Raw genomic sequence first — 50,831 nt, forward strand, 5'->3', positions numbered from 1 at the left:
CTCTTGGTGCAAAAGTCATCCCTATCCTGAAGAGATTTTGTAGTTAGTGGTCGTCTTTATGACCAAGCTTTTGATACATGGTTAGAAACTGGACATTACGCTAGCAGACCACCAGGCGAAATTCATGGCCCATTCCAAACTGATATCGGATGTGTAGTCCTAGAAATATCATTCCCTAATCGCATTTAGTGATTTTTGCTACTTCGCCTTTGTCAAAATCTAGATTGTCATTACATAATCTTAAAAGTTTTTAATATTACATTTTTTGTCATTGCTAGTTCTAAATTACGTGATAAATAGTTATAAGCCCAGAGTCTTTAGTGTAAATTAATATACTAAAAAATATTTTGCTTAGTTACAAAGTATTTAGTATTGCTGTATCAAAAAGTTTAAATATAATAGTTGTTTGGAATTTAATTTGACATTGGACAAGTTTTATCCAGGTGTATTTTACCTAGAGCCAACGACTATGAAAAAAAGATATACTTTTGTCCTCATCACCTGTCTATCCTTGATTTTGTGGCTGTTTATTTACATCAACCAGACAACTATTAACTCTAACGCCTTAGCTTCCGTCCCCGATAGTGGAAACATCGCAGTTCAACCTACATCTACATCTATTAACTTTGACCTGAATAGGCGCGAAAAAGTTGGTTTTGTGTACGAGGCTTTTTTAAGTCCTCAGCAAGAACCAGGCGAAGAGAAAGACACACCCTCCATCACTCCCAAAGAATTTCGGTCTACTGCACCATCTTTGCTGAGAAATGACCGCAAATCACGCGGTCATGGAGTAGTACGTTTCACTAGTGACTTAAGTAAAGCTTACGTAGATGTCAAGGTTGAAAATGTCAATCCTCAAGATGTTGTCATGTTTCACATCCACTGCGGTAGACCTGATCAACTTGGCCCCATCTTAGTTGATTTTGCTCTTGCTAGTAATATTCAAGAAAATATTGCTGATGGTGTGTTTTCAGTAGAAATCAACAATGCACATATTGAAAAAACCAGTAAATCTGGACAGGGAATAGTTGGTGCATTTACGGCGGGATGTCCCATTGTTCCAGGTACATCAGATAAGGTGAAAACAATTGCAGGTATGGAATACATTCTCCAAAAAGGCGAACTTTACTTTAACTTACATACAAAAGGACAAACTTTTTACGGAGATATTCGCGGACAACTCCATCGTGCATGAAATCATGTATCTGGAGTTGCATATCTTTTAGTTTTGATTGTGAACGGTTGTACAGGCGGGTTTAACCAAAATATTTGTTTTCGAGAGCGAATATCTCACAAAATCCGCCCCTATTGACCGATAAAAGATGTTTCTTTAACCAGCAACAAATTTCATTGCTACCCCATTCATGCAGTAACGTTTACCTGTAGGTGCGGGGCCATCATCGAATACGTGACCCAAATGTCCACCACAGCGACGACAATGCACTTCTATTCTGGTCATGAATAATGACTTATCTATAGATGTACCAATTGCGCCATCAATGGGTGCGTAAAAGCTAGGCCAGCCTGTACCACTGTTGAATTTAGTTGTAGATGTAAACAAAGGTAAGTTACAAGCAGCGCAGATATAATTACCTTTGGCATATTGTTTATCAAGGGGACTAGTACCAGCGCGTTCAGTTCCATGTTTTCGTAGTACATAAAACTGTTCTGGCGTGAGGATTTCTTGCCATTCTGCATCATTTTTTGTAATTTCAAATTGATTTTTCGGGAGTGCCATAACTTGTGACCTATCTGTTAAATAATGTGACAACCAAACTGTAGCTACTGTGAATGCACCAGCTTGTAAAAAATAGCGTTTTTTCATATTTTTGGAGTTAATTTAAGTAAATCTATCGACATTAACAGTTGTGAATGCTATTAAAGAATCACCAAATCAAAAGGTAGAGGAGTAATCATTTGTCACTACATCATGAACGCTATATTCCTGCACAAGAGGAGTACCTAGAAGCATTTCGAGCAATTTATTGTGATTTAACTCTAGGACACAAAGCTATTTTAGAGAAGTTATATCAGCATTGTTACTTTATGAAAAATAATCGCCGATTACGGACTTGGGAATTATCGGAAGCTGCGGGATATAAAGGTGATGCGTCTGGTCAAATTGGTCATTTAGGTGCAAAGTTTGGCGAGTTTTTTGGTATGGAAAAACATGACTTTGGACAACCCGCATTAACAATTGTGAGTTGGTTTGCTGATGAAATCAGCGGCTATTGGTATATTGAGCTAATTCCAGAAGCTGCTAGAGCCTTTAAACTGTTTCGTCAGGAAAATTTGCAGATGTTTTAATTGCAGAATTTCTATAGTTTGGGTTTACATGAAAGATTTGGTTTAATTAGGGTTTTGTCTCCCGTATTTCAAAACGGTTGACATCCAAACTAACTCGTCCATAAATCTTGTTATGCGGCGAATATAAGTTGGTTTATCAATCAAATTTCCAGATTCATCAAATAGTGTCTGTACGTTGCTAAAGTTGAGGTCATAAAAAATAGTAACTAACCCCAACTCACGCATTACAGGTAAGAGATTTTGAATAACTCTTGTCCCACCAAAAGCACCTGCGGAAACCCCACACAGTCCAACAGCTTTATGAATGTATTCTTTGAGGCAGCTATCAAGTACGTGTTTGAGTAAACCTGGATAGCCGTGGTTATACTCTGGTACAACGATAATTAACCCATCTGCACGTTCAATAGTGGCAGAAAAGGCTGGATCTTTAATTGATTCGCCTGCGTCATTGGTAGCTATGGCTAGATTTCTGATATCTATTAATTCAGTGGTGAGGCGATCGCGTGTGGCAATTTGCTCCACAATAAATTTAGCCACATATTCACTTTGACGACCCTGACGAGGAGTACCAAGGATCACGGGAATAAATAAATCTGCATCTAGCATAATTTTTTCTAGCTACTGTTCTTGATAATTCCAAAGTAGTCCCCCATCTACAAAAAATGTACTACCTGTAATGTAATCAGCATCAGCAGAAGCTAGAAAAGCCACTAAGGAAGCTACATCTTGGGGTTTTCCTAAACGACCCAGGGGGATATTTTGTAGTAAAGCTCCCAATTTTTCTGGATCATTTAACAATTTAGTATTAATCGGCGTTTCTATAGCTCCTGGGGCAACATTATTAATAGTAATGCCCAATGCTCCCAACTCCACAGCTAAATTACGAGTTAGCATTTTCATCCCACCCTTACTTACACAGTAGGCTGTGAAATTGGGAAATGGTAATTCTTCATGCACAGAACTAATATTAATAATTTTGCCTGTACGTTGAGTAGCAATTAAGTGTTGGACAAAGCTTTGAGTGGCAAAAAACACGCCTTTTAAATTCACATTCATGACTGCATCATAATCGGCTTCTGTCACTTCCCAAAAAGGTGCGTGTTTTTCAATACCCGCATTATTTACCAAAATATCCAACTTGCCAAAATGCTCAATACTTTCTGTAATTAATTGACGCACTTCTTCCACACTACCCAAGTCAGCTTTGAGAGTATAACCATGAGATTGATGACATTGTGCCATGTGACAATTACCACCAAACGCCTCTACCTTAGCTAAAGTTTCCTCTGCGCCTTCTGGATGAGAACGGTAGTTAATCACAACATTTGCACCAGCTTGAGCCAGACGTAAAACAATTGCTTGTCCAATTCCTTGGCTGCTACCTGTAACTAGGGCAACTTTACCTGCTAAATTCATATTTTTATTTTGGTTAATTGCTGGTTATATTTTGGTTAATTTTTAGCCTCTTAAAGTGGCAGATCCAAAAGTTGCATTAAATTTGCGACACCAAATAGCAACAGATTGATAATCGGCTAAATTAACATTTTGGGGAATGCGATAACGTTGAGTACCTCGAAATTTTTGTAAGGGAGCGATGACAAGATAATCTCCTCTTTTTAGGGAATAAGCTGGGGGACGAGTTGAGCCAATAACGTTAGGAGAACGGTGTAAAACTACTACTAAATCTGGGCCGGAGCTAGAAGTTTTAAATGATCGCTCAAGTTCAATAAATGTTTGACCATTTTGAGTCACAATGTTGACGTTTCCTTGAGTTGTGTGTTCTCCAGAAACAAATGAACCAGATTTAATGGTAGTTTTAGCGGCAGATTTACCAAAATTATCAACATTCTGCATTTTGCTCAAAAGTATGGGTGTATTTGCATTTGCACTCACAAAGTTTGTTAGCAACTGTTTACTTGATGCTTTTTGCACACAAGTAACCATCAATAAAGAAACCAGACCCAACCCCAGCAAATATTGCGATTTCATAACTTCAAATCCCTGATTGCAATAATTATTAGTTGCAAGACAACTTGCAACTTAAGATTGATTATGTCCGAAATAATTAGTTTAAAAATTATGAATATCTAAGGAAATGCCTTGATAAAATGTGATATTCTGTCTAAAAATTTCTTAGGATTTTCTCAGCAAAATTTAAACTTTAATATTTGGCTTATAAATAAATATTCGCAGAATCATTTATAAACACTTATGATCAAAGCCGTTGATGAGAAAATCTTACACAGTCAAAGGTGGCAGAGGGAGAGAAGAGCGATCGCACTTTTATCTTCCTTGAACTATCGCACCGGGAAATTACCGAGTTATCTACATGATATTGCCTGTGGAGTCAGTGAATTACTGGAGTTAGATTGGTCAGTAGTTACCCTATGTCAGCAAGGCTTTGAAAAGGTACTGGCGAGTAGCCTAGATATGGGAGCAGGTGAACACCTTTATTCATTACATGGTTCACTGACTAATACTGTTATAGAAAGTGGTCATTCCTTAGCGGTGGAAGATGCCAATAAACATCCAGAATATGGCAAAGCACCTGAAGGTTATTGTGCTTATTTAGGTATACCTTTAAGAATAGCCACAGGAGAAGTAATTGGCACTATCTGCTGTTTCCATCAACAACCAAGAGAATTTTCTCTAGAAGAAATTCAACTAGCAGAAATGTTTGCAGAACGTGCTGCTACAGCTATTGATAATTATCATTTGTATGAACAACAATGTCGATTTAATCAGATTCTCGAAACTGAAGTTGAAGCTCGTACCGCAGAATTAAAATCAGCACAAGAAAAACTGGTAGAACAAGAACGACTAGCAGCTATTGGTGAATTTGCTGCTATGATTGTCCATGAAATTCGCAATCCCTTAACAACGATGAATATGGGATTGAAATATGCCAAAAAACACCTTTTAAGTGAAGCAGCACAAGAGCGATTAGCATTAGCACTCAGTGAAGGACATCGGTTAGAAAATCTGCTGGGTGAAATTTTACTATATGCCAAGCCCAGGTTTTACAACTATGTGAAGTAGATGTCAATCAATTTATTAGTGCATTTTTGATGTCTATTTGTGAAATGCCAGAGGCAGATTCACGACAAATTCAATTTATCTCTGCATCATCTACAGTCAAAGTTTTAGCAGATCAAGATAAACTCAAACAAGTTTTAATTAATATTGTTCGCAACGCTTTTGAGGCAGTTACCCCAGAAAGTGAGATTAAATTGGAAGTAAATAACTCCTGTGAAAGTCAGGTTGATATTCATGTCTGGAATGGTGGTGAAGCAATTCCGCCAGACGTACTACCAAAGTTAACCAAGCCATTCTTCTCCACAAAACCCCAAGGCACAGGTTTAGGACTCGCCATCACTAAACGTATCATTAATGCTCATAGCGGGGAATTATTTATTCAGTCTGACCAAACTACAGGTACTAGGGTAACTATCAAATTACCAGTCGTGTGTTTTGAGAAATGCTGAGACTTCATTAACACCCTGTTTTCAAATCACCAAGGATAATCAAAATTAAGCTACAATGCAAGCAGAACAAGCATTTCTTGCCTACTAACATCCCATGCTGGAGAATCTGCAAACCCAACTTTACCAACTAGAACAATTTGCCAACACTCTTGTTTCTCAACAACTGACACACTTGAACTTGCTGAGTATTGGCATAATTTTCACAGCAGGGTTACTCACTAGCCTCACACCTTGTATGCTTTCCATGCTGCCAATTACCATTGGCTACATTGGCGGCTATGAAGCCAAAAGCCGATGGCAAGCAGCTCTACAATCAACATGGTTTGCTTTAGGATTAGCCACTACCCTCGCCGGGCTTGGTATCATAGCAGCTTTACTAGGCAAAGTATACGGTCAAATAGGCTGGGGATTGCCGATTATTGTGAGTATTATCGTTATTCTCATGGGGTTGAATTTACTAGAGGCTATACCCCTACAATTGCCATCTTTTGGTGATACCAACTGGATTTCTCCAGATTTACCCTCTGGGGTGCGTTCCTATGCAACGGGGTTAACTTTTGGCTTAGTTGCTTCCCCTTGTAGCACTCCTGTTTTAGCCAGTTTATTAGGTTGGGTAGCCAATACCCAGGACTTATTTTTGGGTGCTGTGTTGTTAATTTCCTACACAGCAGGCTATGTTGCACCATTGATTTTAGCGGGTACGTTCACTGCGTCTATTAAGAAGCTATTAGAATTACGTCGGTGGTCTGGTTGGATTAATCCAGTTAGCGGCGCGCTTTTAGTTGGTTTTGGCGTATTTTCCCTCATTTCTCGCATTCCCTTTGGTAGTTTGTAAGCCATTTGCAAACAACAACAAACACCTACTTCTCCTACACCCGATGTTTTTCGTAAGCAATGACTATAGATAATTCCGCGCCGACAAACTCTCCTTGGTGGTCTTTACCAGGAAAATACTTGCGAAAAGAGTTGTTACCAATACTGACAGATTTAAGATTAGCGATCGCACTCTTACTCATCATCGCTTTATTTAGCGTCACTGGTACAGTCATCGAGCAAGGTCAATCACCAGCATTCTACCAAGCCAATTACCCAGAACACCCGGCTTTATTTGGTTTTCTGACTTGGAAGGTAATTCAAGTAGTCGGTTTAGATCATGTTTATCGGACTTGGTGGTTTCTAGCTTTACTCGTTTTATTTGGGACTAGTTTAACTGCTTGTACCTTCACCCGTCAGCTACCAGCCTTAAAAGCGGCGCGTCGCTGGAAATATTACGAAGAACCACGACAATTTCAAAAACTCGCTTTAAGTGCAGAACTAGATAATGGTTCTGTGGAATCTTTAACACCTTTATTACAAAATCGTCGTTATAAAATTTTTCAAGAAAAAGATGGTATTCTCTACGCCCGTAAAGGCATAGTTGGACGCGTTGGCCCTATTATCGTACACATTGGAATTGTCACAATTCTTTTAGGCGGGATTTGGGGCGCAATGACGGGATTTATCGCCCAAGAAATGATTGCTAGTGGCGATACTTTTCAAATTCAAAATATTATCGATGCAGGGCCTTTAGCTGCGCCAGTTCCCAAAGATTGGTCTGTACGGGTAAATCGATTTTGGATTGATTACACACCCAAAGGTGGCATTGATCAATTTTATTCAGATATGTCAGTTTTAAATAATCAGGGACAGGAAGTTGACCACAAAAAGATATTTGTCAACCAACCCCTGCGTTATCATGGCATTACTTTTTACCAAACAGATTGGGGTATTTCCTCTGTGCGTGTACGGCTGAATAAAAGTCCTGTGTTTCAGCTACCAATGGCGTTATTAGATACTAAAGGTCAAGGACGCATTTGGGGTACTTGGATTCCTACCAAGCCAGATTTGAGTGAAGGCGTTTCCCTATTAGCTAAAGATTTGCAAGGGATGGTGTTAATTTATGATGCTCAAGGTAAATTAGTTGATACCGTCCGCACGGGGATGTCCACTCAAGTCAACGGTATCACCTTAAAAATTGCCGATGTAGTTGGTAGTACAGGGTTGCAAATTAAAGCCGATCCAGGTATTCCCATTGTTTATGTTGGGTTTGCGGTGCTGATGTTGGGTACAGTCATGAGTTATTTTTCCCACTCGCAAATTTGGGCATTAAAAACAGGCGATCGCTTGTATATTGGTGGTAAAACTAATCGCGCACAAGTAGCCTTTGAGCGCGAAGTTTTAGAAATTTTAGATAGTTTGAGTGCTAATTCTGAAGCAGTTCCAGTCACCAAATAAATATTAGCTGTATGTGAATGTTAACAGTTAACAGTCAACATTCAACAGCTTACTTTTGATGTCGTACTTCTACCACAGTATGAACATTACCGCGAGGAGTAAAATCTGCTTTTACCGTCGCTTCTAGAGGGTCACAAGCAGCGATAAAATCATCAAGAATTTGGTTAGCAGATTCTTCGTGAGAAATGTAGCGATCGCGATAACTGTTAATATAAAGTTTTAGTGCCTTTAACTCCGCCACTCGTTCATCAGGAACGTAGGTAATATAAATAGTGGCAAAATCAGGATAGCCGGAGAATGGACACTTACAAGTAAATTCCGGCAAAGTAATATTAATCTCGTAACGTCTACCCACACGCGGATTAGGAAACGTAATTAGCTGTCCTTCCGCAATGATGCGTTCACCATACTTCATTTCTTGGCTAGACTCAGATACAGTTTCAGGTGAGGAATTACTCATAAGTCAACAGGTAAAAATATCAGGTCAATTGCAAAACCGTACAAGTTCTAATTTTAACCTTTTTTCCTTTTACCTTTGTCCTTCACCTTTCACCTTCTCCCTTTTACCTTTTGCCTTTTACCTTTATCCTTGTTCCCAGTCTGGACAATTCCCATCATCCCAGCCGTGGGGGTGCATACCACAAACTAACAAGTTCCCTCCATACACATGACCATGATAATTCTGACAACCAACACAAGCGGGATTTTGTTCTGCTGTAGCTTCCACGGAGTAAGGAAAGCCAGGATCAGCATCAACAACCAAGTCTTCCAGTTCCCAATAAGCTTCTAAAAATGGTTCAGTAATCTCTTGTAAATACTGATCCACTTCAGTCACAATAGAAGTCTGGACTTGTTCAGAAATCTCTTCTGTTAACTCAAAAAAAGCATCTACCATATCAGTCATTCCCAGGAAGAAACGCTCCACTTCATCAGCCATCGTTTCTACAATTTCCATCAAATCTTTTTGCCATTGTTCCATAAATGTTACGCCCTTAATTCTTGCCAACAGGACGCTTAGGGCTGCTCGGCTTGAAGCACTCTAAGTTCACCCCAGGTAATGTATATTATAAATTCTTAAGGGCGTGACATTCTACTAAACTTTTGCGGGCGTACTCAGCACTCCCTAATCGTTCTGCAATTTCTTTAACTCTTCTTGCAGGTCTAGCACTTGTCGGCGTAATTGATCTACGTTATCAGTCGATTCCTGTTTCACCGTGGGTTCTTCGTCTTCCTCGATAATTTCGATGCGACGAGGTTCGGAAGGCGGTGTTTTTTCAGCAGTCTCAGCAGGCGGTTGCGGTTGTTGAGCTTGTTTCATCATATCTTCCACAAAGCGGCGGGCTTCATCTGTGGTCATTTCGCCCTTTGCCACCATTTCGTCTGCCAGTTTTTGGACTTGCGATCGCAGTTCAGATAATTTTCCTCCAGCTTTCTCACCAGCGTAAGAAGCCAACCCGACACCAAGGTAAAAAGCTTTCTGAACTAAATCTCCAAAGCCAGGCATTGCTGCTGATTGCTCCTAGTCAAATAGGGGAACCCGGAGACTACGCCTACTACAAGCATCCCATGTTGCTGCTACCTTCCGGTCCTGACAAGGTTTAGGCGTTGCAGCCGCATAGATCCAGGTCTAAAAAAAGTATAACACTAAATTCTGTGTAAGTGAGTATTATTCGACAACGATTTTCCATTCGTATAATTTGTAGTTGACACAACCGTTATATACCAAGGGATCACGCGCCACAATTTTCTCGGCTTCCTCCATTGAAGCCGCTTCAAACAGTAACATCCCGCCACCCATCTTTGCCCAGTAACCAGTTTTAGCTTTGTGTCCTTGAGCAATCAACTCTTGGACGTAGGCTCTATGGGCAGGTACGTATTGATCAAAGGTAGTTTTATCAACTTTGCCCTCTTCTATCTTGACAAACCACGGCATTGTATTTGAAGTCCCCTTGCGACAAAAAACTTATTTTAGTAGTTTATCGGTGTTAAGTTACGAATTGTAACGAACTGCTAATTCACCTCAGCTGCAATTAGATAGTCCTATAGATTCTCTGCAATAAATTAATCAAATGTGGAGGTACCCCATCATTATTTCATCAATGTAAATAAAGTTGAGAAGAGGAAATATGTTAGATCATCTCAGTGACAACAATTCTATTCAACTAAATAATCGTTACTTATTACTCAAACAACTCCAAAAAAATCGAGGAAGATATACACACCTTGCTAAAGATTTGCAGACAGAACAATTAGTAGTTATTAAAGTCCTGTTATTTAACCAGGAATTTCGGTGGGAAGACTTGAAGTTATTTGTCAGAGAAGCAGAAACTCTCAAAAGTCTGTCTCATCCTGGTATACCTAATTATATTGATTATTTTGAACTAGATATATCCAATCTCCAAGGATTTGCCTTAGTGCAGACTTATATCATAGCCGAATCTCTGCAAGCACATCTAGAAAACGGGCGAAACTTTAATGAGCGAGATATTAAACAGCTAGGAGAATCTTTATTAGCCATATTAGATTATTTACATTCACGTCAACCAAGTGTGATTCATCGTGATCTTAAACCTAGCAATATTCTCTTAGCTAATCGTACTGGTAACAGTGTCGGTAATGTATATTTAGTAGATTTTGGCTCTGTAAAGACAACTATACAATCCAACAGTACAAGGACAGTGGTTGGTACATACGGATATATGCCACCAGAGCAGTTTGGAGGGAGAGTATGCCCAGCTTCTGATATTTATAGTTTAGGTGCAACTTTAATTTATTTATTGACAAAAAAGCATCCTGCTGAATTACTAGATGATGATTTAAGCTTTCCAATCAGCAATATAAATAATATTAGCTCGGAACTCAATCTTTGGTTAAAGTTAATGACTCAGGCTAGTCTAAATCGTCGTTTTAATTCTGCTGCACTAGCACTAAAATATTTAGAAAATTTATCTGACCTTAATTTAAAGTATTCTCAAGACTTACAGGTAGCTATCAAACCTAAGTTTAGCAAAATTAAACTGATTATAACACCTGAAGAACTTTATATATTTTTTCCGCGTAAGAATATATTTAAATCTATATTTACTATATTTAAATTTATATTTGAGGTTTCTTTTCCTTTTATTATGGTATATGGATTTATATTTTTCTTCATCTTTGTAAATGTCTTTTTGCGAAATAAGTTAATTTTTATTTTAGATTTAATAAAATTCATCCCTCAATATTTATTTATTGCCTGTGGTATATCAATATCTAGTTTAATACTTTATCTTTTGAGCCATACAATTTTAGCAAAAGTATATTTAAAAATAGATAAGACAAATGTAGTTATTGATAGACAAATATTTAGTCATACATCTTTGAGTTTATCAAAACCAATACTAATTATTCCTAGAGCTTATATTTGGAAGCTAGTTTCCACAGCACAACAATATAAACTCACTAAGTTAAATCAAAGCTATAAAAACACAGATAAACCTCCAAATTTAGTAATTTGGGAGGGTACAATCAATCATTATGACTTGAATTCATATTTAGATTTGCCCCTGAGTTTAGATGAACGTAACTGGATAGCACAAGAGATCAGTAATTTCTTAGATATTCCCATAACTGAAGAATAAGAATCTCTCATTAATTCAATTTTTCATAATTGTCAGCCTTAAGTAGTGAAGATATGTTGAATTATACTGAAGTATTGCATAATCGATATCAGATTCAGAAACAGTTGGGATGTAATATCAACCGTTATACATACTTAGCTAAAGATTTGCAAACTCACCAATTAGTTATAGTTAAACTGCTAATATTTAACGATGCCTTCCATTGGGATGACTTAAAATTATTTGAGAGAGAAGTTAAAATTCTACAATCTTTATCACATCCATCTATTCCTCAATACATTGAATATTTTACAATAAATAGTCCTAATTTAAACGGGTTTGCTTTGGTACAAACTTATATTGACGCTCAATCTCTACAAACATATCTGATCAATGGGCGCACATTTAGTGAAATAGAAGTCAGGCAACTAGCCAAACAGTTACTTTCAATATTAGATTATCTTCATTCTCACCAACCTTGTGTAATTCACCGCGATATTAAACCCAGTAATGTTTTATTATCTAATCGCTCATCTCATAGTGTTGGTGATGTTTATTTAGTTGACTTTGGCTCATTGCATCTTGCCAATTATCAAGATGGCACTATTACAATAGTTGGTACTTATGGTTATATGCCACCAGAACAATTCGGTGGTAAAGTTCTTCCTGCTTCTGATATTTATAGTTTAGGAACAACACTCATCTATTTAATAACAGGTATAGAACCCGCAGATTTACCCCAGGAAAATTTACAAATTCAGTTTGAACAATTTACTCATGTTAGTTCTAGCTTTAGAGACTGGTTGAAATTAATGACACATCCCCGTCTCAAAAAACGTTTTAGCTCCGTTACAGAATCTTTAAATGCTTTGGAATCGGGTAAAATAGAATTTAATGAGCCACCACTCAGTAGAATTATTATTGAAAAAAAAGATGACTCTCTAAATATTACTATTCCTTACAAGCAGAGTAATTCTGCCAAAAATGATTATATGAAATCTATTAATAAGGTGAAACAAAAATATCATGAATCATGGCTCTCGAAAATTCTCTCGATACTAATCAATCCTGCTTTATATATATTTATTTTTCTGATAATCTTACCTCTTATTCCGATAATTATTCCGATGATATTAATATCAATGTTTATTGAATTAATTAATCGTATTAAGCTTGATACTTTTCCAGAAAATTATAAATTTATTAATACTTTATTCCCTGGTATAAATAACCAACTATCCATTAATGAAACTATTAAATCCATCGATTCTTTAAATTTAAATATTGCAGCACAAAAAATTTCTTTAACATTTAATTACACATCAAAATCCAAAATCAAGGAAGTTTATACAGTTTGCAAAAAGCCTGTACAAAGGCTTTCTAGTATAATATTTCAAAAGAGAAGTTATGAGGAATTTGAAGTAAACACTGAGGGAGGTAAAGAAATACAAGAAAAGGAAGTACCCCCCATGCTCTTTATAGTGATAGGTAATCAAGGATATGGATTAAGTTATCAACTTACTACATCAGAAACTTATTTTATAGCAGAAGAAATTAGTAAATTTATAGATATACCAATTACTTGGGTCTAGACTAGATTTCTTGCAGGAGAAACTATCGATAGTTTCTGCAAACGTTGTTATACCAGAAAGTTGTGCGATCGCTATTTTCAAAATACCTGTTTCAGTGAAATTTTGCTTTTTTGTCTGGTCATAGCTAATCACAATTTATTACAGAGTGATTGCAGATGACAAAAAATCACATTTTATTAGTAAATAAGTCAATTAATCTGAATCAATTAGCTAGTCAACAACCTCCGCCGCAATAAATCTAGGGCTGTACAAGCACTCAGATGACGAATAAAAGAGCGATCGCGCATTGTCCCAAACTGATATTTAAAACTTTTGACTTCATCATTCGGCCCTGCTAAACCAATATAAACCAATCCCACAGGCTTAGTTTCACTTCCCCCAGTGGGGCCAGCAATCCCCGTGATACTTAATCCCCAAGTAGTTGCTAGGCGGGTTTTAACACCAATTGCCATCTGCTCTGCAACGGTATCACTAACTGCTCCAAACTCTGCTAAATCTTCCGGCTTCACTCCCAATAACCCCACTTTCACGGAGTTATCGTAGGAAATTACACCACCCCAAAAATAATCAGAACTACCAGAGATTTCTGTTAACATTTGCCCCAAAGTTCCACCAGTGCAAGATTCAGCCACTGCTAGGGTTTCTCCTGATGTCCGTAATAATTGACCGACAACGGAAGCTAAGGTGTCATTATCCACACCATAGAAATCCAAACCTGCAATTTCTTTAATCTGTTGTTCTACAGGTGCAATCAACGCCTCGGCTGCGACTGATGAGTTGGCTTTAGCTGAAACACGTAGCCGTACTTCTCCTTTCCCTGCATAGGGTGCAACTGTGGGATTCGGTAAGTTAAAATAATCACTCACTTTTTCTGCTAAAGCAGATTCCCCAATTCCCCAAAACCTCAAACTGCGGCTATAAATAATTTCTTGACCCCAACCTTGACTTTTCAAAAATGGTACGGCTGTTTCTTCCCACATTCGGCGCATTTCACTGGGAACACCAGGGAAAGTCAAAATGGTAATATCTGGGCGGGGTTTCCAGATTATCCCAGGTGCTGTACCACTGGGATTAGGTAAAATATCTGCACCTTGGGGAATCAATGCTTGTTTGCGGTTACTAGGAGTCATCACCCGACCACGGTGAGCAAATTTCTGGGAGATATCTTCAATAATGGCTGCGTCTTCTACTAAAGGCGCGCCAAAAAAATCAGCGATAGTTTCACAGGTTAAGTCATCGGGAGTGGGGCCTAGTCCACCGGTAAAAATGAGAATATTAGCTCTGGAAATAGCAATTTCAATAACTTGCTTGATGCGTTCTGGATTATCTCCTACCACGGTTTGATGATAGTGGGGAATTCCTAATTGGGCTAGTTGTTGGGCTAGATATTGAGCATTTCCGTTTAGGATATCTCCCAGTAAAAGTTCAGTACCGACACAAATAATTTCTGCACTCATTGATTTCTTGTCAAAAGTAAAAATAAAATTTTGGCTTTAAAAGCAATTCTTAAACATTACCTTGTCAGATAAAGCCTTCTAAATTGCATTAGCGTGGCAGGACGTTAGTCCATTGCGTTAGCGTTCGCGTAGCGTCTCGTAGAGAAGCGGGACGAAGTCCATTGCGAATTGATATTACTGATAGTAATTTGTATCAGGTTAACACACTACTTAGTTAGCCAATCAATAAATAAGGCGTGTTTACGCCAAAGCGTCACACACCCTGAGAAGATTGGTCAATGTCGTTTTGAATTTAAGTAGAACGACTTGAAAAAACCAAACTATGTAAAGTAATGTAAAAAAATTGCATTTAGTTCGTAGTAAGGACTTTAGTCCTTACTACGAACCTTTAATTATTTACACCGTTCTACTTAGAGTGCCATATTAATTACTTTTGTAATTTACGATTTTGCTGAGAAAACTTGCGGACTCTCCAACAGACGTAACTTAAAAGTGAAGTGGTTGCACAAATGTAAGCAATACTGCTAGGTACACCAGCCACAAATAATGCTAAACTTCCTACCCACAAAGTTAGACAGTAGATAAATAATACTGACCAGCGATGGGATAAACCCGCTTGCAAAAGGCGATGATGGAGGTGACATTTATCTGCAACCCAAGGTCGTTTCCCTTGACGTAGACGAGCCAAAATCACGGCGGACATATCTACAATGGGGACAGCCAAAATTAAGTATGGTAAAAGAACGGCAGTGAAAGCGGGGATTTTGACTAAACCAATCACACCCACAGAGGCTAAAGTAAAACCCATAAAATATGAGCCACCGTCACCCATAAAAATTTGTGCTGGGTTGAAGTTGTAGCGGAGAAATCCTAAAGCTGCACCAGCTAAGGCGGCTGCAATTAAAGCGGCGGCTGGTTGCTGCATAAATAAGGATACAAATAGCATAACGACAGCCGCAATCCCAGAAACCCCAGCCGCCAGACCATCTAAGCCGTCAATCCAATTGATGGCGTTGACCATCCCGACTAACCAAACTACAGTAATAGGCAAACTGAGCCAGTGGAGGTTAACTATACCAACAGTAGGGATAGTAATAAAATCTATGCTGACACCAGCTTTCCAAGCACAGGCGGCAACAATTATTTGCATTAACAGTCTTGTTAGAGGAGATAAACTTAATAAGTCATCGGCTAAACCAATCAAAAAAAAGCCAAGACCACCTAAAGTTACGCCCCAAATTTGCCATTCCTTTTCGGGAGGCAGATTAGCAAAGCCACCCAACCACCACACAATCATTAGAGATAGTATTGTACCTGCGAAGATGGATACTCCTCCCAGGCGTACCATCGGACGGTCATGAATTTTGCGACCACCAGGTTGATCTACGCGTCCACTTTTAATGCCAATCTTTTTGACATCAGGCGTAGTCCAAAGGACGACTACTGCGGCAACGAGGAAGGCGATCAGATGATATATCTGAGCAGGCATCTGTAATTTTTTAGAAAGTTTATTAACAAAAATTGGCCAAGGACGTTTCCTTCATATTTTTACTACATTTCAGGCCTAAATCAGCATAAGAATTGGATATTGGGAATGGGGCATGGGGAATGGGGCATGGGGCAAGTAGGAAGTGTGGGAGGGGTGGGAGGTGTGGGAGGATAGGGAAGAAATCTTTCCCCCCACACTCCCCACACTCCCCACACTCCCTATACTTCCCAGTCCCCAATCCCCAGTCCCCAATCCCCAATCCCCAATCCCTAAGCCAAAGCTGGTACAGGAATTTCCTGGTGAGGATATAAGGGGAAGCGATCGCACAATGCAGCTACTCGACGTTGACAGTCTTGAGCTACGGTTGCTGATTCTGGATTAAGCAGGCGATCGGCGATAATGTTGCCAATTTCGATAAATTCATCGACTCCCATCCCTCTGGTTGTCATGGCGGGAGAACCTAAGCGCAAACCACTGGTAATAAATGGCGATTGGGGATCAAAAGGAACTGTATTCTTGTTGGTGGTAATATTCACTTCACTCATTAATTGATCTGCTTTCTTACCTGTCATCCCAATCGAACGCAAATCGACGAGCATTAAATGGTTATCTGTACCGTCAGATACCAGTTTTAAACCGCGATTTTGCAGTTGAGTGGCTAAGGCTTGAGCATTATCAATTACTTGCTGTGAGTAATTGGTAAATTCTGGTTTTAAGGCTTCACCAAAAGCTACGGCTTTACCTGCAATCACGTGTTCTAAGGGGCCGCCTTGAGTTCCAGGGAATACGGATTTATCTAATTTTTTACCCAATTCTGCATCACGGGTCAAAATTAACCCACCTCTGGGGCCACGCAGGGTTTTATGGGTGGTGGTGGTGACGACATCACAATAAGGAATCGGGTTAGGATGTAAGCCGGTGGCGACTAACCCCGCAATGTGGGCAATGTCTGCGAGTAAGTAAGCACCAACTTCGTCAGCAATACTACGGAATTTGGCGAAATCAATGATGCGAGGATAGGCAGAATAACCACAAATCAAAAGCTTAGGACGCTCCCTTAACGCCAGCTCTCGAATTTGGTCGTAGTCTAGTCGTTCTGTTTGTTGACTTACGCCGTAGTGACGGACTTGAAACCATTTACCGGAGACATTCACCGGAGAACCGTGGGTAAGGTGTCCACCGTGGGACAAGTCCATCCCCATGATTGTGTCACCAGGTTCTAACAAAGTCAGAAAAACTGCAAAATTCGCCTGTGCGCCGGAGTGGGGTTGGACGTTGGCGTGAGCCGCACCAAATAGCTGCTTGGCTCTGTCAATGGCTATTTGTTCAATTTTGTCAATAAATTCGCACCCACCATAGTAACGCTTACCAGGTAAACCTTCGGCGTATTTATTGGTGAGGACTGAACCTTGAGCTGCTAGTACAGCCGCCGAGGTAAAGTTTTCACTAGCGATCAGTTCTAAATGGCCGCGTTGGCGTTGGAGTTCTTGATTAATTAATTCTGCGATCGCGGGATCGGAGGTAGCAAGCAAGTCTGAATTTGTTCTAGTCACTTTAACTATACCTAATAGCAGTTTCTACGAAAGTTAAGGCGATCGGCACACAAGTTTCTCTGTTAACAGTTGACAATCAAGATTTCTACCTTCTTGAACTGCTATACAAACATGATGTATTCCATCTGGAATTATCAGTTGCCGAATAACTTCATAGATTTATGATCATAAACCTGTTTACGAAAATATCAACTTTGATACTTTTAAGAAAATCAGGGGTGTGAGGGTGTAGGGGTGTAGGGGTGTAAGGGTGTAAGGGAAGAAAATAGTTTTTCTTCTATATTTTGCTAGTGAGATACTCTGATAGTTGGAGGTTCAGAAAATCAGCTTTCACCAAGATACTTGCAGGATGTGCTAAAATATGAGCATCAATACCTAATAAATCCTCAAATATTCCCTAATTTTTTAGTTAAACTCATCAAAATTTAGTCCTCGGTGTGGTCAGTATATTAATTAGAATTATTTAATTAGCTGTGAGAGACGCGCTATCGGGCTGCTAAAAGTCAAGTGGAGCGAATTACCTGTAAATGTTGTAGCCCTACTACCTGTAAGCAAGAATCTCTCGGCAGTAGAGTAAGAAGGAGAGATTGAGATGTTAGTCATTCTCATGGACGAGCAAATCCTAGTTCCTGAGCAAGTTTGTCAGTCTTGCTTACTAGCTGATAGTAGTGGTCAACCACGTTGGCGCGGGGGAAAGTTAACTTGCGGTCAAGCTATTCGCCAGCTTACACAACAGCAACCAGAGCAGTATAAATGTCAAATGGGTTTTCGCATAGCCCAGATAGAATAGTCAAAGCCAAAAAGGTAGGTTAACTGCGTTATCCTATGCTCTAGGGGAATCTGAAATTTTCACCATAGGAGAACGCATAATGGTTTGGCGTGGGACTACATCAATTACTGATCGCATTTTCGCCTGTTTACCTTATCTTCTGCCCATAATTAACGGTTTAGTGTTTGGGAGTTATTTGTTAGGAAGGTTTCCTATATTACAGATACTCTTGATACCTTTACAGCCAATATTGGTCTTGTATATGAGCTTGGGACAATTAGGTCGATTACTCCTTTTCTTTGCTTTATTTATATTTGTAGTCAGAAACGAAAAAATTGTGCATTTCATTCGGTTCAACACCATGCAGGCAATATTGCTCAACATTGTGATATTTCTCTGTGAAGTTCTGAGAGAACTTCTGGCATTCATTCCTAATACTGGCTTTGCTATAGAAACAATATCCAACTTAGTTTTCGTAGTAATTGTTGGAACAGTAGTGTATTCTATAATTCAATCCATACTAGGACGCTACGCGGAACTGCCAACAATTTCTGATGCAGTTTATGCACAAGTACGTTAATAGTTTAGGGAGATGCCACGGTGTTTTCTAAGCGACCAATACCTTCAATTTCTATGCGGACGCGATCGCCTGGCTTTAATGGGCCAATACCTTCTGGTGTACCCGTGAGGATCACATCTCCAGGTAGTAAGGTCATCACTTGACTAATATAAGCAACTAGAAAATCAGGGGCAAACACCATCTGATCAATACCCGCAGATTGCACTGGATCAGGATCATCATTAATAAAAGTCTGCAATCTAGCTCCAGGGTTTAATTCTCGCACAATCCAAGGGCCTAGAGGACAAAATGTATCAAACCCTTTAGCGCGAGTCCATTGACCATCTTTTTGTTGTAAATCTCTAGCCGTCACATCATTGGCGACGGTATAACCCCAAATTTTAGTTTGGGCTTCTTCTGGTGTACATTTACAAGCGCGATCGCCAATGATTAAAGCTAACTCACCTTCATAATCCACTCGTTGCGACTGCTGAGGATACTGAATTATTGTCTCTGAAGGAATAATTGTTGTTGGTGGTTTTAAAAAAATTAATGGCTCAACTGGTACAAGGCTTCCCATTTCCGCAGCATGGTTAGCGTAATTCTTTCCCACCGCTACAATCTTGGAAGGAGCGCAAGGTGCAAGAATTTGATAATTATCCGGTTCTAAAACTAGATCAGTTAGCTGTCCCTGTAGCCAAGGTGGAGCATCAAGCACCTGCACATTAAGAGACAGCTGCAACAACCCATAGTAAATCTTTCCTTCTTGATTTTGAACACGCACATAACGCTGGGCCATAAATTTGATCAAAATCCTTATCAAGTTAGGGACTGGGAACTGGTAAAGGTAAAAGTCAAAAGGTAAAAGAAAAGATTCTTTTGCCTTTTTGCTTTTTATTTTTTCTCCTCGCTTCCCATCAACAAGGCCAATTTTGGCAGATGGGGCTGATGATTAAAATAGAAAACTGGTAAGATTATATTTCCTTGTTGCTTCAGATGTTGATTAATACTGAGATATTTTATATCTAAATGTATAAATTAGTGTCAGCAGCCAGTTGTCCAAAAGGAGAATTACAACCATGTCTACAGTTTACGAAACACTATATATTCTGCGCCCAGACCTCACAGATGAACAAGTAGAGCAAGCGATCGCCAAGTATCAGAACTTGCTCAAAGAACAAGGTGCTGATAACATTGAAATCCAAAATCGTGGCAAGCGTCGTCTGGCTTACGAAATTGATAGAAATCGTGATGGCATCTATGTTCAAGTAAACTACACTGGGCCCGGAAAAGTGATTGCTCCCTTAGAACGCGCTATGCGTTTGAGCGAAGAAGTAATTCGCTACCTCACCATTAAGCAAGAAGTATCTGAGAACCAAGCAGAAGAAGTTGCTGCGACAGTCTAAGACAATTGTTAAATGACCCGTGGGGAAAATTGAGTATTCATAACTCAGTTTTCTCCACGGACAAAACTAGAATAAGAACATATAATCAGAAAAAATTTTATTTTGATGCCTTATTTTGTAATTGAGTTGGGAATGCTAGATTAACATTGCCTGCCCCAAGCAAGCGATCGCAGTATATCCAAGGTTGGAAAATATTCTTCAATCGGAGCTTTAAGCCACTGTGAGCCAAACTGAACTACCCGACATCCAAGCTCTATCTACAGAAATGTCGCAGCTGCGCCAAGAATTGCAGCTACGGGATCAACTCGTCCAACAGCTATCACAAGAACTTTTCCGGCTAGTCAAGGGCAATACTAATTTTATACCCCCCAAGCTAGAGCCGGAACAAGATTTAACTCAACTAAAAGCTTTACAAGAACAACTACAGGCTGTTGAGCAGCAAGTCACATTCTATCAAGAGCAAATTACTGTCCGCGACACGGAAATTTATCAACTGCGTCAGTCCGTTCAAGAGTTAACTGACCGCAGTCGGATGTTAGAACAAGTAGTGCAAGAATTACCGCAAATTTACCGCCGGAAATTTGAAGAACGCATGACTCCAGTCAGGGAAAAAGTAGCTCAACTGCAAAGAGAGAACCGCCAACTACAAGCCGAATTGCAAAGCGTCAGTTATCGTTTAGCTCTTAAAACACGCACTTCTAGCCATAGTGGAATTGATCTACCCAACTTTCCCCGTCCCGCATCCACATAACACAATGTTTTTACGGTAAAAAATGCCTAACTTGAGGATAAATTAGGCAAAAAGCTGAATATTTCTTGATATTTTTTTGACATTTTTTTGATATTCTTAAATATTGTATAATTAGGGTCTGTTGAATAACTTTAAAACTCTTTACTAGTAAGCAATTCGCGGTTATTTTTAGGAAAAAAGTGCAAGAGAATTGGGATATGAGGCTGAAAAAGTTTGCATCTCCAATTTTTTGGATGCAAAAAAATTGGAAAAAATTAGGGTAAAACTGTTCCCTGTTCCCTACCTCCACTAAAGGACTTTTTCAGCAAGCCCTAATTATTGACTCAAAAATATATTTTTGCGAGTCTATCTAAATTTGATGACAACTTGCTTTGATAGACACATTGATTAAAGCTTTGGTGCAACTACAATTAATAGCCACCAAAACAGCACTCAGCACTCCTTGACAATAATTAGAGTAAACCACAGCAATGCTCAAAAATAATCGGCTCATTTAGACTTTTAACCAATTATTTTGACATTGCCGGATTTAGTTATTATAATGAAATGTTAGCTTGCTAATGATACTTGCTCGTTATCGACGACACTAAAAATATCTTCGTAAGTGTCAAAGATTTCAAATACTGAATCTAACTGTGTAAGTTCTAAGACCAAGCGCACAGGAGTCTGTACGTTGCACAAAACTAGACGGCAACCATTTTGTCTTGCTGATGTTAATCCTTTGACTAATGAAACCAAACCGGAACTATCCATAAAGTCTACTAATGCCAGATCAACCACCCAAAGCTGATGAGGCTGAGGAGTGATTTCAGACATCTGTTGGCTCAAGGACATACCATTTTGTAAGTCTATGCTGCCTTGAGGTTTAAACAAAACCACTTGTAATTCTGGTGTGAGTGTCATAAATTTAACCAAGTAGTTGAAACACTTAACAAAAGCAGGACGCAGAAACCAATACTAGCGTGATGCTGTGTGTGAAATCTTGGTTACATCCACAGTAAAAAGTAGATTGCAACTACAAGTTTTCTAGCATTTGCTTCAGTATTTATTCCGTATAATTTGTTTTGACATTCCCCAATATAGGCACAAACGCCTAATGATTTCCGTATCAAACGTATCTTTTACAGAACCTTTATATTTTTTTAAGTTTTTTATAAGTTTTTAATAAAAATTTATTGCTTTATCGCTTCATTTATGCGTTTGTGCTAATAACTGATAGATACTTGATTGTCAATTATTAGTTACTAATCATTCATATAGGAATCCAACTTGATTATTGAAACGATTTGCGTAGGTAGGGAACAGGGAACAGGAAAAGAAGTAACAGAAGTGTACCGAGTTTTTTCAGAAATCAAATATGATTCCTATATATGTCTAGAATTATACTAGGGCTTCGAGACATTCCAAGCGACAATAGCTTTTTGAACTGCTGAATATGGGGGCTTGATTGACACCCCAGGTAAAAACAAGCAAAGATGTATATAAAGTAAAAAATTGTAAAGGCGGCGGTGCGGGATGTCTCTTGAGTTGATTTCATTAGAAAACATCCAGGAGTTTGCCCATCATTACGGTTACTGGGCTATTTTTTTAGGAATATTGCTAGAGAACTTGGGTATACCTCTTCCTGGTGAAACCGTAACCTTAGTAGGTGGCTTTCTGGCTGGTAGTAAGGAACTTAATTATTGGATAGTTTTAGCCCTTGCCATTACTGGTGCGGTGATGGGTGGAATTTGTGGCTATTGGATTGGTCGGCTGGGAGGCTGGTCTTTTTTACTACAAGTAGGAAAAATATTTCGATTTAGTGAAACAAAATTGTTGAGTATCAGAGCGCAATTTAGTGAAAATGCAGCTAAAGCAGTCTTTTTCGGCCGCTTTTTTGCATTATTGCGAATTTTTGCTGCTCCATTAGCTGGTATTGCTGAGATGCCTTTCGCCAAATTTTTGATATACAACATTTTAGGAGCAACAGCTTGGGCTAGTTTAATGGTGACATTAGCCTTTTTTGCTGGTAGGGTTGTTTCTCTTGAACAATTGGTGGCTTGGGTGAGTCAATTTGCAATTTTGGCTTTACTGATACTTGTAGCTGTGATTGCTATTCCCTTATGGTTAGAATCGCGTCAAGTTAAACAAGCCGCAAAAGACTAAGAAAAGGCAAAAGGAAAAATTAAAAAGGCAAAAGAGAAATTAGAGGTTTGTAGTGAGGACTTCAGTCCTAAGATGAGGACTAAAGTCCTTACTACAAACTTTTTTCCTTTTGCCTTTTGCCTTTATTTATTGGAAAAAGTTAGGTTTAAAACCTCGCCCCTGGTGGGTGAAAAAATCCTTGTTTCCCAAGGTAGGTAAAAACCCCACCCCTCGTGGGTGGCTGAATTAATTGCGAATTGCGTTAGCGAAGCGGGACGAAGTCCATTGCGAATTGCGAATTGGTTTTATCTAGTTTGTTTTGCCCAAATGCGAGTCGGTAGTCCCCAAACGTAAATGAAACCTTCGGCTGCTTTGTGGTCAAACTGATCTTCTGCGCCGTAGGTAGCTAAGTCAGGGGTATAGAGTGAATTATCGCTCCAACGACCGACGATAGTGGCGTTACCTTTAAACAGCTTCAAGCGCACAGTTCCAGATACTCGTTCTTGAGTCTTCTGGATAAAAGCGTCTAAAGCAGTTTTCAGGGGACTATACCACAAGCCGTTGTAGACCATTTGAGTATAGGTGTCTTCAATACCCCGTTTGTAGTGGGTAACATCTGCGGTGAGGGTGAGGCTTTCTAAATCTCTGTGGGCTTGAATTAGCACCAACATGGCGGGAGATTCGTAGATTTCCCGTGATTTGATCCCTACCAAACGGTTTTCAATCATATCGATGCGACCGACACCATGATTTCCCACAATTTGATTGAGTTCTTGGATTAATTCGACGGGTGTTTTGGCTATCCCATTGAGGGTAGTGGGTATACCGTGAATAAATCCAATCTCTAAATATTCTGGCTCATTGGGGGTGTCAGCGATCGCTTTGGTCATTTCATAAATTTCTTCTGGTGGTTCAAATGTGGGATCTTCTAACACACCAGCTTCGATACTGCGACCTAGTAAGTTTTTATCAATACTATAGGGTGAAGACTTTTTCACAGGGGCGGGAATCCCAAATTGTTCACCGTAGGCGATGGTTTCTTCACGACTCATACCCCATTCCCGCGCCGGTGCGAGAATCTTTAATTCAGGATTTAATGCTGCACAGGAAACATCAAAGCGGACTTGGTCATTACCTTTACCTGTACAACCATGTGCGATCGCATCTGCACCATATTTTTGTGCAGTTTCGACCAATATTTTAGCAATTAACGGACGAGCCAGGGCAGTTCCTAGAGGATAACGATTTTCATAAAGAGCGTTAGCTTGAATAGCTGCAAAAGCATAGTCTTTAATAAAACTATCTTTTACATCCACCACCAGAGATTCACTTGCACCTGATTTTAGAGCTTTTTCTCGGACTGGTTCTAATTCATCACCCTGACCTAAATCTGCTGCTAACGTAATTACCTCTTCTACTCCCCACTCTTGCTTGAGGTAGGGAATGCAAACGGAGGTATCGACTCCACCAGAATATGCCAACACAACCTTTTTGGCGCGACCCATTTGTTTCTCCACTTAGGAAAACACAATAATTTAATGAGTCATTATTATATCTAAATGCACCATGTATATTTTCTGAATCGGAAAACAAAGTTTTTAGCCCCCGTCTTAACAAGAAATTTGAGAGCTTTGACGTTTGGGTTTACTGTACGGCGTTAAAGATAGACCAACTATCATTTTTAATGAAGACCGACTTACCTCTTAACCCTTAAGTGCTGACTGTATCGCTTATTTGCATGAGGGTAATGAACTCATTGAGGTATTTTCGTATGTCATCTGGGAATACTAAGTCTAAATAAAGTTTTATCTTCCTATGTATCTTCCCATGAGTGATAGTTTAAATACTTACACGGTTATTATGCTCGGCCCACGAGGTTCTGGTAAAACTGTATATCTGGCGAGTATGTATAAAAAGTTGTCTACGCAAGGCAAACAAGGTTTTTTCTTGGAAGTTGATAGCTCAGAAAAGCGTAAGCGTCTCCATAACATATACACTCAAATCGCCATTGATGAAAAATGGCCAAAAGGAACAACTTACGATGAGGTATCAGAATGGACTTTCACCTGTCGTGTTCAGACAGAAAATCTCAATATTTATTCAGCTTGTCGATTTAAATATCTGGATTATGCAGGTGGCAGACTTACAGACGAAATGGAAGATGAGGATACTTCTTTTGACAATAAACTTAAAAATTCTGATGCTTTATTAGGGATTTTAGATGGTCAAAAACTAAAGGCATTAATGCGTAATGAAAATCTGGGAAAATTTTGGTTAGTCAACGAACTACCTAATATGTTGAACATAATGCAAGGCAGTCAAAAACCCATTCATTTTGTTATTAGTAAGTGGGATACCCTCATCAATGAATATAGCTTAGAGCAACTACGAGATCGTTTGCTAGAGATTGAGGAATTTAGAAACTTAATTCAAGCACGTAATGAAGCCCGTTTACCAGTTCGGCTGATCCCGATTAGTTCAGTAGGCATGGGCTTTGCAGAACTTCAACCAGATGGAAGTATGGCTAAAACAGGCAGCTTACCTAATCCATTTTTAGTAGAAATGCCTCTAGCCTGTATTTTGCCTGACATGATTAAAACTACCTTAGAAGAATTGATTAAAAAGCAAGAAGGACTAAGCAAACCAATTGAAGTTAAACCTAATTTGAGTTTTTGGGAAAGGTTAAAACAAGTTGTTGGAGGCGTAGGAAAAGTTGGTATTGGCATAGTAAAAGAATTATTGCCGAAAAAATACAGGTTTGCTGAAGATATTTTAGAGGATTTAATTGATTTTCTAGATGATCTGGAGAAACCAGCCCAACAAAAACGAGAAGCAGCAGCAAAAAGAACAGAAGAACTCCGTCGTAAACAAGCCGAATCTCAAAGAAAAGTTACTGATGAAGCTACAGCACTGAAGCACGTTGTTAATTGTTTTATTTCGCTTACTGATGAACTTGAATCTAAATTTCCTGGATCTAATCTAAAAAAACTCTAGACAACCAAACATTTTTATGAGAGATATTCAAGCTTGGGCTTTTCTGGTTGGGTGTAATCAATACCTTGACTATAGAACCATAGTTGCTCCCAGCTTTATGTGTGAATCAAAAACGTCAAGCCTACTAGCTAAAGCAGCAGGTGGAGACTTAACAGAAATTGGAACGGCCTACTACCGTGAAATTCATAATTCTAAAGTGGGTGATCTCACTTTGGTTTTCCGTGTCATTGAAGCAACATCGGAAAATACAGGAATTGAAGGAAAGGGAGTTTTGAAAGATTCATTTGGGAGAGAAATTAATTTAATAGAAGGTATTGTTTTGCAAGGATTACAACCTGGTATTGTAGTCACCCAGGAAAATCTAGAAGAAATTCATCAAAAAATGATAGTTCACTATCAGGATTTTTGGAATACTACAACTTCTCAACCTGCTATTCAATCAGAAAATTGTAGGTTGCGGACAAATATAGTGACAAATATCCGTTTGCGTTATCATCTTCTTAAAGAATATCCGGTTAACTCTAATCCTAAGAAAACTATAGAAAATAATATATCTAACTTAAAACACCAAGAAAAAGCTCAATTATGGATTGGCCAACTTTTTAAAGAGCTTGGGAATGAAATCACTTCAGTTGCTTTTTTTAAAAATGAAAGTTATTTTGTTATTAGATGTGACAGAAATGTTTTACATCAGAATGACTTGCTTAGTCAGCAGAGTGTTTTTATTTGTAATATTAATTGTCAAGTAAATTATAGCTTCCAAGGTGAATATGTAATATCTAAACTAAATCATTATACTCCTGTTGTTGTCAGTTATGATCAAAAATATATTGCAAGTGCAATGATTGAAACTCCAGAACAAAATGTTGTTAAAGTTTGGGAAACAGAAACTCAAAAAGAAATCAAATTTTATGGGCATTTACCAGGATTTTGGAATCGAATTAATGCCCTGGCTTTTGTACCTAATATACCTTATCTCATAAGTGGTGGTAAAGACTCAACTCTTTTTATTTGGGATTTAAAAAGTAATTGCATTATTAATAAAATTAAGACTCAAAATATTATTTTTACAATAGCAGTTAGTCAAAATCAAGGACAAACAATTATTGTTGTTGGACAAAATGGAGGAATGATTACAGCGTGGAATCTAGAATTTCAAGATGAAATATATCAGGTGCGTGGACATAAACTAAAAGTAAAGTCACTAGCATTTAGTCCACAAGATAATATATTAGCGAGTGGTAGCGAAGATACAACTATTAAACTTTGGAAGTCAACTACAGGAGAACTTATTTCTACACTTGGCTATCATTTAGATTCAGTCAATTCAATAGTTTTTAGCCCTGATGGTCAAATACTCGCTAGTGGGAGTGATGACTGTACTATAAAACTTTGGGATGTTTACAGACGAAAAGAAATCGCTGTTCTAACAGGACATACTAAAGCAGTAACATCAGTATCCTTTAGCCCTGATGGTCGAACTTTGGTAAGTGGAAGCAAAGATAAAACAATTAGATTATGGGAACGTTCGTCAGTTTAGAATAAAAGTGCAGTCAAGTGAGCTTGTAAAATGCCTTCCCCGTTCCCTGGTATGGACCCGTATCTTGAAGGCTATCTGTGGAGTGACGTACACAACGCCCTTGCTAGCAAAATCCGCGCTTTTCTCGCCCCACAGTTGCGTCCTAAATATGCTGCAAGGCTAGAAGTGTATGTTGTGGAAGATATTTCCCCTGCTAGTGAAATTGGTATTTTGTACCCAGATGTTGAGGTATTAAAGATTAGAGAACGTCGTAATTTAACTGCTTCCATTCCCGCATCAAATACTGCTACAACCCCTGCACCTCTGACACTTCCGGTTATCCAACCTGTTGCAGTCCGCATCCCCACAGTCGAAATTCGGGATACAGCCAACAACCGACTAGTCAGCTGTATCGAAATTCTCTCCCCCGTTAACAAACGTGAACCAGGTATTACTGACTATCGGAAGAAACGACAACGTTTATATAATGCCAACGTTCATTTAATTGAAATTGATTTGCTGCGTCGGGGAAATCGACCATTTAATCACCCCCGTCTTCCAGATGTTCCCTACTTGATTACCTTAACGCGGGCTGGTTCTGGTTTAATTGATGTGTGGCCTGTGAAGTTGCAGGATAACCTACCAACAATACCCGTTCCGCTTTGCGAAGGCGACCCCGACGCTGTACTGGAACTGCAAGCTGTGCTGAATGCTATCTATGATGAAGCTGGGTATGATTTATCTATAGACTACAGCCAGCCGCCACCGCCACCAGCCATAAGTTAGTCAAGACCTAAGCTTATGAACCAGGGCTAAAGCCCTTACTACAAGCCAGTTAGTCTGAGAATATCAATTATTCTAAACCCAACTGCCTTTTTAACGTCACAGGAACGTTTAATGCTGTCTCTAAACCCCGCACGCCCTCCCATTGCTGCTTTTCACCCCAATGACTGACTTCTAAGTTGGCTTCGGTGACATCTGTATCATCAAGAATACTGTAGGTGAGATTAGCTGCTGTTAAGTCTGCACCATTCAGCATGGCACCACTAAGGTTACTACCAGTTAAATTGGCACTATTGAGGTTAGCGAAACTCAAATCTGTACCTAAAAGTACCGCATCACTTAAGTCTGCGCCGGTTAAGTCAGCTTCACTGAGAATACCACCACTCAAGTCAGCATCGTTGAGAATGACGCGACTGAGGTCAACGCCACTCAAGTCAGCACCTAAGAACATAGCACCGTTGAGTTGAGCATCGCTGAGTTTGGCACCGTTGAGTTTAGCATAGCTGAGGTCGGCGGACACGAGGCTGGCTGCGCTTAAGTTAGTGCTGAATAAGATTGTGTCGCTGAGGTTGCTACCATTGAGAACAGCACCAGATAAGTCAGCCCCACTCAAGTCAGCACGACAAAGATCAGCGTGGTTGAGGTGAACATTTTTTAGGTTAGCATCACTGAGATTTGCCCCAAACAGTATGGCGTTGGTGAGGTTGGCGCGCGAGAGTACAGCATCTCGGAGGTTAACACCACTCAAATTAGTGTGACAGAGTTCAGTATCATTGAGTTGACAGCTACTCAAGTCAGCTCGACTGAGGTCAGCACGGCTCAGATTTGCCCCTGTGAGGTTTGCCCCTGTGAGGTTAGCACTGCTGAGGTCTGCATGAGAGAGGTTTGCCCCTTGGAGATTTGCCCCACTAAGATTAGTGTCGCCTAGATTAGCACCTGCTAAGTTAGCATCTTGAAAGTTGACACCCGTCAAGTTAGCATCTCCTAGATATGCTCCAGTCAGATTTGCGCTACTCAAATTCACACCTGTAAGATTGGCATCACCTAAATATGCACCTTGCAAGTTAGCACCTTTGAGAAATTCCCCAACAATGTTACTAAAATTACCAATTTCTATGGCATCACTATAATTAATTATCCGCAGCAGTTGAGATGTGAAAAAGCTCTCTGTGTCAGGTTCTCCAGAGGGATAAAAGTTAATTTGATGCTGTAAATCTTCTTGCTTCTGGGCATAGCGATGGATTTCTAGGAGCAAAATCAATACATTTAAACCTGTATATATATCTACTTGTCTTAGCCCGATCGCCTGATTTTGTGCTACCATTGCCATCAGTTTTTGCTGTGGTAGGTTATCGCTAGGAGGTGCATCGATAAATTCTCCTTGACACCAAAGCTGATAAAACACTAATAAACGGTGAAATAGTGCTATGGGTTGCCACTGCTGGGCTAATATCAACGATTTTGTCAGTTTATCTACTATTTCTACTGTCAAGGCACTGCTGCCCAACAAATCATAAATTTCTGTATACAGTTGGCGATCGCTCAGATGAAACTCGTTATCATTTCCTGTGTTTGTCCACGTTTCTAATTTAGTTTGTAACTCTTTAAGGAAAATGTCTTTCTGTAAATTGTCTTGATTAATTTTGACCTTTGGCTCTATGTTTTGCTTGTAGTTTCTAGGGTTGAAAATCTGTGATGCTATTAAGTGTTTTTTAAGTGGTCTATCTTGTGACCTAGTGCTTTTAACGTAACTTTGTAGTAGTTTCCAAACTTGGGGTAATTGTGACATTTTTTTAGCCATTAATACTAATTATTTTTGATTATTAAGATTTTAGAAGTAGGAGACTAGGAGTTAAAGCTTTTTGTCTTTCGTATTTCCTGTAAGCTAGCTAGAAAGTGCTGTTAGGGTGATGGGGTTTTCGCCTATGGTGATTGCCAATGTTTGATTGTGAGGTTTCCTTGTGATTAGCTGATGGGAAAGACTGAATTAGTATCTTTGGCTTCAGTCTGTATTGGATAAAATCTATCTTTTTAGGAAAGCTTTATAAATTAATCATCAGTCATTAAGTTTAGTTAGCTATCTACAACATTTTGAGTAGCAAAGCATTTTTTTGATTAAAATGGAATTTTTAAACTGATCCGGGAATGGTTTTGATGCTGAAATCATTTGCTCAGGAAGTGAACACGGAAGAAGGAATAAAAATATACTGATTTCCGTTCAGAAACCAGATATAAGTCCTATAATTTCGTAATTGTTTCAGAAAAACTAGTCATTTTCAACTATTTTGACTAAAATATGGTATCTCGTGAAGCTAATTTAACTACGCCCATGCCAAAATAATCTGTGATGTTGGCGAACCAAAGGATTGTTATAAAAAATACTACAACACAATTACACAACAAGAATAAAAATATTTATTAAAAGTATCTTGATTGGCAAATTGTCTGGGACTGGTTGGTTAAAACTAATAGCTACCAGTAAAAATATCTATTGGGCATCAAGTTAATTGATTATAGTAATTAGGGATAAACTAAATGAAGAGGTTAAGTTTTTATGTGATTGTGCTGCATAGTTTTTTGTTAACGATCGCCACGGCTCAAGCTCAATCACTGCCTCAGAAGATCAATCATCAAAGCTATAAAAATAGACAAAATATAGCTACTAATTTTCAGGGAAATATCACTCAAAAACCACATATATATAAAATACCTCAAAGACCATCCAAGCAATTAGTAACTTCAACTCTTAAGTTAACTCCGCAATCTGTGGTGCAGCCACCGCAACAATTATGGGTAATAGATCAGCAGCAAAAGGTAAAAAGTCAATCTTTCTATTGGCTAGCACAAGATTTTCAAACATCATGGACACAACCATTACTCAAAACTGGTAAACCAACAGATACACCAGAAAAAAAACCACAGATAGAGTCTAAACCAGCGAAGAAGGATGACTTAGAAGCATTTGACGAAGTTATTAAAGATACGGAAAAGATAGACGGTTTATTTACTTTATATCGCCATAAAGAAAAGAATAAAATCTATTTAGAAATTAAGCCAGAACAACTGAATAAAAATTTCTTAGCTACTACTACCCTAGAATCTGGAATTGGAGAAAAGGGAATTTATAGTGGATTGCCATTGCAAGAATTTTTATTTTATTTCCAACGGGTGGATAATAAATTAAATTTCGTGGTTCGTAATGTGAATTTTCGCACCCGTGAAGGTGATCCGCAAGTGCGATCGCTAGCTAGGTCTTTTAGTGATTCACTACTATACTCTGTGACTATCAAAAGCATTCATCCCCAACGTCAAACCATATTGATTGACTTGGGTGATTTACTCCTGACAGATTTAGCCGGATTAGGTTTGAGTATAGGCGTTGCCCCCAATCCTGAGCAATCCTATTTTGGTAATGCTAAAGCCTTTCCCCAAAATCTGGAAGTGGAATCAGTGTTGAATTTTGCGGGCATTACAGGCAAAAATAATGAAACTCTCGATGTGTCATCTTTAGCTGACAATCGTGGTTTTACACTCCGCGTCCACTATAGCCTGTCGCAATTACCAAATAATAATTATCGTCCCCGCTTTGCCGATGAACGTGTGGGCTATTTTATCACCGCCTATCAAGACTTATCGAAAAGCGATCGCGATGATCCCTTTGTCCGCTACATTAATCGTTGGCACTTAGAAAAACAAAACCCCGAAGCAGCGATATCTCGTCCGAAAAAGCCGATAGTCTTTTGGATTGATAACGCCGTGCCGCTAGAGTATCGTGATGCCATTAGAGAAGGGATACTCATGTGGAATCAAGCCTTTCTCAAAGCCGGATTTCAGGATGCTATCGAAGCCAAACAAATGCCAGATAACGCCACTTGGCACCCGGCAGATATCCGCTACAATACCATTCGCTGGATTAACACTGTAGATGGTTATTTTGCAATGGGGCCATCCCGTGTTAACCCCTTAACTGGGGAAATTTTAGATGCAGATATCTTAGTTGATGCCAGTTTTGTCCGCTTTCTCAAAGGCCAATATGAAAAACTGGTACAACCTAATCAAGCCCCAAATCGCACTACCCTCACAGAATTAATCCGCGATCGCCGTTTGTGTCAAAATCGTCTTACAAACTCAGATAATAGCCAAGCTGATCAAATCTTACAGCGATTATCCCTATTAGCCAGTAAATACGATGTGTGCTACGGCATAGAAGCCGCCAATCAATTTGAGTTTGGTGCTATGGCGATGTCGTTATTACAAGACAAACCCCCCTCCCAAGAAGAAGTTAAACAGTATACCCATGAATATTTACGTTTAATTATTGCTCACGAAGTCGGTCATACTTTGGGTTTACGTCATAACTTCCGGGGAAGTAACTTCCTTTCCCCAGAAGAAATGAATAATCCTGAAATTACTCGTACCAAAGGTTTGACTACTTCGGTAATGGATTACATTCCTCCCAACATTGCCCCCCAAGGGAAAAAACAGGGGGATTATTTTCCCAAAATGGTTGGCGTTTATGATGAGTGGGCGATTAAATATGGTTACACAGTCACTCACGCCCAAACCCCCATCGCCGAAAAGCCGATATTACAAGAAATCGCCAGCCAGTCTGAAAAACCAGAGTTGAGTTACGCCACTGATGAGGATGTCTCAGTGCTTGATCCCACCGCCGATGCTTGGGACTATAGTAGCAATGTCCTAGTTTATTCCCAGTGGCAACTAGATAACTTACGGGTGATGTGGGAACGTCTCAACCAGCGTTACCCAATGGCAGGAGATAGCTACAGTGATGTCAGATACAGATTTAACACTGTTATTGGCAACTACTTAAATAATATTTTCTACACCACAAAATATATTGGTGGACAGTCTTTTTATCGGATGCAAGCTAGAGAAATTTCATCTAGCAACTTGGGGAATTCGTCACCCAGATTACCGTTTACTCAAGTTCCAGTCGAAAAACAAAGACAAGCTTTAACAACTGTGCAGAAGTATGTGTTTGCTGAAAATGCTTGGAATTTTCCCCCAGATTTAATTAATAAATTAGCACCTTCGCGGTGGCGACATTGGGGGAGTTTTCCTGTAGTTGGGCGTTTAGATTATCCTGTGCATGATTTGGTGTTGCTATTTCAAGGGGCAGTTTTAAGGGACTTACTTTCAGGTAGTCGCCTTTCCTTACTAAAAGACATTGAACTCAAAAGCCCACCCAATAAAGCCCTCACTTTACCAGAATTATTCGATACTTTACAAACTGGTATTTGGACTGAAGTCATGCAACCGCAAAGAGGAACGCTGAAAATCACAAGTTTCCGGCGCGGCTTGCAAAGGGAATATTTGGATATTTTAATTGCTATGGTGTTACGCAGAGAACAAGTCCCAGAGGATGCCCGTTCAATTGCTTGGTATAAACTTAAACAATTAAATGAAAGACTGCAACAGGTGAATACTAATGATGAGTATACCAAAGCTCATTTATTAGAAACACGCGATCGCATCGAAAAAGCTTTGAATGCACCCTTGCAAAGTAACTAATAGTCGCTACTATACAAGAAAAGTCATGTCATGATCCAGAAGTAATAGCAGAAGCTTTACGTCGCTATCCCCTACACACTACCCTGATTCCAGTAAACACCACCGGTAAACTTTTAACAGGGAGCAGGGAATAAGAAATGAAAGTGTATTTAGTTTTTTCCAGAAATCAACTAGGAGTCCTACAGATAAACGAAAATACAGTAAAAATACTGTAGCTTGAAGCTATATAAGAAACTTAAATTGAAAATCATAGAGATAGATTTCCCATATATCTAGAGTTTCCCAACTGACACACAACAGGTTTAAGTGTACTGAATTATGTAGAGAGTGCTTTACAGTAGTTTATTATAAGCAACCAAATTTCACCTATGAGTAATAATATTAATATATGCAGTGGATTATTGCAGTTGAATTATGCTGAAATTAAAAGTAAAATAACTAATCAAAAATTATTTGGTTTAGATGTATTACAACAATATTTGTTTCGTTTTTGCGAGGCTATTATTACCGGTAATAATTCTATAGCAAGCCAATTGAATTTTTATGATATTTCGCCATCTGTTCTACTTTATGGACAACCCAATACAGGCAAAACTACATTATGTTATTTACTTTTTAATCAAATTAAAGAAGAAGTAACTAATGACATAAATTTTTATACTCTAAATGTTGGTAGAATGCTTGATCCAAGTTTAGGTCAATCATCACGTAACCTGGAACAAATATTCAAAGAACTAAAAACTATTTGTATAGAAGGAACATCAATATTTCTACTATTGGATGAACTAGATACATTTTGTATGAGTCGTAGTCGTACTCAAGAACATGATGCTGTTCGTAGAGCGATGACAACTTTAATGTTAGAGATGGATCAACTTAAATTAGAAAGACATTTGCTACTATTTGGAATTACCAATGTCCCATACTTATTAGATACAGCAGTAGTGCGTAGATTTGCTATAAAAAAATCAATGAATTTAAATTTATCTTTGGATTACTTTGAGTCTTATATTGATTATCTAAATAAGCCATTAAATTTAACTTTAACTAAAGAAGAAATTGATAAAATATATGATATTTACCAACGTCGATCTTTTAGTTGTGGTGATATCAAGGGATTATATCAAACTTTATTCATAGACAGTTTATGTACTGAAAAATCAGTATCTATGAATCAACTTTTGATTAAAGCCTTTGAAACTGGCTTTTCGAGTGGAGAACATTTGCAAGCATTATCTCAGGAGCTATCACAATGACTGATGAAGATAAAATGATATACAAACTGACAGTACATAAGAAGTTTATTGGTTGGGTCATTGAAAAATTGAAGGAAGAGGGTATTGCTGCAAAAAGAACAACTGGGAATGATCCAAATGGTGACATACTGATTATTAATCCTGAAGATGCCCCCCTAGTAAAAGAGATAGTACGTAAAATTCAAAATAAATATAATAAGTAAATTAAGGGCAAGCTAATGCCACATATTGAAATTAAAACGCGGAAGCTAATTGATTCGACCTTAGCACAGAAGATGGTTGACAAAGGTACAATAGTATCGATTTTAACAACTGGGAAGATTACTAAACCTGCTAAGGATTTGTTTGATCATGCTGGTATAGCATGGGCAGAAAACATTCCTGAAAGAGAGTTTATGGAGATTGAAGCTCAGGAGGAAGGCTAATGTTAGAAATCAGCTTGTATTCAGAAAATAGTCAACCACCACACATTATAGAACTATCAGAAGAGATTTATGAGTGGTTGGCTAAGTCTGATTTCTCTAAAATAGGCAAATCCGTCACTAGAAAAGTTTTTGTAGAGGGTGAGCAAGAAAAACTGCCATTAGTTAAGCTATCAAAAGAAAATAGGAAAAAACTCAGAAATTTTTTAGGCGAGGAGATTATCCGTGAAAGTGATGCTGTACTCACTAGGCTTGGAGACTCACCATCAAAAAAAGAGTATCAAGATGGCACTAACAAACTGAGGAAACTGCAAGAGCTACTTAAAGGAATAGAAAATTTACAATATCAGTATCTTCAGAGATTTTAGTCTTTGACGCTGGTATGGTAATATTGTTCAGCTTGGGAGATATTTAGCTGTAACAGCCTTTCTTCTCCCAATTGATACTCAATACTAGGTTTAACAGGCGATATCTTTAGACTGTGAATAATTTCTTGAGCTACGGCTTTAGCTAGTAAAGGCGGTACAGAATTCCCGACTTGACGAAAACCATGCCATTTGGTGATGTGGAATCTAAACCAATCTGGGTAAGAATGTAGACGCGCAGCTTCCCGCACAGTGATACATCTGGGGGTGAAAGGGTGAATTGGTCGAGGCGAGGTAAAAGAACCTTTATATTTATCCGTTCCCGCCCTCAAGGTATTGCACACACCAGCCGGATGTAACTTATGAAATCTGCTGATGGGTTCTCTCTCTCCTTGGTGAGTCTCCTGAAAACGTTGTCTTGTAGTTTCTGAATGATTTGTTCTCAGACTGGAAGAAAGAATTCGGGTGTCAAATTGACGAGGATAAGCATAATTATCTGTGGTGGTTTTGATTCCGCGCATTACCTCAGCGTAAATACTAGGTTTTTTATATTCTGCTATTACCCAATCTTTATGTAATAACTCAAAATAATCTTCCGCCTCTGGTAAATCGCCGATCGCTTGCCAAACTGTGGGACAAATTGGTAATTCTGAGTTATCAGATAAATTTGGCTGGGGTTTGGCTATTTGGGTAATTGGCTGGGGATAATTAGGTAAGGTGATATCTTTTCTCGCACCCAGCAAAAATAATCTTTCTCGCGCTTGGGGGACACCATAGTTAGCAGCGTTAAGAATTTGATATTGTTCTTCTACTTGATAGCCGTAAGCTTTAAATTCATCAATTAGTAATTTCAGGATTTGTTTGTGTTCACCAATGGTAATTCCACGAACATTTTCCATCACAAAAAACTTTGGTTGTAGCTCTAAAACCAACCGATGAAAATGAAACACCAAAGAATTACGGGGATCATCAAAAATTCGTTTACCCATCAAAGAAAAACCTTGACAGGGAGAACCGCAAATTACTGCATCTATTTCTTGATTACCAATTAGCGATCGCTCCCTAATTTCCATCCCAGTTGTCTGTTCTACACTTTTACAAAACACCGTGCAGAATGGAAAATTAAACTCATGGGTAGCACAGTGAATTGGATCAATTTCCACCGCCGCCAACACATCAAAGCCAGCCTGCTCAAACCCAAGCGTCATTCCACCCGCACCCGCAAACAAATCTACTGCGATGGGACGGTTTTGAGTGCTGAGTGGTGAGTGCTGAGTGGTGAGTGCTGAGTGCTGAGTGCTGAGTGCTGAGTTCTGGGTGCTGGGTGCTGAGTTCTGAGTGGTGAGTGCTGAGTTCTGAGTTCTGAGTCTCATTGCTAACTTTGAGGCTGATTGATTAACCCTGATTCACATTTAAGCTTTTTAATTAGCGATTTTTATCAACGTTTAAGACGAATTATGGTGTCTCAAGCATATTTTGGCAACAGGGCTGAATTCAAAATTTAAGATTCAGAATCATCACTACCATTTTCCACTCAACTCACCACCCAACACTCCCTACTCTCTACTCAGCACTCAGCACTCAGCACTCTCTACTCAGCACTCCCAAGCATTTGCAAAATTTCTTGAGCTGCGCGATCGCACACTCCCAATTCTCCCAAACACTGGCGCATTTGTTGGTAATCTGCCAAGGTTTGCTCTCGCTTTTGAGGATTCAGCAATAATTCCATTGCTGCTTGAGTAATGTTTTCTGGGGTGGCTTGTTCTTGCAATAACTCCGGCACAATTGGTTTCATCACCACTAGGTTAGGTGGCGATGCAAAGGGAATAGAACCTCTCAGGATAGTTCTAGCAATCCAGGCGGTGACGGGATGTAAACGATACACTACCACCTGCGGCACGTTTAATAAAGCCAGTTCTAAGTTGACTGTGCCAGATTTGGTAATGGCGAAATCAGCCGCCGCAAATACTTCTTTTTGTTTACCTGAGAGGATTGTTGCCCTCAGTCCATAACTTTTCACAGCCTCTTCAATGGGCTTTCTGTAAACTTCCAACGACAGGGGAATCCAAAAGTGAGCTGTTGGTAGTTTGCTTTGGATATTTTGGGCAGCTTGAAAAATTACTGGTAGTAAATATTTTAATTCTTGGCTTCTGGAAGCTGGCAGAAGTGCGATCGCTATCTGCTCGGCATCAATTCCCAATGTAGCACGGGCTATTTCCCGGTTAGGCGCGTCTTGCATCCGGTCAATGAGGGGATGACCTACCCAAGTGACATTCGCCCCATTCCGGCTAAAATAGCGGGCTTCTTCTGGAAATATTGCCAATAACTTATCGGTAAATCCCACAATCCGAGAAGTATTTTGCAAACTCATCGACCATACCCACTCCTGCGGCGCGATGTAGTAAGCCACAGGCACATTTGGTAAATGCTTTTGCATATAACTACCGATGCCAAGATTCGGCCCCATGTAGTCGATTAACACTACTAAATCGGGAGGATGTTGTTTTAAATAGGCGATCGCCTGACGCTGTACTCTTAAAGTGGGCAAAACATAAGGCAAAGATTCCAGAATACCCATCGAACCGATACCACTGGTATTCCCTAAAATCTTTGCCCCAGCCGCCGCCATTTTGTCACCACCCAAGGCGACAATCTCCAATTCTATACCCGTAGCCACAGCTTGACGCTGCAACGCCGCAATCAACAGCGAGCCTTGCAAATCGCCAGAAACTTCACCAGTGCTAATAAATATTCGCATTGAAAATCCAAAAGTTAGGGATTAGGGATTGGGGACTGGGGATTGGGGACTGGGGATTGGGGACTGGGGACTGGGTAATAAATTCTACCTTGTCTACCTTTTCTCCCCTGCCCCCTGCCCCCCTGCCTCCTCTGCCCCCTGCCTAAGACTCATCACTCCCGCTTACTCTCCCTCTGCCGGGAATCAAGCCTCGTCTTCCTGGCATTTGGGACAGTAACAGGAAGCGGCGGAGGTTTTGCAGGGTTTCGGTGTCTCCCAATGATTCGAGTTGTTCTAAAGCTTCTTTAAAACTGAGACTAGAACGGTAAAGTATGCGAAAAGCTTTTTTGAGTAGTTGTAACTCGTTGCTATCAAATCCTGAACGTTTCAATCCTACTAAATTCAGGGTTCTAATGCGTCCTGGGTTGCCTTCTACGAGCATATAAGGCGGCACATCACGATCAATGCGTGCCATTCCTCCTACCATTGCGTGTTTACCGATGTGTACGAATTGATGCACACCTAAAACGCCGCTTAGTCTGGCACGTGACTCTATATGAACGTGTCCAGCCAGGGCTACGGAGTTAGCAATAATAACTGAGTCTTCAATTACACAGTTATGAGCTACATGAACATAAGCCATCAGTAGGTTGTCATTGCCAATGATGGTGGCTTCCCCTGCACCGGTGGCGCGGTTAATGGTGACGTACTCGCGAATCAAATTGCGATCGCCTATTCTTACCCAAGTCGGTTCGCCAACAAACTTGAGGTCTTGGGGTTCCATCCCGATGGCTGCACCAGGAAAAATTTGATTTCCTACGCCAATTTCACAAGGCCCTTCTATGACTGCGTGCGCGCCAATAATAGTGTCAGCACCCACTTTGACGTTTGCTCCGATCACAGCATAAGCACCGACTTGCACCGTTGGGTGTAGTTCCGAGTTTGGATGAATTACAGCAGTTGGATGAATCAGGGTTTTCAAGGGTCAATCTCCAGAACTGTCTTGATAAGCCAGTGCCTTGCTTTGCTGCCAAAGTAGAGACTCCTGGCGTAACTGAGTGTGTGATTCTTCATAAGAAGAAGGTCGGGCAAGTGAATGTGTGAGGTCGGCGAAAAACAATCAATTTTGGATTTGGGATTGATGATTTCGAGATTTTTTTGCCAATCAGTAGTTAAGAAGGTACTGAAGAAAATCATCCAAAATCGCCAGTTGAAAATCTCAAATCCTTTGGTGGCGGTTTTATGTAATTAGTCTTCTGTCTGGGAAATTTAAAACAGTTTACGGCTATACTCTCCACCACATCGGTAGATTTTAGTTAACCATAGAAAACATTAATTCGCCTTCAGCAGCCAGTTGACCGTCAACTTCTGCACGGGCTTGCATTTTGCTGAAACGACGCTGTTTAATCCATAACAGTTCCACTGTCATGGTTAGCTGGTCTCCTGGTACTACCTGACGGCGAAAGCGGACTTTATCTATACCAGCAAAAACAAACAGTCCCTTTTCTGAGTCTGGTAATTGTCTTAAAATCACACCCCCTACTTGAGCCATTGCTTCTACAATTAACACACCTGGCATCAGTGGTCTACCTGGGAAGTGTCCCTGAAACTGCGGCTCGTTAAATGTAACGTTTTTAATACCTACAGCCAGTTTACCTGGGACATAGTTGATAATTTTATCTACAAGTAGGATTGGATAACGATGGGGCAGTAGCTCCAGAATTTCTTCTGGGCTGAAAGTTGTCTGAATTTCAGGTGCAGCTGCATCAGGAGATGGATCTGCGATCGCGCTATGACTATTGACTTCAGATAGGGTTGACATGGGTGGTGTAATTGAATTCGACTTTGGGATTTAGTTGGGATGGGGAATTTCAACCATCAGCTAGAATTTTTTGCGCCAGCTGAATATGTAAATTATGACTGGCTTTGTACGCCAAAAAATGCGCGCAGGGAAAATATCCCAATAAACTCAAATCCCCTACTAAATCCAAAATTTTATGCCGGACTGGTTCATTTGCAAATCTTAATGGCGGATTTACCCAACCTTCAGCACCACAAACCAGGGCATTATCTAAGCTACCACCTTTAATTAACCCAGATTTTTGTAAATATTCAATTTGATGCGCTAACCCAAAAGTCCGTGCTGGGGCTATCTCTTCACTAAAGCTCAAACTAGCTTGTGCTGCATCGCTAACTTTACACCAACTATGCCATTGATTACCAATCGCTGGTAAATCAAAATCAATCCCGTAGCTAAAGCGGGTTTCAGAAGCTGGGATTGCCGCTACAAAGGCATCATCTTGACGAATCCAGATAGGCTGTTCTACGGTGATGGGGCTTTGGGGTTGAGTAACTGCTTGGGGAGTCAAACCTACTTGTGCAATGCTATTTGCCCATATCCGCGCCGAACCATCTAAAAGCGGTACTTCTCCCCCATCAATTTCTATACGGGCATTATCTACACCCATTCCCGCCAAAGCCGCCAATAAATGTTCCACTGTGCGAACCGATACATCCCCCTTACCCAGTTGTGTTGACAGAACAGTTTGACTCACAGCCGCAACTTGGGCAGGAATAATAGGCGAATCCGGCAAATCGACCCTGACAAAATAACGTCCACTTCCCGCATCCGCCGGTAGTATCCGCACTTGGGTAGTAACACCGCTATGGAGTCCCACACCAGTTTGAGTAATTGCCGCAGCCAGGGTGTGTTCTAGCATAGGCACGAACTCAGTATAGATAGATTGTTGTTTTTCATATGCAGTCTTGGTAAAACCCTGAGCAAAAAATTAAATGGGATTGGGGATTGGGGAGGTAGAGGGCAGGGGGCAGGGGAGATAAGGTAGACAAGGTAGAATCTTTTACCTAATGACTAATGACTAATGACTAATGACTAATGACTACCCTAGAATCTTTCGCCAATACCAAAGTTAATCCGGCTTTCACCATCGTCATTGATACCGTAGTCGATACGGATTGGGCCAAGGGGTGATTGTACACGCACACCTAAGCCGTAGCCGTAGCCTGTGCCGTTTTTGTTTAATACCTCAGCCGCTCTGGTGGTAGTGCCTAAGTCGCTACCGACATCAAAGAATAACGCGCCACTGATAACTGAGAAGACAGGGAAACGATATTCTACTGATGCTTGGACGTAACTGCGTCCACTGCTTAATGTGCCTTCTTCGTAACCGCGCACGGAGTTACTACCGCCAAGGGTAAAGGCTTCATAGGGAGGTAAATCACCGAAGACTGTACCGCCTTGGATATTAAAAGCTAGGGTTTCGGGGCCTTTGGTAAAGCCTGTAAACTTCACGGGTAAATATTGGCTGTAGCTACCCCGTAGTCTGGTGAGAAAGATACTACCTGAACCAACGGGTACTGATTGGTCTACACCAAAACGCAGGAAAGAACCGCTAGTAGGTTGTAAAGCATTGTTACGGCGATCGCGTTGCGCTCCTAACTGTAGGAACAATAAATCATCTTCTCCTGTACCAGAAAAACTCAGGGGAATATTTTCACTGGTGCGGTTGCCGTTATCATCAAATACTGCCCCCTCTTTTCTCAAGTTACCGTCAGCATCACGGGTAGTTACTCGTTGATACTGGAATCCGGCTGAAGCAGTCCATTCGGCTCTTTCGTAAGGATTACTAGATAAAGGACGAGTGAAGGTTATACCACCACCAAAGCGGGTGACACGGGGGCGGTCTTGCTCATCAGTGTTAGTAATATTATTCGGGTCAAATGTTCTAATGTCGTTATCTTGACCGTCAAAAATCAAGGAAATAGAACGGCGACGGAAGATATTGGCTGTGTAGGAAGTCCGGTAAGGATCGCCTGCAATCCAAGGATCTGTGAAGCGGAGGTCAAATAGTAACTCCCTTTCACCCACCTGTAATTCTGCGCCTAGTTTTTGGTTTCTACCACCCAGGTTTTGCTGCTGATAGCTGATTGTACCGAAAAGTCCACTCGCAGAACTAATACCCGCACCCGCCGCAATAGAACCACTACTACGCTCAACGACATTCACGACTACATCAACTTTACTGGGGTCAGTTCCAGGGTCAAGGGAAACGTTGACATCTTCAAATAATCCTGTCCCGAATACCCGTTGTAGGTCTTTTTGCACGGTGTTGCGGTTAAATACTTGTCCTGGCTTTAACTCTAGTTCCCGCTTAATTACATACTCTCTGGTGCGGCCTTTAATTGGTTCACCTTTCTCGTTGACATCTTGACCTTCTTTGTTACGGAAGCGGACTTTAATGTTTTCTACCACGCCTTCCGCTACTTGCAGGGTGACAACTCCACTTTCGGAAACTTGTGGCGCGCCCACGACGTTGGCTAAAACATAGCCTTGGTCTTGATATCGCTTGGTTAGTTGCTTGATACCCTCTTGTAAGTCCCGCAAGTTGAGGATTTTGCCGTATTGTTCACGGAAAATTGCATCCGCCGTCCCAGATGGAAGTACAGAAGCAACTTCAGTACCTGGGTTAGCTTGTACTTCTACTTTAGTTAACACAGGGTTGGGCTGGACAACAAAACTTACCCTGACACCCAAGGGAGTATCCTCTGGCGTAGCTTGGACATTAGAGAAGAACCCAGTAGCGAAAATAGCGTTAATGTCTTCTTGCAGTTGGGTACGGGTGGTTGTCCGTCCTGGTTGGGTGCGGATGACATTATAAACTTGAGTTTCTAATTCTGGAGCGAGTTGTCCTGTTTGCGATCGCACCAACACTTCTGATACCAACACACGGGGTTCTGTAGTTTCTTGGCTGTTGCTGGGAGTGTTGAAATTATCCTGTGTTGCGGGAGGATTAGTAGAATCTGGTGTTGGGGTTGTAGGTGTATTTGCAGGTTCTGTTGTTGGGGTTGTGGGTGTTGTTTCTAAGGTTGGTGTATTTGCGGGTTCTGTTGTTGGGGCTGTTGGGGTTGTTTCTAATGTTGGTGTGTTTGCAGGTTCTGTTGTTGGGGTTGTTTCTAGTGTCGGGGTTTCTGGTTCTGTTGTTGGGGTGGTGGGTGTTGTCTCTGGCGTTGGTGTAACAGGATTTGTAGCTGGTGCTTGTACTAGTTGACTAGCTGTTCCTTGGTTACTTAATGCTGTTTTTGTAGTTGTTATTTTTAACGGAGACGAAGAAATAACTACAGGGGATTTAAAAACTGATTTTTGAGCATTTAAATCTTTGGTAGTAGCAGATGAGACTGAAATAGTGGGAAGAGAATTAGATTTTTGAGCAGTAGAATTTGGGGTTGTAGCAATTTCTATAGTCGGTACAGTTACTTCTTTTGTTACCGTTGCTGCGGATTTTGTCGATTTCTCGTTGGATGATAAAGCAGCCTTAGCAGAATTATCCGCAGTCGGAGTTTCTGCCAAGTTTTTCACTTCAGTCAGTTGGGGCTGCTGTTCTAGTGCAGTTTCAACCTGTTCTAATTGTTGATTATTGGCACCTGGGACAACTTCTGCTGTTACCTCTAAACTGTTAGGAGTTTGGGCATTAGCACTCAAAGAGCCGGTTAAAGGTGCTGTAATCGCTACAGCTGTCACTAATACGGGAGATAAACGCATTTTACTTATATTCCTCTTCACATCCACACACCATCACGATAATTAGGGATTGGGGACTAGGGACTTGTACTGAGCTTGTCGAAGTATTGGGGATTGGTGACTATTACACAATATTCTTTCCCTAATTCCTCACTCAGCACAGGCTAACGCCCCACTTTTCTCAAAACACTCAAAACTCATTACTCATTACTCATTACTCATTACTCATTACTCATTACTCAGCACTCAGCACTCAGCACTCATCACTCATCACTCATCACTCATCACTCAGTTTCTACCGCTTGCAACACCCTTTGTAAAACCTCCTGATAAGCATCTTCTACATTCCCCAGGTCTTTACGGAAACGGTCTTTATCCATAACACGGCGATTAGGATCTGTTTCCGTGACATTCCACAAACGACAGGTATCAGGACTAATTTCATCTGCCAAGAGTAAATTGCCTTGTGAGTCAACGCCAAATTCTAGTTTGAAGTCAACGAGGGTGATACCGCAGTCCAACCAGAATTTCTGAAGAAATTCATTAATTTGCAATGCTAGATGAGTAATTGCATCTACTTGTTCCGGTGTAGCTAGTTCTAGTAGTAAAAGGCGATCGCGTGTTAGTAGTGGATCACCTAATTGATCGTTTTTATAATAAAACTCTACTAGGGGCTGCTTTAATACTGTACCCAGTTCTAACCCTGTTTGTTGACACAGACTTCCAGCCGCAATATTACGGATAACTACTTCTAAAGGTAGGATTTTTACTGCCTTCACGCGCATTTGGTGAGGCGCAGGGCTATCTATATAGTGTGTTTTAATACCAGACTTTTCTAACTGCTGAAACAGTTGGCTAGAAATACTACAGTTGATATTGCCTTTACCAAGGATACTTCCCCGCTTTTGGGCATTAAATGCAGTTGCATCATCCTTGAAGTCAGCTAGTAAAACTTCAGGATCATCAGTTGCATAGAGAATTTTTGCTTTGCCTTCGTATAGCTTGGAATTAACAGACATGATGGAGGGTAAGATTTTAGGCGATGGACAGCTTTTGTAGCTTTCGGGCTTCACCATTTTATCTTTAGTTATTCCCTATTAGCTATTCAAGTCTGGGGATTGGGGATTGGGGACTGGGGACTGGGGATTGGGGACTGGAAAGCAGGCAAGGAAAACTGATAACGAGTGACTATGACACTCATAACTAATAACTCATCACTCAGCACGCTGCTCAACGCGCCGCTTCCGCTAACAGCACTCAGCACTCATTACTCAGCACTCAGCACTCACAACTCAGCACTCACCAGACAGACAATTATATGAGAGCGTAGGGATATGTAACCTGCAATAGAAGAGAATTATTTTTAACTATGATATTTGTAGGGTTCAATTGTTTCGGAGATGCCGAATATTTGTATATATTGATACTTAAATTTTTGTTGCACAAAGAAAAGTTACATGACAATTATGTAACAGATGAAATATGATGAAACAAACTTTATTAGGTGAATAGTATCTACAACCCAAAAGGTATCGAGTTTAATACATACAAGACCAAAAAGCATTTTCAAACTATTACGCAGATTTTATTGCTAAATAAAACCATAAACATTACCTAAGTTAATAGTAGTTATACTTAAAAAAACAAAAGTTAGGATAAAAATACTACTAGAAATTTAGCGTTAATGATGGAAATCAAACGGGAGTTGAATAAATGGAGAAAAAAATAGTGAGTAAAGACAATTTTCTCTACCCTCGTGGTCGTTACTATGGTCAAGTTAAGCCAGAAAACTTGGTTTTTAATGCTAATCTCCAAGAATTTGCCCAAAAAATCAGTTACATCTGTAATCTAGAAACGTCTGGCAAATTAAAACCAGAGGATGCTTACGAACAAATTAAAGCCTTGTGGAAAAACTTAAAGCGGACAAAAAAACAGTTACAAATTGGTGAAAACCCGTTTCAAGATGAAGGTGAAAATCCTGAAGAGTCATGAAATGGAAATTGGGCATTGGGCATTGGGCATTGGGCATTGGGCATTGGAAACAACCAATAACTAATGACTATTGACTACTTCACCGTGATTGTCCAAACACCATCCCAATTATCTGAAGGCGGTGTATGTTGGTAGTTATAGGCGCGCTCTAGTTGCAAAATCACTGCTTGATCTGTGGGTTTGATGTGTTTGGCTGCCTCAAAACAGGCGATCGCTCCTGTAAAATTACGAGATAAGTAAGCTTCACGGCCAGCGTGGTAGTGAAACAAAAACTCCTGGGTATTATCGTCTAAGGGAGTTGTGCGATCGCTAATGAGTTCGTAAATGTTTACGGCTTGGTGTTTACCTTTGACTCGGATTTTATCTAATTGACGTACCCAAATGCGATCGCTGCATAGTTGATAAGTGAATTCACTTAAAATAATGTCACAACCATATTCTTTTGTGACTGTCTCTAAACGTGAACTTAAATTTACACCATCACCAATAACTGTATAGTCCATCCGTTTTTGAGAACCGATATTTCCTGAGACTACTTCCCCAGAACTAATACCAATACCAATATTAATTTTCGGTTGGGCTTGGATAATGCGCCGTTGGTTAAATTCTTCTAAGCGTTGGCGCATATCTAAGGCTGATTGTACTGCGCGCCAAGCATGATTTTCGGTTAGTGGTAGGGGCGCGCCAAATACAGCCATTAGCGCATCACCAATAAATTTATCTAAAGTACCTTCGTAGTTAAATACTGCTTCTACCATTGTTTCAAAATACTGGTTTAGTAGTGATACTACTTCCGCCGCACCTAGATTTTCTGTCAATGTAGTATAACCACGGATATCAGAAAATAAAATTGTTACCTCTTTTCGCTCACCTACCATCAAAGCATCTTCTCCCACCGCCATTACTTGTTCAGCAACGTGGGGAGTTAAATAGCGATACATAGCAGTTTTTAGGCGTTTCTCTTGGCTGATATCTTCTAATACAACCAAACCACCCCTGACTCCACCTTCTGGATTAGTTAGGGGATTAACAGTTAAATTAATACTACGGTCTAGAATGCTAATTTCTTCTGATGTGAGAAACTTGGACTGGGGAGTTAAGGGTAAATTCCAGGGAATGAAAATATCAGGATTAGTGCGATCGCGCACTGTCAAAATAGAATATTGAGCCTCACTAGTGAGTATACCTTCAGTATTTTGTAATTGATAAATTCCCAAGGTCAAACTTTGCTCTGGAACATAATGTCTAGCACCAGTTTTTAAACTATCCTCTAAACGCATTTGTAAATTGTCTACTGGTACAACCTCCCACACTAGGCGACCAATTAAGTTATGTTCCCACAAAATTTTATTACTTTTATAGTTAACATCTCCTAAAGGACAACCCAATAACTCTAAGGCTGCATCATTTATAGTGACTATGCTACCAGCCATATCTGTAGAAATTACCGCATCTGATAAACTTTGCAGTATATCTTTTTGGTATTGTTTTTCTAACAGCACATTTTCAAATAAACGGGCATTTTCTAAAGCTATTCCCGCCTGAATATTAAAAGCCCGCATAAACTCTTCATCAGACGCAGTAAAACTTCCTTGTTGTTTATTAATTAACTGTGTTACACCTATTAATTCATTGGCAGAATTAAATACTGGTAAACATAAAATATTGCGGGTTAAATAACCCGTCCTTCTATCTGTAGTCGGGTCAAATCTTGGGTCTTTATAAGCATCAGGAATATTCAGGGCTTCCCCTGTGGAAGCTACATAACCAGCAATTCCCCGACTAGTTGGAATCCGAATTTCCATCAAATTTTGCGTATCTGCGGCGGCTGCTACTTTTGTCCACAATTCCCCCATTTCTTTGCGGTACAAAAACAGCGTACTGCGGTCAGCCTGCATTAAAATTCTGGCTTGTTCCATCACTATTTGCAAAGTAGCTTCTAAGTCTAAACTTTGCCCCAGTGTTTGAGTCGCCCGTAAAAGTGCTGTTGCGCCTCGTTGGTTACGTGCAGCGACATAAAAAGATTGACAAGTTTCTAAAATAATGCCAATAGATGCGGCAAAATCCCGAAAATGTTCTTCATCTTCATGATTAAAAGGTGTATCACCAGTTTTATTTGCTAGTTGAACTACCGCAACCACTTGACTTTTGCTACTCACAACAGGCATACACAAAATATTGTGAATTGTATAGCCCATTTGTTTTTCCAAGTCAGGACTAAAAAGAGGATGAGTTGCAGTTTCTCCTATGTTTAAATATTGACCTGTGCTAGCGACATGACCAGGAATTCCAAAAGTAATAGGAGTGCGAATTTCTAGGAACTTTTGTCCATTATCTTGAGGAACTTTTGACCACAATTGACTTTTATCGTGGTCAACTAAAAAAATTGCTGTATGTTCTGCTTGAAGAATTTGACCAATTTTCAGGGTGATTGCTTCTAGAACTTTTTCCAGCATATTTTCTAGAGCTTCATTATTAATGAGTTCAATAGCTCTGAGAAATTGCTGAAATTCGGCAGTAATAAAGTCTAGTAAACAAACAAATTCATTAACAGAAAGGTCTTTCACCCGCCGCAATAAAGCGTGGGTGCGATTCACTTGAGTCAGTTCTGTTAATGTAGCCAAGACGCTACCAGGATTAGGAAGAGTCATTAGTTTTTAGTCAATAGTCAATAGTCAATAGTCAATAGTCAATAGTCAATAGTTATTAGTTATTAATCGATTGATAATTTTTTACCTTGTCTACCTTGTCTACCTTGTCTCCCAATCCCCAATCCCCAATCCCCAATCCCTATTCCCTAATTCCCGTAACCTGTAACCTACTCCCTGTAGTCTTGCCATACAGGATTTTTTGATAATAATCTTGTAGTTGCTGTGTAGCAGCAGCCCATCCCCATTTTTCTGCTTCTCGGCGGGCGTTTTGTCGGATGGTTTCGCGTTCTTGTTTGTTTTCTAATAGCTTAACAGTTGCGTCAATAGCATCTTGAATGTCAGCTTTAGGATTGAAAAGATATCCGTTGACACCATCTGTCACAATGTCGGGAATACCGCCAGAACGTGCGGCGACGACGGGACAACCTGCGGCCATGGCTTCTAGTAATACTAAACCTAGTGTCTCGGTGCGGGAAGGGAAGATAAAAGCATCAGCACTGGCGAAGGCTGAACCTAACTCTCGTCCCATGAGATAGCCGACAAAATTAGTATTTGTTCCTGCAAAGTGTTTTTCTAAGGCTTGGCGATGGGGGCCATCTCCGACTAGGGCTAATCTGGCTTGGGGAATGGCTTCTAATATGGGTTTAATGCGCTCAATTTCTTTTTCGGCAGAAAGACGACCTACATACAATAATAAGGGGCTTTCTGGGTGATTTTGGCTGAGGCGATCGCGCATTTCTAAACTGGCTAAATCGGGGTGAAATAATTCTGTATCTACTCCCCTCTGCCATAAATCTACTCTTTCAATGCCATGTGATGAAAGTTCTGTCATCATGGCGGTAGAAGTACATAAATTTAAAACTGCTTGATTGTGCGCCCCTTTCAAGAGTTCCCAAAGTAATCCTTCTAACATTCCTAAACCGTAATGTTGTAGGTATTGGGGTAAATGAGTATGATAAGAAGCAACTAAGGGAATTTTCAGGACTTTACTGTAAAAAATCCCCGATAAACCCAAAACAGCCGGATTGACAACATGAATAATATCTGGCTGGAACTGTTCTAGAGTGTAGCCGATGGCTGGACGGGGTAATGCCATTTTCAACTCTGGATACAAAGGCAAAGGAAAGCCACTCACACCGTAAACTTTCGCTCCTTTGTGTTCAGTAATTCCACCCTCTGGCGCAACTACTAAAACTTGATTTCCTTGACGTTGTAGGTGGTCAACGGTGTGACGTAGGCGTGTCACAATGCCGTCAACCTTGGGTAAAAAGGTTTCGGTGAATAAGGCAATTCTCATAGGAAATTATTCATGCTGAAGAAAGGGTACAGGGGTGTAGGGGTTTAGGGGTTTAGGGGTTCATAACCCTTACACTGCTTACACCCTTATACCCCTAGAAAGTTCAAAAGCTATTGACTCTAGTGCTTTTTTAATTTCTATGCCAGGAAACTTTCGGTAAAATCTGCTTTTTATCAACGCGTTGCTGGTATTTTACAGCAAAGTTCAGCAGAGAATCCAGAAGAGAATCAGAGAGATAATGAGGCTGTAAACCTAAATCCAGCAATTTAGTGTTTTTAGCGTTGAAATAATGTTCTTCTTTCTCAACTCTGGGATTATCTAAGTTACTGATTTCGACATTGAGTCCCAAAGCATTACCGGCTTTTTTCACCATTAACGC

Annotated in this window: 47 protein-coding genes, 1 other RNA gene and 2 pseudogenes; 23 read left to right on the plus strand and 27 right to left on the minus strand. The window is 40.0% G+C overall.

Annotated elements, in window-relative coordinates:
- The first annotated feature begins 469 nt into the window (after window positions 1-469).
- Window positions 470-1,195, plus strand: coding sequence for a CHRD domain-containing protein (locus CV014_RS17150; protein ID WP_236143134.1), 726 nt, complete (start codon window positions 470-472; stop codon window positions 1,193-1,195).
- A 135-nt stretch (window positions 1,196-1,330) separates the two neighbouring features.
- Here CV014_RS17150 and msrB read toward each other — a convergent pair whose 3' ends face one another.
- Window positions 1,331-1,825, minus strand: coding sequence for a peptide-methionine (R)-S-oxide reductase MsrB (gene msrB, locus CV014_RS17155; protein WP_236143135.1), 495 nt, complete (start codon window positions 1,823-1,825; stop codon window positions 1,331-1,333).
- Window positions 1,826-1,917: 92 nt separating this feature from the next.
- Between msrB and CV014_RS17160 the strand changes: the two genes are divergently transcribed.
- On the plus strand, window positions 1,918-2,307 hold the full coding sequence (locus CV014_RS17160) for a hypothetical protein (RefSeq protein WP_236143136.1): 390 nt from the start codon (window positions 1,918-1,920) through the stop codon (window positions 2,305-2,307).
- A 42-nt stretch (window positions 2,308-2,349) separates the two neighbouring features.
- On the opposite strand, the gene CV014_RS17165 is transcribed toward CV014_RS17160, so the two are convergent.
- The 3 genes from CV014_RS17165 to CV014_RS17175 are packed head-to-tail and all read right to left on the minus strand — an operon-like array spanning window position 2,350 to window position 4,296.
- A complete protein-coding gene (locus tag CV014_RS17165) occupies window positions 2,350-2,913 on the minus strand; it encodes an NADPH-dependent FMN reductase (RefSeq protein ID WP_236143137.1) in 564 nt (187 codons plus the stop codon).
- A 12-nt stretch (window positions 2,914-2,925) separates the two neighbouring features.
- Complete coding sequence (locus CV014_RS17170) at window positions 2,926-3,723, minus strand: SDR family NAD(P)-dependent oxidoreductase (RefSeq protein WP_236143138.1); 798 nt, start codon at window positions 3,721-3,723, stop codon at window positions 2,926-2,928.
- A 42-nt stretch (window positions 3,724-3,765) separates the two neighbouring features.
- Complete coding sequence (locus tag CV014_RS17175; protein ID WP_236143139.1) at window positions 3,766-4,296, minus strand: DM13 domain-containing protein; 531 nt, start codon at window positions 4,294-4,296, stop codon at window positions 3,766-3,768.
- Between the two features lie 222 nt (window positions 4,297-4,518).
- On the opposite strand from CV014_RS17175, the pseudogene CV014_RS17180 reads away from it, so the two are divergent.
- The 3 genes and pseudogenes from CV014_RS17180 (at window position 4,519) to CV014_RS17190 (ending at window position 8,066) form a co-directional block, all read left to right on the plus strand.
- Window positions 4,519-5,792, plus strand: a pseudogene (locus CV014_RS17180) (ATP-binding protein).
- A 94-nt stretch (window positions 5,793-5,886) separates the two neighbouring features.
- Window positions 5,887-6,627 carry a cytochrome c biogenesis protein CcdA gene (locus CV014_RS17185; protein ID WP_236143140.1) on the plus strand — a complete coding sequence of 247 codons (741 nt, stop codon included), beginning with the start codon at window positions 5,887-5,889 and terminating at the stop codon, window positions 6,625-6,627.
- A gap of 59 nt (window positions 6,628-6,686) precedes the next feature.
- Window positions 6,687-8,066, plus strand: a complete 1,380-nt coding sequence (locus tag CV014_RS17190) for a cytochrome c biogenesis protein (RefSeq protein ID WP_236143141.1) — start codon at window positions 6,687-6,689, stop codon at window positions 8,064-8,066.
- A 49-nt stretch (window positions 8,067-8,115) separates the two neighbouring features.
- On the opposite strand, the gene queF is transcribed toward CV014_RS17190, so the two are convergent.
- The 5 genes from queF to CV014_RS17215 form a co-directional block, all read right to left on the minus strand.
- Complete coding sequence (queF, locus tag CV014_RS17195; protein WP_236143142.1) at window positions 8,116-8,526, minus strand: preQ(1) synthase; 411 nt, start codon at window positions 8,524-8,526, stop codon at window positions 8,116-8,118.
- Between the two features lie 123 nt (window positions 8,527-8,649).
- On the minus strand, window positions 8,650-9,045 hold the full coding sequence (locus CV014_RS17200; RefSeq protein WP_236143143.1) for a hypothetical protein: 396 nt from the start codon (window positions 9,043-9,045) through the stop codon (window positions 8,650-8,652).
- Between the two features lie 144 nt (window positions 9,046-9,189).
- Complete coding sequence (locus tag CV014_RS17205; RefSeq protein WP_236143144.1) at window positions 9,190-9,570, minus strand: phasin family protein; 381 nt, start codon at window positions 9,568-9,570, stop codon at window positions 9,190-9,192.
- A 27-nt stretch (window positions 9,571-9,597) separates the two neighbouring features.
- Window positions 9,598-9,694, minus strand: an RNA gene (gene ffs, locus CV014_RS17210) — signal recognition particle sRNA small type.
- A gap of 38 nt (window positions 9,695-9,732) precedes the next feature.
- Window positions 9,733-9,999, minus strand: coding sequence for a YciI family protein (locus tag CV014_RS17215; RefSeq protein ID WP_236143145.1), 267 nt, complete (start codon window positions 9,997-9,999; stop codon window positions 9,733-9,735).
- Window positions 10,000-10,192: 193 nt separating this feature from the next.
- Here CV014_RS17215 and CV014_RS17220 point away from each other — a divergent pair, with 193 nt between their 5' ends.
- Window positions 10,193-11,686: a serine/threonine protein kinase gene (locus CV014_RS17220; RefSeq protein WP_236143146.1), complete on the plus strand. Its 1,494-nt coding sequence runs from the start codon at window positions 10,193-10,195 to the stop codon at window positions 11,684-11,686.
- Window positions 11,687-11,715: 29 nt separating this feature from the next.
- Window positions 11,716-13,257: a serine/threonine protein kinase gene (locus CV014_RS17225; protein ID WP_236143147.1), complete on the plus strand. Its 1,542-nt coding sequence runs from the start codon at window positions 11,716-11,718 to the stop codon at window positions 13,255-13,257.
- A 206-nt stretch (window positions 13,258-13,463) separates the two neighbouring features.
- Here CV014_RS17225 and CV014_RS17230 read toward each other — a convergent pair whose 3' ends face one another.
- The 4 genes from CV014_RS17230 to glyA all read right to left on the minus strand — a co-directional run bounded on the left by CV014_RS17230 (window position 13,464) and on the right by glyA (window position 17,756).
- A complete protein-coding gene (locus tag CV014_RS17230; RefSeq protein ID WP_236143148.1) occupies window positions 13,464-14,714 on the minus strand; it encodes a competence/damage-inducible protein A in 1,251 nt (416 codons plus the stop codon).
- A gap of 427 nt (window positions 14,715-15,141) precedes the next feature.
- Window positions 15,142-16,203, minus strand: a complete 1,062-nt coding sequence (locus CV014_RS17235; protein WP_236143149.1) for a glycosyltransferase family 4 protein — start codon at window positions 16,201-16,203, stop codon at window positions 15,142-15,144.
- A 75-nt stretch (window positions 16,204-16,278) separates the two neighbouring features.
- On the minus strand, window positions 16,279-16,455 hold the full coding sequence (locus CV014_RS17240) for a hypothetical protein (RefSeq protein WP_236143150.1): 177 nt from the start codon (window positions 16,453-16,455) through the stop codon (window positions 16,279-16,281).
- 17 nt (window positions 16,456-16,472) lie between these two features.
- The gene (gene glyA, locus CV014_RS17245) at window positions 16,473-17,756 is read right to left on the minus strand and encodes a serine hydroxymethyltransferase (RefSeq protein ID WP_236143151.1); all 1,284 of its coding nucleotides are present in this window, start codon (window positions 17,754-17,756) and stop codon (window positions 16,473-16,475) included.
- 592 nt (window positions 17,757-18,348) lie between these two features.
- Here glyA and CV014_RS17250 point away from each other — a divergent pair.
- Both CV014_RS17250 and CV014_RS17255 read left to right on the plus strand, forming a co-directional pair.
- Complete coding sequence (locus CV014_RS17250) at window positions 18,349-18,546, plus strand: hypothetical protein (protein WP_236143152.1); 198 nt, start codon at window positions 18,349-18,351, stop codon at window positions 18,544-18,546.
- A 79-nt stretch (window positions 18,547-18,625) separates the two neighbouring features.
- On the plus strand, window positions 18,626-19,105 hold the full coding sequence (locus CV014_RS17255) for a Tic20 family protein (RefSeq protein ID WP_236143153.1): 480 nt from the start codon (window positions 18,626-18,628) through the stop codon (window positions 19,103-19,105).
- Window positions 19,106-19,109: 4 nt separating this feature from the next.
- On the opposite strand, the gene CV014_RS17260 is transcribed toward CV014_RS17255, so the two are convergent.
- On the minus strand, window positions 19,110-19,883 hold the full coding sequence (locus tag CV014_RS17260; RefSeq protein WP_103139519.1) for a fumarylacetoacetate hydrolase family protein: 774 nt from the start codon (window positions 19,881-19,883) through the stop codon (window positions 19,110-19,112).
- Window positions 19,884-20,163: 280 nt separating this feature from the next.
- Between CV014_RS17260 and rpsF the strand changes: the two genes are divergently transcribed.
- Complete coding sequence (gene rpsF, locus CV014_RS17265) at window positions 20,164-20,490, plus strand: 30S ribosomal protein S6 (RefSeq protein ID WP_236143154.1); 327 nt, start codon at window positions 20,164-20,166, stop codon at window positions 20,488-20,490.
- A 220-nt stretch (window positions 20,491-20,710) separates the two neighbouring features.
- Window positions 20,711-21,241, plus strand: coding sequence for an Npun_F5560 family protein (locus CV014_RS17270; protein ID WP_236143155.1), 531 nt, complete (start codon window positions 20,711-20,713; stop codon window positions 21,239-21,241).
- Window positions 21,242-21,790: 549 nt separating this feature from the next.
- Here CV014_RS17270 and CV014_RS17275 read toward each other — a convergent pair.
- The gene (locus CV014_RS17275; protein ID WP_236143156.1) at window positions 21,791-22,144 is read right to left on the minus strand and encodes an STAS domain-containing protein; all 354 of its coding nucleotides are present in this window, start codon (window positions 22,142-22,144) and stop codon (window positions 21,791-21,793) included.
- Window positions 22,145-22,756: 612 nt separating this feature from the next.
- On the opposite strand from CV014_RS17275, the gene CV014_RS17280 reads away from it, so the two are divergent.
- Window positions 22,757-23,386, plus strand: coding sequence for a DedA family protein (locus CV014_RS17280; protein ID WP_236143157.1), 630 nt, complete (start codon window positions 22,757-22,759; stop codon window positions 23,384-23,386).
- Between the two features lie 284 nt (window positions 23,387-23,670).
- Here the strand turns inward: CV014_RS17280 and CV014_RS17285 are convergent, their stop codons facing one another.
- Window positions 23,671-24,870: an argininosuccinate synthase gene (locus CV014_RS17285; protein ID WP_236143158.1), complete on the minus strand. Its 1,200-nt coding sequence runs from the start codon at window positions 24,868-24,870 to the stop codon at window positions 23,671-23,673.
- Window positions 24,871-25,192: 322 nt separating this feature from the next.
- On the opposite strand from CV014_RS17285, the gene CV014_RS17290 reads away from it, so the two are divergent.
- Genes CV014_RS17290 through CV014_RS17300 form a run of 3 tightly spaced genes read left to right on the plus strand, consistent with a single transcriptional unit; the run spans window position 25,193 to window position 28,664 of the window.
- The gene (locus CV014_RS17290) at window positions 25,193-26,359 is read left to right on the plus strand and encodes a hypothetical protein (RefSeq protein WP_236143159.1); all 1,167 of its coding nucleotides are present in this window, start codon (window positions 25,193-25,195) and stop codon (window positions 26,357-26,359) included.
- 16 nt (window positions 26,360-26,375) lie between these two features.
- Window positions 26,376-27,899, plus strand: a complete 1,524-nt coding sequence (locus CV014_RS17295; RefSeq protein WP_236143160.1) for a WD40 repeat domain-containing protein — start codon at window positions 26,376-26,378, stop codon at window positions 27,897-27,899.
- 30 nt (window positions 27,900-27,929) lie between these two features.
- Window positions 27,930-28,664, plus strand: a complete 735-nt coding sequence (locus tag CV014_RS17300; RefSeq protein WP_268964762.1) for a DUF4058 family protein — start codon at window positions 27,930-27,932, stop codon at window positions 28,662-28,664.
- A 67-nt stretch (window positions 28,665-28,731) separates the two neighbouring features.
- Here CV014_RS17300 and CV014_RS17305 read toward each other — a convergent pair whose 3' ends face one another.
- The gene (locus tag CV014_RS17305) at window positions 28,732-30,450 is read right to left on the minus strand and encodes a pentapeptide repeat-containing protein (RefSeq protein WP_236143162.1); all 1,719 of its coding nucleotides are present in this window, start codon (window positions 30,448-30,450) and stop codon (window positions 28,732-28,734) included.
- A gap of 746 nt (window positions 30,451-31,196) precedes the next feature.
- Here CV014_RS17305 and CV014_RS17310 point away from each other — a divergent pair.
- The 5 genes from CV014_RS17310 to CV014_RS17330 all read left to right on the plus strand — a co-directional run bounded on the left by CV014_RS17310 (window position 31,197) and on the right by CV014_RS17330 (window position 36,239).
- Window positions 31,197-34,193: a zinc-dependent metalloprotease gene (locus CV014_RS17310; protein ID WP_236143163.1), complete on the plus strand. Its 2,997-nt coding sequence runs from the start codon at window positions 31,197-31,199 to the stop codon at window positions 34,191-34,193.
- A 368-nt stretch (window positions 34,194-34,561) separates the two neighbouring features.
- Window positions 34,562-35,449, plus strand: coding sequence for an ATP-binding protein (locus tag CV014_RS17315; protein WP_236143164.1), 888 nt, complete (start codon window positions 34,562-34,564; stop codon window positions 35,447-35,449).
- Window positions 35,446-35,652, plus strand: a complete 207-nt coding sequence (locus CV014_RS17320; RefSeq protein ID WP_236143165.1) for a hypothetical protein — start codon at window positions 35,446-35,448, stop codon at window positions 35,650-35,652. The genes CV014_RS17315 and CV014_RS17320 overlap by 4 nt, the downstream gene beginning before the upstream one ends.
- Window positions 35,653-35,667: 15 nt before the next feature.
- Window positions 35,668-35,874: a hypothetical protein gene (locus CV014_RS17325; RefSeq protein ID WP_236143166.1), complete on the plus strand. Its 207-nt coding sequence runs from the start codon at window positions 35,668-35,670 to the stop codon at window positions 35,872-35,874.
- Window positions 35,874-36,239 (plus strand): hypothetical protein, encoded by a 366-nt coding sequence (locus CV014_RS17330; protein WP_236143167.1) that lies wholly within the window; start codon window positions 35,874-35,876, stop codon window positions 36,237-36,239. The genes CV014_RS17325 and CV014_RS17330 overlap by 1 nt, the downstream gene beginning before the upstream one ends.
- Here CV014_RS17330 and CV014_RS17335 read toward each other — a convergent pair.
- Window positions 36,236-37,609 (minus strand): DNA cytosine methyltransferase, encoded by a 1,374-nt coding sequence (locus tag CV014_RS17335; RefSeq protein ID WP_268964763.1) that lies wholly within the window; start codon window positions 37,607-37,609, stop codon window positions 36,236-36,238. The two genes, CV014_RS17330 and CV014_RS17335, sit on opposite strands and share 4 nt — an antisense overlap.
- A gap of 218 nt (window positions 37,610-37,827) precedes the next feature.
- Window positions 37,828-38,994 (minus strand): lipid-A-disaccharide synthase, encoded by a 1,167-nt coding sequence (gene lpxB, locus CV014_RS17340; RefSeq protein WP_236143168.1) that lies wholly within the window; start codon window positions 38,992-38,994, stop codon window positions 37,828-37,830.
- Between lpxB and CV014_RS17345 the strand changes: the two genes are divergently transcribed.
- Window positions 38,994-39,140, plus strand: a complete 147-nt coding sequence (locus CV014_RS17345) for a hypothetical protein (RefSeq protein WP_236143169.1) — start codon at window positions 38,994-38,996, stop codon at window positions 39,138-39,140. The two genes, lpxB and CV014_RS17345, sit on opposite strands and share 1 nt — an antisense overlap.
- Here CV014_RS17345 and lpxA read toward each other — a convergent pair.
- From lpxA to purC, 5 genes are all read right to left on the minus strand, one after another.
- Window positions 39,137-39,955: an acyl-ACP--UDP-N-acetylglucosamine O-acyltransferase gene (gene lpxA / locus CV014_RS17350; protein WP_236143170.1), complete on the minus strand. Its 819-nt coding sequence runs from the start codon at window positions 39,953-39,955 to the stop codon at window positions 39,137-39,139. The genes CV014_RS17345 and lpxA overlap by 4 nt on opposite strands.
- Window positions 39,956-40,285: 330 nt before the next feature.
- Window positions 40,286-40,795, minus strand: a complete 510-nt coding sequence (gene fabZ, locus CV014_RS17355; RefSeq protein WP_236143171.1) for a 3-hydroxyacyl-ACP dehydratase FabZ — start codon at window positions 40,793-40,795, stop codon at window positions 40,286-40,288.
- A 49-nt stretch (window positions 40,796-40,844) separates the two neighbouring features.
- Window positions 40,845-41,693, minus strand: a complete 849-nt coding sequence (gene lpxC, locus CV014_RS17360) for a UDP-3-O-acyl-N-acetylglucosamine deacetylase (RefSeq protein WP_236143172.1) — start codon at window positions 41,691-41,693, stop codon at window positions 40,845-40,847.
- A 185-nt stretch (window positions 41,694-41,878) separates the two neighbouring features.
- Complete coding sequence (locus tag CV014_RS17365; protein ID WP_236143173.1) at window positions 41,879-44,533, minus strand: BamA/TamA family outer membrane protein; 2,655 nt, start codon at window positions 44,531-44,533, stop codon at window positions 41,879-41,881.
- 263 nt (window positions 44,534-44,796) lie between these two features.
- Window positions 44,797-45,531 carry a phosphoribosylaminoimidazolesuccinocarboxamide synthase gene (gene purC / locus CV014_RS17370; protein WP_236143177.1) on the minus strand — a complete coding sequence of 245 codons (735 nt, stop codon included), beginning with the start codon at window positions 45,529-45,531 and terminating at the stop codon, window positions 44,797-44,799.
- Window positions 45,532-45,702: 171 nt separating this feature from the next.
- Between purC and CV014_RS30140 the strand changes: the two genes are divergently transcribed.
- Entirely contained in the window at window positions 45,703-45,834 is a 132-nt protein-coding gene (locus CV014_RS30140; protein ID WP_268964764.1) for a hypothetical protein, read from the plus strand.
- A gap of 391 nt (window positions 45,835-46,225) precedes the next feature.
- Window positions 46,226-46,504 carry a DUF7219 family protein gene (locus CV014_RS17375; RefSeq protein ID WP_103139500.1) on the plus strand — a complete coding sequence of 93 codons (279 nt, stop codon included), beginning with the start codon at window positions 46,226-46,228 and terminating at the stop codon, window positions 46,502-46,504.
- Window positions 46,505-46,578: 74 nt separating this feature from the next.
- Here the strand turns inward: CV014_RS17375 and CV014_RS17380 are convergent, their stop codons facing one another.
- The 3 genes and pseudogenes from CV014_RS17380 to CV014_RS17390 form a co-directional block, all read right to left on the minus strand.
- A complete protein-coding gene (locus tag CV014_RS17380) occupies window positions 46,579-49,155 on the minus strand; it encodes a GAF domain-containing protein (RefSeq protein WP_236143174.1) in 2,577 nt (858 codons plus the stop codon).
- Between the two features lie 139 nt (window positions 49,156-49,294).
- A complete protein-coding gene (locus CV014_RS17385) occupies window positions 49,295-50,452 on the minus strand; it encodes a glycosyltransferase family 4 protein (RefSeq protein ID WP_236143175.1) in 1,158 nt (385 codons plus the stop codon).
- A 130-nt stretch (window positions 50,453-50,582) separates the two neighbouring features.
- Window positions 50,583-50,831: pseudogene (locus CV014_RS17390) on the minus strand (NAD-dependent dehydratase); the annotation flags it as partial.

Source organism: Nostoc sp. CMAA1605, assembly GCF_021596505.1.
GTDB lineage: Bacteria > Cyanobacteriota > Cyanobacteriia > Cyanobacteriales > Nostocaceae > Trichormus.

Excerpts from the sequence above, each read along its gene's own strand:
- CV014_RS17150 (WP_236143134.1), top strand. The coding sequence starts at position 470 with ATGAAAAAAAGATATACTTTTGTCCTCATCACCTGTCTATCCTTGATT.
- msrB (WP_236143135.1), bottom strand. The coding sequence starts at position 1,825 with ATGAAAAAACGCTATTTTTTACAAGCTGGTGCATTCACAGTAGCTACA.
- CV014_RS17165 (WP_236143137.1), bottom strand. The coding sequence starts at position 2,913 with ATGCTAGATGCAGATTTATTTATTCCCGTGATCCTTGGTACTCCTCGT.
- CV014_RS17170 (WP_236143138.1), bottom strand. The coding sequence starts at position 3,723 with ATGAATTTAGCAGGTAAAGTTGCCCTAGTTACAGGTAGCAGCCAAGGA.
- CV014_RS17175 (WP_236143139.1), bottom strand. The coding sequence starts at position 4,296 with ATGAAATCGCAATATTTGCTGGGGTTGGGTCTGGTTTCTTTATTGATG.
- CV014_RS17185 (WP_236143140.1), top strand. The coding sequence starts at position 5,887 with ATGCTGGAGAATCTGCAAACCCAACTTTACCAACTAGAACAATTTGCC.
- CV014_RS17190 (WP_236143141.1), top strand. The coding sequence starts at position 6,687 with ATGACTATAGATAATTCCGCGCCGACAAACTCTCCTTGGTGGTCTTTA.
- queF (WP_236143142.1), bottom strand. The coding sequence starts at position 8,526 with ATGAGTAATTCCTCACCTGAAACTGTATCTGAGTCTAGCCAAGAAATG.
- CV014_RS17200 (WP_236143143.1), bottom strand. The coding sequence starts at position 9,045 with ATGGAACAATGGCAAAAAGATTTGATGGAAATTGTAGAAACGATGGCT.
- CV014_RS17205 (WP_236143144.1), bottom strand. The coding sequence starts at position 9,570 with ATGCCTGGCTTTGGAGATTTAGTTCAGAAAGCTTTTTACCTTGGTGTC.
- CV014_RS17215 (WP_236143145.1), bottom strand. The coding sequence starts at position 9,999 with ATGCCGTGGTTTGTCAAGATAGAAGAGGGCAAAGTTGATAAAACTACC.
- CV014_RS17220 (WP_236143146.1), top strand. The coding sequence starts at position 10,193 with ATGTTAGATCATCTCAGTGACAACAATTCTATTCAACTAAATAATCGT.
- CV014_RS17230 (WP_236143148.1), bottom strand. The coding sequence starts at position 14,714 with ATGAGTGCAGAAATTATTTGTGTCGGTACTGAACTTTTACTGGGAGAT.
- CV014_RS17235 (WP_236143149.1), bottom strand. The coding sequence starts at position 16,203 with ATGCCTGCTCAGATATATCATCTGATCGCCTTCCTCGTTGCCGCAGTA.
- CV014_RS17250 (WP_236143152.1), top strand. The coding sequence starts at position 18,349 with ATGTTAGTCATTCTCATGGACGAGCAAATCCTAGTTCCTGAGCAAGTT.
- CV014_RS17255 (WP_236143153.1), top strand. The coding sequence starts at position 18,626 with ATGGTTTGGCGTGGGACTACATCAATTACTGATCGCATTTTCGCCTGT.
- CV014_RS17260 (WP_103139519.1), bottom strand. The coding sequence starts at position 19,883 with ATGGCCCAGCGTTATGTGCGTGTTCAAAATCAAGAAGGAAAGATTTAC.
- rpsF (WP_236143154.1), top strand. The coding sequence starts at position 20,164 with ATGTCTACAGTTTACGAAACACTATATATTCTGCGCCCAGACCTCACA.
- CV014_RS17275 (WP_236143156.1), bottom strand. The coding sequence starts at position 22,144 with ATGACACTCACACCAGAATTACAAGTGGTTTTGTTTAAACCTCAAGGC.
- CV014_RS17280 (WP_236143157.1), top strand. The coding sequence starts at position 22,757 with ATGTCTCTTGAGTTGATTTCATTAGAAAACATCCAGGAGTTTGCCCAT.
- CV014_RS17285 (WP_236143158.1), bottom strand. The coding sequence starts at position 24,870 with ATGGGTCGCGCCAAAAAGGTTGTGTTGGCATATTCTGGTGGAGTCGAT.
- CV014_RS17290 (WP_236143159.1), top strand. The coding sequence starts at position 25,193 with ATGAGTGATAGTTTAAATACTTACACGGTTATTATGCTCGGCCCACGA.
- CV014_RS17295 (WP_236143160.1), top strand. The coding sequence starts at position 26,376 with ATGAGAGATATTCAAGCTTGGGCTTTTCTGGTTGGGTGTAATCAATAC.
- CV014_RS17300 (WP_268964762.1), top strand. The coding sequence starts at position 27,930 with ATGCCTTCCCCGTTCCCTGGTATGGACCCGTATCTTGAAGGCTATCTG.
- CV014_RS17305 (WP_236143162.1), bottom strand. The coding sequence starts at position 30,450 with ATGTCACAATTACCCCAAGTTTGGAAACTACTACAAAGTTACGTTAAA.
- CV014_RS17310 (WP_236143163.1), top strand. The coding sequence starts at position 31,197 with ATGAAGAGGTTAAGTTTTTATGTGATTGTGCTGCATAGTTTTTTGTTA.
- CV014_RS17315 (WP_236143164.1), top strand. The coding sequence starts at position 34,562 with ATGAGTAATAATATTAATATATGCAGTGGATTATTGCAGTTGAATTAT.
- CV014_RS17320 (WP_236143165.1), top strand. The coding sequence starts at position 35,446 with ATGACTGATGAAGATAAAATGATATACAAACTGACAGTACATAAGAAG.
- CV014_RS17325 (WP_236143166.1), top strand. The coding sequence starts at position 35,668 with ATGCCACATATTGAAATTAAAACGCGGAAGCTAATTGATTCGACCTTA.
- CV014_RS17330 (WP_236143167.1), top strand. The coding sequence starts at position 35,874 with ATGTTAGAAATCAGCTTGTATTCAGAAAATAGTCAACCACCACACATT.
- CV014_RS17335 (WP_268964763.1), bottom strand. The coding sequence starts at position 37,609 with ATGAGACTCAGAACTCAGAACTCAGCACTCACCACTCAGAACTCAGCA.
- lpxB (WP_236143168.1), bottom strand. The coding sequence starts at position 38,994 with ATGCGAATATTTATTAGCACTGGTGAAGTTTCTGGCGATTTGCAAGGC.
- fabZ (WP_236143171.1), bottom strand. The coding sequence starts at position 40,795 with ATGTCAACCCTATCTGAAGTCAATAGTCATAGCGCGATCGCAGATCCA.
- lpxC (WP_236143172.1), bottom strand. The coding sequence starts at position 41,693 with ATGCTAGAACACACCCTGGCTGCGGCAATTACTCAAACTGGTGTGGGA.
- CV014_RS17365 (WP_236143173.1), bottom strand. The coding sequence starts at position 44,533 with ATGCGTTTATCTCCCGTATTAGTGACAGCTGTAGCGATTACAGCACCT.
- purC (WP_236143177.1), bottom strand. The coding sequence starts at position 45,531 with ATGTCTGTTAATTCCAAGCTATACGAAGGCAAAGCAAAAATTCTCTAT.
- CV014_RS30140 (WP_268964764.1), top strand. The coding sequence starts at position 45,703 with ATGACACTCATAACTAATAACTCATCACTCAGCACGCTGCTCAACGCG.
- CV014_RS17375 (WP_103139500.1), top strand. The coding sequence starts at position 46,226 with ATGGAGAAAAAAATAGTGAGTAAAGACAATTTTCTCTACCCTCGTGGT.
- CV014_RS17380 (WP_236143174.1), bottom strand. The coding sequence starts at position 49,155 with ATGACTCTTCCTAATCCTGGTAGCGTCTTGGCTACATTAACAGAACTG.
- CV014_RS17385 (WP_236143175.1), bottom strand. The coding sequence starts at position 50,452 with ATGAGAATTGCCTTATTCACCGAAACCTTTTTACCCAAGGTTGACGGC.